The following is a 57,671-nucleotide window of genomic DNA, read 5'->3' on the forward strand; positions in this document are numbered from 1 at the left end:
ATCATCAAGAGTTGTATGATGAATTAGGACATGAGTATGGAAAGAAAGCTCTTCTAATAATTGTTCATATAAATCAACAACTAGGTTTGCATTGCCATAATATGAAAGATCCTCTGTTACACAAGCGACGATACCATGACGATGGCAATCCTTTACAGCTGTTGTAATTGCTTTTGATAAATAAAGATCATCCGGTGCTGGCATTGCTTTTATAATTAAATTAACTGCTTCATCATATAGTAGCCCATTTAATCTACCATCTATTGCAACTCCAACCTGTCCGCCTTCAATCACAGTTTGCTGATTGATTCCAGCTTCATCGAGTGCAATTGAATTAACGAAATAAACATGTCTACAAGTTCTTTTTAAAACGATTGGATTTTCGCTTGATAGCTCATCCAGATCAACAATCGAAAAATCTACTTGATTTGCCCATTCATTTTCGTTCCATCCTTCGCCAATGATCCATTCATTAGGCTTCGCATCTTTTACTGCGGAATTCATTTTTTGAAGCATTTCATGATATGATGAACAATTTGAAAGGTCAACCCGATTCATCGCTTCACCGTGGCCAATTAAATGTAGGTGACTATCGATAAAACCTGGCAGTCCTACTTTTCCTTTACAATCAATCATCTCGACAGCCTCATCAGCTAACCAAGTTAATAAATCATTGTATGAACCTGTTTTCACTATTTTTCCATCTTCAGTACAAATTGCTTCAACCGTCTCTTCTTCACTTGCCATCGTATAAAATACTCCATTAAACCAAAGCTTTTTCAATTAGAACACCGTCCATTCTAAAAATTATGCTATTTTCTTTACTTCTTTATATTTTTTCATTACCGCTTTTTCAGTGTTATTTAGTGTCTTTTTTAACTTAGCTCAATAAAAACGAATGTTGATTTCCGTTTCAGGATGCTCACTTTCTATGGGGCGAGAGATGAGCCTCCTGGGTCCACACGATGTGGATCATGAATGCGCTAGACAGGACGTCATGTTTTTAACATGCTTTCCCGCTACTCCCATAGGAGTCTCGCACCTTCCTTGGAATTCTATCAGTTCATTTTCGAAAATATCTTTAGTAAAATATCAGCAATTAATAGAGCCTTTAACTTAAAAAGAGTCAAATAAAAAAGAGGGAATTTTCCCTCATTTTAACATAGGTATCAATTTATTTCGATTCTGGCATTTGTTCCCTAGCACGCAACTCAACTCTTCTTATTTTCCCAGAAGTTGTTTTTGGTAATTCATGAACAAATTCAATTTTTCTAGGATACTTATACGGTGCAGTTACTTTTTTCACATGCTCTTGTAATTCGATGACTAGCTCATCACTGTTAGAAGAGTTCTCAGTTAATACAACATACGCTTTTACAACATTACCTCGCAATGGATCAGGACTTGCTACTACAGCGCATTCCTTAACCAGTTTATGTTGAACGAGAGCATCTTCTATTTCAAATGGACCAATTGTATAGCCTGCACTGATAATTATATCGTCGCTACGACCATCAAACCAATAGTATCCGTCTTCATCCTTTTTAGCCCGATCACCTGTAATATAATAGTTTCCTCTAATTTGATCTTTTGTTCTACTCGCATCATTATAATAATGTTTAAATAAGGCAGGAGAATTGATATGAACGGCAATATTACCAACCGTATTCGTCTCTACCGGATTTCCATCGTCATCAACAATTTCAACTAAATTCCCTGGAGTAGGAACCCCCATTGAACCCACTTTGGCTTTTAAGTCCTTTAATGTTCCAATTAATAATGTATTTTCTGTTTGACCATAGCCATCTCTTACATCAACCTGAAAGTATTTTTTAAATGTATGGATAACTTCTTGGTTTAAAGGCTCCCCTGCGGAAACAGCGCTTCGTAAAGAAGGTAATTTGAATTGGTCTAAATTCTCAGCCTTTGCCATGAAACGATACTCTGTCGGTGTACTACAAAATACAGTGATGTTGTGTTCATTTAATAAAGTTAAAAATGTTTCAGGATCAAATTTGCCCTCGTAAAAGAAACCTGTCGCCCCGCTTCCTAATGTAGCTAGAAATGGACTCCATATCCACTTTTGCCACCCTGGACCCGCTGTTGCCCACACAACATCATCTTCTGTTACATCTAACCAACTTGATGCAATTGTACGAATATGTGCATATCCCCAACTATGAGTATGTACTACACCCTTTGGGTTTCCAGTTGTTCCTGACGTATAGGATATAAAAGCTAAGTCATCACTTTTTGTTTCGACCGTTAATACATGAGCTCCAATAATTGCTTGATCGTTTAAGGAGTTCCATACACCAGCTTGTTCGTTAATCGTAAATAATTTATAATTTCCACTCTTAGCAAAGCTACTAAAAGTATCTATATATTGATTATGGGCTACAATCCCTTTTACATCACTATGGTCAATTCGATACTGAATATCTTTAATCGTTAGCATTTCTGAGCCTGGAACGATAACACAGCCAATTTTTAAAATTGCTAAATAAACAGCGTATGTCTCTACGCATCTAGGCATCATGACAAAGAGTTTGTCCCCTTTTTCAATCCCATTGTTCTTAAATGAAAATGCATATTGATGAACCTTATTATATAAATCTTTATAAGTAATCGAATGAGTCTCACCATTCGAATTTACCCATTTTAAAGCTAGCTTACTTGTTGTCGCAAATTTTTCAATCTCCCAAACAAGATTATATACTTTCGGAGCAACTAAATTGATTCCATTCATATGGAAACTCCCCCTTTTACACGATTACTAATTTATATTTAGTAGCTGTCCAAATTAGAATAATTAAACATTTCGTTAATAATATGCATAAAACCTTCTTTTATTCAGAAAATTTAAACAAATAAAAAAACCACCTAAAAAGATGGTTTTTAATTTTACTCAATTCACTTCATACCAATCGTAATACTATATGTACATGTGAAGCTTTCATTTGGTTCAATACTATTTACACCTAAACGATTTTTCATTTCTTTCACAGGGCCAGCCTCATCTGCAATACCATACCAAGGTTCAATACATACAAAAGGAGCAGTTTTCGTTGTCCATATTCCTACGTACGGAAAGCCCTCAAAGTCTACCTTTACATAACTTGAATGATTTTTTGAATGAATAGAAATTGAATTCTTGTTTAATTTTTCAAGAATTAATGCATCATCTTTAAAAAGCTCTCGAGTTAATGGAAGAACATTCGTCTTATCTGCAATCAATTCTCTCTTTCCATTACGATAAGACCCTTCTAATTTAATTGTTTCAATCTTTTCATTTTCTTCAAATTGAATGTAATAGTCTTCAAAAGATTCATTTTCCAACAAAGGTACATTAAATGCTGGATGGGCACCGATTGAAAATGGCATTGAAACTACATCGTTATTTGTCACTTCATATGTAACATATATCGATGAACCTTCAATTCGATATCTTATTTTTAAAGAAAATTTAAAAGGATATTTTAATAAGCTCTCACTATTACTAATTAACTCATAAGTAATCTCATCTTGCTCTTCTTTTATCACGTTAAATACCATATCACGTGCAAAGCCATGTTGAGTTAATTCATATGTTTTACCATTAATCTTATATTGGTTGTTAATCAATTTACCCACATTTGGAAATAGGACTGGAGCATGTCTCCCCCAGAATGAAGGATTCGCATTCCACAGAAATTGAATTTCATCTTTTTTTGATTCAATACTCGTCAATTCTGCACCTTCAGGTTTAGAGGTAATTTTAATTAATTCATTTTCTAATACTGACATGATCAATTTGCTCCTTTAATTTTCATTAACCATTATTATAGCAAACTTCACAATCAAAAACCCGTTTCTCCCATAACCTCCTCGTCCTTTGACATCGAACAAATAGAAAAGAGGTAGGTTTGACCCTACCCCTTAATCCATAGATATTTAAAAAGTATTATCGAGAAAATCCACCAAGGCTTTGTTCAGCCATTTGTACTAAACGCTTTGTGATTTCACCACCAACAGAACCATTCGCACGAGAAGTTGCATCAGGGCCAAGTTGTACACCAAACTCAGAAGCAATTTCATACTTCATTTGATCTAATGCAGCTTGTGCACCCTCTACAACTAATTGATTGCTACTTGAATTATTTCTATTTGACATGTGTTGTCACCTCCTTGTGAGTATAGAGTGTGATAAAACACATATCTTCATACATAATTTATTTGGTAATTTTTAGTATTTTATAATAGAGCGTTAATATCGTCTTGTTCTTCTGCAGAATTAAACTGTTTTCGAATCATTTCATTTTCAAAAATGAGTGTTTCTTTCGAAGACACTGCCTCGTTTATTAAATCTGTAAAGTCAAAGCGACTTTCAAAACGCGCCACTTTATCACGCTTTGGCTTTGTTGTAGGATTAGCAGGTGTAAAGATCGTACAGCAATCCTCATACGGTCTAATACTAATATCATACGTATCAATCTTTTTTGCAATATCCATGATTTCTAATTTATCCATTGCAAGTAATGGGCGTAAAACAGGATAGTTTGTTACCTCATTAATTGTATGCATACTATCTAACGTTTGGCTCGCAACTTGTCCTAGGCTCTCACCAGTCGCTAAAGCAAGTGCTTTTCGTTCTACTGAAACTTTTTCTGCAATTTGTAACATGATACGTCTCATAATTGTCATTGTATAGCTAGCAGGCATTTCTTTGTGAATTGCTTTTTGAACTTCTGTAAAAGGTATAACATGAAGCGTTACTCTCTTACAATATCTTGTTAACGTACTAGCAAGATCTATAACTTTTTGTTTAGCACGATCACTTGTAAATGGTGGACTTTCAAAATGAATTGCTTCAATTGAAACGCCTCTCTTTAAAAGCATATAAGCTGCAACTGGACTATCAATTCCACCAGATAAAAGAAGCATTACTTTTCCGCCAACACCTACTGGATAGCCACCTGCTCCATATTCTTCACCACAAGTAATATAAGTTGCATCATCACGTACTTCCACTCTTACAGCAACATCTGGATTATGAACGTCTACTGTCAGGTGTTCTGTATTTTGCAAAATATAGCCGCCTAGTTCACGATTTAATTGTGGTGTGTTTAATGGGAATTGTTTATAGCTTCGTTGAGCAATTCACTTTAAATGTTTTTACAGTATCGCCTAGTTCCTCAATTGCTTGTAATGCACCTTTTTTTATTGCTTCCAGTTCTGTATCGACTTTTCGAGCATAACTAAACGTGTGAATACCAAAAACTTGTTTCAAGCTAGAAGCAACTTTTTCATGGTCTTCACCATTTAATTTAATATACATACGATCTCGAGTAGCCGTAATTTTAATGTTTTCAAAACTTTTTAACCTATTTCGGACATTTTCTCTTAAAATACTTGTAAAACGACCTCTATTTTTTCCTTTTGTTGTCATTTCACCATAACGGATTAATATATATTCTACATTCATTTTGTTACCTCGTTACTTTATATAAATTTTTAATTACTTCACTAATGACTTCATTAAACTTCTTAACTTCATCGATTGTGTTCTCATAGGAAAGACTTATTCTAATTGCACTTCCAGCAACCTGTTCGCTTTTCCCCATGCTTTGTAGAACTCGACTAATTTCATAATTCTTAGACGAGCAAGCAGATTTAGTCGAAATATAAATATTTTCTTCAGATAGAGCATGTACAATTACTTCAGGCTTTAACCCTACAAAAGAAATATTTAATATATGAGGTGCAAAATTTGAAGATGGAGAGTTAATAACAGCACCATCAATCTTCTCCAAATGATATAATAATTCATTTCTTAATTTTAATAAATCATCACTCTTCGATTTTTGCTTCTCAAGGGTAATTCTTAATGCTTTTGCCATTGCAACGATACCTGCTAGATTCTCAGTACCAGATCGAATTTCTCTTTCTTGAGAACCACCAGTCATCATGGAAGATAATGTGACACCTTCACGAACATATAAAAATCCTGTTCCTTTTACACTATGAAATTTATGACCTGAAACAGAAAGTAAGTCAATTGAAGATTGCTTTATATGTAAAGGCACCTTTCCAATTCCTTGCACTGCATCTACATGAAAGAAAATTTTGGGGTACTTCTTTAAGAATTGTCCAATTTCACGAATCGGTTGAATGGCTCCAGTTTCATTATTTACATGAATAATTGAAACTAAAATGGTATCCTCTCTCAAAGCAGCTGCTACTTTTTCAACTGAAATAAATCCATCTGCATCAGGAGACAAATACGTTACTTCAAAACCGATTTCCTCTAGTTGCTTATACGCTTCATAAATCGAAGGGTGCTCAATTTCTGTTGTAATTAAATGTTTCCCTCTAGAACGATGCATCATCGCAGTTCCTTTTATAGCTAAATTATTTCCTTCTGTTCCACCCGATGTAAAGATAATTTCAGACGGTTGAACCGAAAGAAGATCAGCAACTTGTAATCTTGCCTTAGATAGTAATTGCTCTGACTTACCACCTAATTTATGAATAGAGGATGGATTTCCAAAAAACTGTTCTGAGACAGTCATGTATGTTTCTAATACCTCTTTATATGGTTTTGTTGTCGCACTATTATCAAAATAAATCATCACAGTTCCTCCATGCTGCTCACTTAAGTCCTTATTATAGCCGAAAACAGACTGAAACCCCTAAGAATTAATCTATAGGGGTAGTGTGTACTTTTGTTCACTTAGTATTTCTTGTAATTTATTAATTGCACCTGGTTCAACACTTTCAATAGAAGCAGCTGCTTCTTCAAGAGCTTCGTTGTATTGGAATTCCCTGAAAAGTTGTTCAGATTTGTCCATTGCGGATGCAATTTGTACATTTTTACTTCTATAGCGATTACCATATTGTATCACTTTTTCAACAAAATATCCTTGTTCAATCATAAACTTTGTATCATTATAACAATCATTAACAGCAGTAGATGCTTTTTCTAATAAAATAGAAACCTTGCCCATTTTTAATGGCTTTTTTTCTAATTCTAGGTAGACAATTTGCATACTTTCTTGAGCCTTTTGAATTTGTTCTAATGATGAGACAGGCATTCCTGGTAAGTTAGAAATTTGAACAAGACGTTTGACCTCTAACATTAATCGCTTCATATCAATCAATTGATCTCTTGCTTGAAGTTCATCTTTACGAAGGGCCTTTAACATTTCAACATACATTGCATGTGATTCTTTTACATCCAACATTTGCTGTTTCAATAAATCAAGTTCCCCACGAATGACTGAAAATGCAAGATCTTGCTCTGCCACTCGAATTTGTAATAATTCAAAACGCTTTGTAATGATACTTACTTGTTTTTCTACAAGCTTTTGAGCTTGCGTATCCTCTTCGTTTAACTCATAAATTTGTTGAACTAATTGAGTCTCTTCTTTTGTATTTAAATTCGCTTCACGAATTCGATGGATTTCTTCTTGAGCTGACCAAATTTCTTTCTCAACAATATATTTACTTTCCACTTCTTGCTCTAACAAATCATATATTGAATCAATCTTATCTTTTACAGATTCAAGCTTTTCATTTGCTTCCGTGATATTTAATTGCTTAATTAATTCAATACAATCATTACATATTTTTGTGCAGTCAGCCGCTTCACTTTCAATCGCTTCATAATCAAGTGAATAACCATCAGTTTTCATTTGTTTTATGCCTTCAAGTAAATTATGTATTTGTGATGGCATTGTCGTTGTGGATTCAATATACAAATCAGGTATAATTTGCATTTGAGCTTTAATTGTATTTACTTTGTCGACAATCGTTTTTACTAACTCTCTAGCTTCTAAATAATTGCCTTGTTCTGTTGTTTCATTAAACAATTGAATTTCTTTTTTAATTTCATCAAGCTTTTTCTCTAACTGAGTCTCTGCAATAGAATATAAGTGACGATGAGTAAGTAATAGTTTTCTTTGTTCTAGATATTCTTGGTTTAATTGTTCGATATCCAAATTATTTTGTTCTTCACTACCTATTAACTCACTTACTTCACTTAAAATCGTATCAATATTTCTTTCTGCTTCTTTTAGTACATTTTCCAATTCAGCAATTGTATTTTTTGCATTCATGAAATGATACTTATTGATTGCTTCGTCGATATCATAAACTGAATCTGTTACTTTTGGTAACACAGTTGTGACTAATTCATCCCAATCAGTTCTCCACTTTTCAAAGAGCTCCTCTGTTTGGCCGGTCATATTTAAGCCCTTAAGTTTTGACAACTCATCAGTAACTGGCTTACTCATCAGCTGCATTCTCCAAGCCTCAAGCTCATCAAGTCTTTTGTATAAACGGTTGCGCATTGTTAGGGCTATTATCATTAAAGCAATAACAATAGAAATTACAATTAAAATTACTGGGATTGTCATTTCCTAGGTGTACCTCCTCTGCTTGCCTTCTAATCTATTTATCGTTCCGTGACATTTTTTGATGGTTTAAGTCGTTTCATCTTAGACTTTATAGTTTATCATAACATGATACAGTTGATTTTTGACCTTATTTTTTCAATTTTTTTAAATATTTATCAAACTATAATAAATATTGTAATAACTTGTCTAAAAACATTATTTTTAAACAAGGAAAATCGCCTTTCCTTGTGATTAATCACATTAAAAAGGCGAATCATTTAAGAGTACATTTTTAATTCAGTCAAATCATGTGTACCCAATCCTAAAAGGGAGGAAATCCACTTTTCCACATATTCCTTATATCTGTCAAAAAAATAAGTATCATTCTGTTGAATATATAGTACTTCATTCATATAACTAGGAAATAAGTATGGTGTTGATAGAAAAGATTTTAATTGAACAAAGAACACTGAAAAAGGCACAGTGATGTTTGTATTATTTAATCTTAGTGCATCATATATCTGAATAAACGTATATCGTTCTCTTGCCAAATATGTCATCATAATTTCTCTGATAAATACGGAATCCAATGTTAATTCCCTATAAAAAATTGATGCATATTCTTTTTTATGAAAATTATAATTCAAAACTTCTTCTACTAGGTCAATTAATACAGAATCTGCTTTTTCAGATTCAAAAACTAGACTATATTTATTTAAAATCTCTACGTATCCTTCTAAAAAATCTACAATAATGTGCTCTAATAATCCTTGTTTCCCTTTAAAATAGTAAGAAATTGTTGCGATATTAACATTGGCTTTTTTAGATATATCTCTCACTGATGTACCTTGATACCCATTGGTTTTAAATAATGAAAGGGCCGTCTCGATGACTTTATTCTTAGTTGCAAGTTTTTCTTGCTCCATACATGTCACCTCTACTTCTACACAATTTCCTTTTTTAAAACATTGGCGAAAACCTACTAAAATCCTTTATGAAATAGTCGACAAAATTACCAGTAATCTCTTGAAATATGCTATGATATTCCAAATGATATAGGGAAAGGGGTCAACTTATGTTTCAAAAAGTCGAATATTCAGGTACGAAAGAACAACAATATAAGACACTTACATCACAAGTTAAGGCTTTAACGCATGATGAATTTAATTTAATTGCAAATTTAGCTAATACAGCTGCACTTTTAAATCAATTCTTACATGATATAAATTGGGTTGGCTTTTATTTAAAAGATGGCGATCGAGATGAATTAGTATTAGGACCATTTGTGGGACTTCCTGCTTGCGTCCGCATTCCATTCGGAAAAGGCGTTTGTGGAACATCAGCTCAAACAAAAACTGTTCAACGCATTGATAATGTTCATGATTTTCCAGGACATATCGCATGTGATGCAGCATCTAACTCAGAAATTGTTATTCCTCTTTACCATAATGGTGAGGTAATTGGAGTATTAGATATCGATAGCCCCGAATTTAATCGTTTCGATGAGACTGATCAACAATATTTACAAGAAATTGTTCAAATTATCGAAGGAAACATTAAGTAATAAAAAAGGAATCCAAAAATAGACATGTTCTATCTTTGGATTCCTTTTAATTTGCAATTGTAACTTTATTTTTACCTGTATTTTTTGCGATGTATAAAGCATCGTCTGCACTCTTAAATAATTTATCGATTGATGAAGTATTATAAGTTCCATTCCCCCATGCAGATACACCACATGAAGTCGTTACTCTCGGACTAGAAATCTTTTCAACTTCTTCAATAATTCTAGAAGCCACTTTCTTTCCAGTATCAATACCGATTTTTGGTAAGTATGCAGCTAATTCTTCTCCACCCCATCTTGCAGCGATATCAGTAGAACGTACTACGTCTTTAATAATATTAGCTACTTGAACTAAGACATTATCGCCTATTTGATGGCCATAAGTATCATTAATTTTCTTAAAATCATCAATATCCAATAGTATTAATGTACCTTGAGAATCTTCTTGCATACTCTTGCAAATTTGCTCTTCTAAATACGCTCTAGAAAATAAATCAGTTAAGTGATCTGTAGCAACCAATTGTTCCAATTTCTCTTGTAGCATAGTATTTCGAAGCGCTAATTTTGTTGGCTCCATAACATTTTGGACCAACGTGCGATCATCATACTTAAATTTAAATGGATTTCGGTGAAGCATGATTGCTACACCTTTTAATCCTGTCGTTTCAATTTTAACAGCTACAATAGAATTAAAAGGGTATTGTTCATAACATTCTTCCTGTGTTGCATTTACCTTTAATAAAGTTCCATCATGTAATTTTATATCTTCAACAATTTGTCCAATCAGCGAATTAGCGATTTCCGAGTTAAAATAGCTTGTACTACCATCTAACACTTTGAATTGATTATGTTCTTGAAGAATCACAATCGCAAATTCTTCACATTCAAATCGATTTTGAAACTTATATACTAAATAGTTTACAAGCTCTAAACTATGAAGGTTCTGATTTAAATTTTGGCCAACTTCATTTACAAACTGAATTCGTTTTGCACTATCTTCTACCTGTTGATAAAGCTTCGCATTTTCTAAAGCAATTCCTGCTTTAGAAGCTAATAATGTAAAGAACTCTTGTTCAGAGACTGAAAATCGATTTATGTTCTTATTACATATTTGAAGCACACCATAAACACCTTGTTGTCCATGTACTGGAGCATACATATAAATAGAGTCACTATTCGTTTCATACGTATTAACATTTTCACTATATGCCTGAATAGCATATGGATTTGCATCTTTATCCATTGGTGAAAACTGTTTTACTTCAATATGTGACGGTTCTACACTTTGATTTGTAAGTAAAAGTAGATATTCATAATTTGGGTAGACTGTTTTTAATGAAGAGATAATTTCGTAAAAAACATTTTCGATATTAAATGATGAATGTAGTTTCGAAGTAATTTTTGATAACTGTAAATACTGTTTACCTTGTTCAACCGTTCTCGCTACTTTAACCAATAGATCTCGTAACTCAAAAGTTTCTTTGTGAATGTTTATAAAAAAGCTTTCACTGTATAGCTCTAGCTTGTCCACTGCGCCCGTAAAATCAAATTCAACAATGTGGATATCACTTTCTTCGTAATACCATAAATACAAAAAAGTATTATGTAAATTGTGTACTATTCTGTATTTGCTCTCTCTGTCGAATTCAATATTTAATTTTTCAATCGATACATTCGAGGTTACTTCGTATTGTTCTTCTTCATCAGAAAATCTATTATAAGTTAAAGACTCAAGCGATTCTCCATTACCATTTTTACCGTATAATGTAACAGCTCTTGACCCTAAAACATCACAAACTAATTTAGAATATTTCTTATATACTTTTGAATGTTGCTGAAAATTATCATGATTTACCATCAAATCAAAAAATTCCGATTTCAAATACAATATTTTACTTTTTTCATCGAGATTCATACAAAATCACCTACTTACAATTTAAGAAATGTACTAATATAACTATTTTTACAATTCCCATTATAAAACAATTAGTAAGTTTTTCCTACAACTATTTTTATACAAAATTGGACATTTTCTTATAATTCCGACAAAGATATTTCATTATTTAACTAAAGTTTCTATACAATTTTTCAATTTTTTCCTATTATAATTTCTGTTTTAATCATAAATGCATTCTTGACTAATCAACATATTCTAGATATAATATTCTTTGTGTAAAATAACGCAGCGTTGTAAGCACAGGCTTGAAATTTATTTTGTTCCTCTTAACAGAGGTGTCATCGCGTAACTCCGGCTGCTGGGGCGAGGATACATGAAAGCAAAATAAACAAACTGGGGCTACACGAACGTTTTTATTTTACTCCAAAATAAAAACTTGAAGGAGGAGACATCAATGTCTCGTTATACAGGATCTACTTGGAAATTATCTCGCCGTTTAGGCATTTCATTAAGCGGAACAGGTAAGGAATTAGAAAAACGTCCTTACGCACCAGGTCAACACGGACCAAACCAACGTAAAAAATTATCAGAATACGGTTTACAATTACAAGAGAAGCAAAAACTTCGTCACATGTTCGGAGTTAATGAGCGTCAATTCCGTCGTACATTCGACATCGCTGGTAAATTAACTGGTAAACACGGTGAAAACTTCATGATCTTATTAGAAACTCGTTTAGACAACGTAGTTTACCGTATGGGTCTTGCTCGTACTCGTCGTGCTGCTCGTCAATTAGTTAACCACGGTCACATCTTAGTTGATGGTAAACGTGTAGACATCCCATCTTTCCGCGTGAAAATTGGCCAAACTATCGGCTTACGTGAAAAATCACAAAACTTAGCTGTAGTTAAAGAAGCTGTTGAAGTTAACAACTTTGTACCTGAGTACATCACTTTCAACGCTGACAAATTAGAAGGTACTTTCAACCGCTTACCAGAGCGTTCTGAATTACCTGCTGAAATCAACGAAGCTCTTATCGTTGAATTCTACAACCGTTAATAATATCGCTTCTTAAGAAGTGATACAAAATCCCTAGAAATGTTGATATCAACACTTCTAGGGATTTTTTTTTTACCTATGCTATGTAGAATAGTGTATTTTCTCCCACGTATTTCAGAGAGGAATTGGGGGACCTTTAATAAAAAAAAGTGGATAGGCGTTTAATAGGTTTTCTATTTTTCCGAATTAAAATCTTTAGACCCATTACTTTGTTTTTTGCCTTCTCATCCACTGTGTAGCGACCCATTTTTCCCCTGTGATAACTGGTGCACCAGCATGCAAGGTTAATTTATTTATGTTGTCATCTTCATAGAAATATTCGAAATAGACTGCTGTTCCTTTTTGCGGTGTCACCGATAGCTTCAGCTGAGGAAAAACTGTCTCCCCACCTTGTTCCACATTATTTAAATAGATTACAATTGTACTAATTCGGTTATTCTTCGCAGCTTGACTAGTTGGTAAAAAGTAATCAGTGTGCGCTTTGTATTCTTGACCAGGTAAGTATTGTAGAATTTGAAGGCCATCCCCATGTTCAACAGGCACGTTCATAATTTTTGTAATCCTCTTTTCGATGGTCACAATGAGGTCATTTTCATTGTTTGCAAAAAACATCCCACTGCTTGTTCTGATCGCGTCTACTTCTCGAGTTGACCCAATTTTTGAACGTTTCATGCGGTCTTTAGCCAATCGAATCAATTCATCACATTCATCATCACTAAGTACGTTGCCAAGCAGTACAACGAGGGGTTCTTCGTATCTTGCAAGAATCCGGATATCCCGACCTTCTGCTTGAAACGTATTCCCATTTTGTTGAAAAATCGTTTGTTCGGTTAATCCATTCACGGTCACGATCATCAACTCCTAAATATTTTAATTTTCAGAAATAAGTTTCTATGAACAGTATAACAGAAAACTTCCACATCCTACGCGAGATTGTACTTTTTATGTAATGATGTTCCTACTAGATATCTAAACGTCGTAGATATAATGAAAATCCATCATAAACCACAGTTACCCATAGTGTTTGGTAGTTAAAGAATTTCTTTATTTTAAATTCAATATACTATTCTACTAGTTTGCAAAAAAAGACTGCCGAAGCAGTCAAACGTTATCGAACTAACGCATGCATTAGTCCAATAACAAATTCATTATTTTAAAAGGAATCAAACCAAAACTATTTCACCTGGGCAATAAGGGCTGTAACCAATTTGCTCAGTGCTTCTTTTCCAACAAATGGTGCAAGGTTTGCAAGAGTATCAGGATCAAGGTTTACTAATTCTAAACTTTCCAATAAATGGTTTAAATTATTTTGGCTTAAAAATGGTGCAAGTTCCAGAACTCTTTTTACATCCAATTTGTCACTTGCTAACCGATTTACAATACGAGATAATATTTCATCGTTTAAAAAAGGTGCAATCCGCACGACAATTCGCCAATTCAATGTACCTTCTTCTGCTTTTTGGACAAGTTTTTCTAGCTGATCACTTTCCATAAATGGGGCAAGTGAAATAATCTGTTCAGCGTCCAGTTTTTCATCCTTCACTAAATCAACTATATAATTCATCGATTTACTGCTTAAAAATGGTGCAATGACTTGAATTATTTGCAAGCTGACCGTACCTGCTTCCAGTTGCTGCACTAATTTGTCGAGGCTTTCCTCACTTAAAAAGGGAGCGATACTGGTTAGATGCTCCGCCTCCAGCGAAACATTTAGGATGGATTTTTCTATTATTTCGGATAAAAGATCTGAAGTGAGGTATGGAGCAATGCCCGAAATAACGTCCCAATTGACAGTTTCTTCTGTTGCATGGCTGACAAGTTCAGCTAACGCTTCTGACCCAAGGAATGGAGCCAGCCTGCTGATTTGGTCCAAGCTAAAACTATTCGGCTTCAAATTTTGCGAAACCTTATCAAGAGTACTTGCTTTCATAAGAAGAGCAACATCGGCAAGCTCATCAATATTTACTTCCCCTTCATTGATCAGGACAGCTACTTGCTCTGTCCTTTCCATTGCAATTTCCTCTACTATTTTACCAACCTGCGAGTTCATCTTTTTAATTTCACCAGCGTTCATTAAATCATCAATCGAAATAGAAAAGAATCTTGCTAATTCAGGCATGATTGAAATATCAGGTAGCGATTCACCACGTTCCCATTTTGACACTGCCTGGTGGCTCACATTCAACAGCTCAGCAAGTCCCATTTGCGTCATGTCCTTCTCTTTTCTAAGCTTTGAAATAAAAGCTCCAATCTTTCTTGTATCGAGCATTTTAAACTCCTCCAATAATAAAATGTTCAGTGCGCACTGTTAAATTTATCTTAGCACACCACCCTAAATGAGCCTATCAACTGATAGTTGTATTTTTATAATTTTGCAAATTCTACTGGCGGTAGAATCAAAACCTTCATAAATAGATATCTAATTCTTTCACTAGCGTCGTGTAAAGTTTATACTGGTATCCCTTCAAGTAAGATTATTTAACTATGTAAATTGGAATTTTATAGCAGCTTGTTAGCAGAAGAAAATTCCGTAACTTAATCTCTTTAAATATATCCGTATAGGGAAAATAAGGTGGCTCAGAATACCAAGATCAGTTAACTTACTCATTTGAATGAAAATACCCTTCATATCTTTAAGCTTTTTCGGACATAATGATTTACTTTAATTAGTCAATGTCTTTGATAAATAAAACAAAAAAGGCCTCGAATTATTCGAGAGCCAAAAAGAGAGGTGTTTTTAATGAAGTCAATGCTACTGTTACTTTAAGCTTAATCTTGCCAAATCATGTTGAACCGCATTATTACCTGTTTGAGGATCAAACTCTAGAGCACTTAATCCAAAAGTACTCACTACAACATCCTTGTCTTTCGGATGAAAAATTCTTACTTCATACGCAAAAACAGTTGCTGGCAGAGCTAATGATCTAAAAGTGCGATATTGACTTGGGGGAATTAAAATTGTTGAAGGATCTACCATTGGTAAAATAACCGGTGAGCCTGAAGACCAATCATACATTTGAACCGTTACAGAACGAAAGCTATCTGGATCAGCATTCATTGCTTCAACTGTTAGAAATGATGTGTCAGAGTGTCTTCTTAATACACCAGTAGATAAAATTTTAGTACCCAATTCTATCTCTCCTATTATAGTATTTGGACAAGCTTTGTCCATATAATATAAAATGTAAAATTAGAAAAAAAGAAACGGACAATGACACATATAAACCTATTATTTCAATATTTATTTCATATACAAAAAATATAAATTAATGAAATCTATTAAATCAATTAAATATGATCATAATATAGAGCTTTTAAAATAGATAAACATTCTCTAATATATGCAGTAGGTAGAATAACGGTTGGTGTTTTTGCTGGTAATCCAACGATATGTAAGCCCTGTTTTTCAGCTAATTTGATTGATCTAAATAAATGATAGTCATTTGTAACAATAATTCCTTTTTCATTATCTTTAATATAGTTCTTAGAAAACTTCATATTTTCATATGTATTTGTAGAAGAATCCTCTTTTATAATTCTATTTTCTTCAATCCCTAGTTTGATTAATTCGATTTTCATACACTCTGCTTCTGAAATCAGTTCATCCTTACCTTGTCCACCTGAAACGATAATTTTTGTTTTCGGATTTTCTTTTGCATATTCAGCTGCGGTTTCAATTCTGTACTTCAGTGCTAATGTTGGTTTATTTTTCTTTAACCCCGCCCCTAAGACGATTATATAATCTGCATTTTTAGGCACTTTATGTTTATATTGCAAATAACTATTAACACCAATAAATAAAAAACAAAATACATACACAAAAATTCCAAATAGAACGAAGTAAGTCATCATTTTAATAAAGCCCATTTGAAGGTTTCCTCAATCTTTCATATTTTATTTTTAATTGTATCGAAAATTGAGTACCTTTTCATTAAAAAAAGCAAACAATTAAATGTTTCCCATAAAATTGTTTGCCTTCATTATTTATTTATCTTGGATATTTTTCATCCATTGGATCATGTTGATCTTTCGAAAGTCTTTTTTGATGAGCTTTCGTTTTTGCATCTACATGATTTGCATCACTCGGACGATTTTTCTTTGAACCACCTGCTGCATGACTCATTTCTTTCCCTCCATCTAACCAGTTAGTACAAAAACTAGTTTACGTAGAAAGAACTTGTTTATGCAATATTTCTTGAATCTTTCATTTCATTTTCACCATCTAAACTTTTCCCTATAATCGCTGCAATGATACTAAATAATGGTGTAATAAATAGGATAAAAGCAAATGGTAAATATTCTAATACCGGAACACCTAATGTCGCCGCAAAAAATGCACCACTTACACTCCAAGGAACAATTGGGTTGAATAATGTTCCGCCGTCTTCAAGTGCTCTTGATAAGTTTTTAAGCGGTATATTTCTTTTAATGAATACATCCTTTAATAATTGGCCTGGCAGTAAAATTGAAAGATATTGTTCTCCTGTTAACAAGTTCACACCGATTGCTGACAAAGTACTAGCAATAACGATATTACCTTTTCGTTTTAAATTAGTTAATGATTGAATGACTGTATCAAACACTCTAAGTTCTTGTAATAATCCACCTAAAGCTAGTGCAATAAAAATTAATGAAACAGACCACATCATAGACTGTAAGCCACCACGATTTACAATAGAGTTTAGCATTTCATTCCCTGTATCTAATTGAAAACCGCTTTGAAGTGTCGTAAATACTTGTTCTAATGACACTCCTTTTTGGATAATAAATGCTAAAATAATTGAACTGAAAATACCTGCAGACATTGTTGGTAATGTTGAAAATCCTTTAAATGACATGATAAATACAATGATACAAGGTATTAATAAAAGTGGATTAATTTCAAAGCTTGTAGCTATTGCTTTTTTCATTTCGTTTACTTGAGCCATATCAGAATGTCCATGGCCCATCCCAATAATTAAAAACAATATAATCGTTACGATTAAAGCTGGGATTGTTGTGAATGCCATATGACGAATGTGTTCATTTACTTTAATTCCTAATATACTAGGTACGAAATTTGTTGTATCTGAAATTGGTGACATTTTATCTCCAAAACATGCGCCACAAATAATTGCACCTGCTGCAATTGCTGGAGAGACACCCATTATATGTGCAATCCCCATTAATGCTACACCTACTGTTCCTATCGTAGTAAATGTACTTCCGGTAAAACTAGCTACGATAATCGTTATAAAAATTGCACTAATGGCAAACCATTTAGCCGAAAGAACTGAAATTCCGTAAAAAAGTAAGGTTGGAACTGTTCCACTTAACATCCAAGAACCAATTAATAGTCCGATCATCATTAAAATTAATGTAGGTGAAAGACCATTTTGTATTCCTTTTTTCATACCATTTTCAATTTGTTCCCATTTAATCCCTTTCGCAACTCCAAAAATAGCTAAACTTACTACACATAGTAATAATGGAATGTGTGGTTCTGTTTTCAATATAACTAGACAACTAGACATAATTAATGTGAATAATCCTATTATTGATATTAATTCAATGTTTTTCATGACGCGTATCTCCTCTTTAATTGTACTGTTTAAATTTCTATAAATACATGTTCTCTAAATTTTTTAAATCCTAATTTTTCATAAAAATTCTTTGCAATTCTGTTATCCGTCCAGTAATCCAATTCAATTCTATTCAATTGATGCTCACGAGCAAAACCTGCTATTTTATGAATGATAAAAGATCCGTATCCTCTATTTCGTTTACCTTCGACTATATTTATTTGGTGAACATACAAGGTACGGAAAGCTTTCTTAAATGGAGTCTCTTGAGAATTTTTTATTTCAATCCATGCGTACCCGACAAAATCCTCCTCATCTTTTATTAATAAAAATAGATGATTTGGCTTATTTACTACTTCTTAAAAAAACTCAGTTACTTCCTTTATATTGTGAATTTTAAATTGCTCTGGAAAGAGTTCAGCATGTAAATTCTGTACACTCTCATTCAATTTTGCCAATATTCCGTAATCTTTAGTTAGAATCATTTCCATAAATTAACCCCCTTTTTAAAAAATGGTCCTGTTAAAAAACGAATGTTGATTTCCATTCCAGGTACTTCGCTTTCCATGGGGCGTGACGACTTGAGCCTCGGGTCAACGATGTGGATCATGCATGCGTTACGACAGGACGTCGTGGTTTTAGCATGCCTACCTTGCTTGGCCTCCGGGGTCTCAAGTTTCCCACATCTCCCATAGGAGTCTTCGCACCTTCCATTTCAATTACTCTCGAACCGGCTATTCTCTTTTAGTACTCTTAATATCTTTAGTTAAAATCAACAATTAATATTAACAGAACCTAAAAAATAAAAAATCGAGGTTATCCCTATAATAATAGGGACGACCTCGATCGCGTTACCACCCTAGTTATAAAGAAAATTCACTTTAAATCAAATTAAAAGTTTTTTCTTTATCACTCGATATCTGTAACGTAGACTTACGTTCTTCCCTTCATTAGAATCTCTAACTACGAAAAGAAAACTCCCGAAATGTAATTCGCTGATTGTTTAGACGAGTTCACACCAACCACTCGCTCTCTGTATCTAGTGACAATCATACTACTGCTTTTTCGTTCACTGTTTATTCATTATGATAATGTAATTAAGTGGTATTTCTTTTTACCACGACGGATTATTATAAATTGCTCTTCAATTGCATCAAGCTTAGATAAAACTTTTGCAACATCTTGTATACGATCGCCATTTACGTACACTGCACCGTTTTGAACATCTTCGCGTGCTTGTCGTTTAGATGGTGAAATTTTAGCAGCTACTAATAAATCAACTAATCCCATTTCTGCTTCATTAAATGCAAATGATGGAACATCTTTAAAACCTTGTTTGATTTCTTCAGCTGTTAATTCTTTTACAGACCCACTAAATAATGCTTCCGTAATTTTAATTGCTTGATCAAGTGCTTTTTCACCATGAACTAATTTCGTCACTTCAGCAGCTAATGCTTTTTGAGCTACACGTTGCTCCGGTGCTTCATTAAATTGTTTTTCTAACTCTAAAATTTCTTCTTGCGATAAGAAAGTAAAGTATTTTAGGTATTTAACAACATCTCGATCGTCAGTGTTAATCCAGAATTGGTAAAATTCATATGGAGTCGTTTTTTCTGGATCTAACCACACAGCTCCACCTTCTGTTTTACCGAATTTTGAACCATCAGCTTTCGTTACTAAAGGTACAGTTAAACCAAATGCTTTTGAATCTTCTTCAGTTTTTCGAATTAATTCCATACCTGCAGTAATATTACCCCATTGATCACTTCCACCAATTTGAAGTTTACAATTATGGTCTTGGTATAATTTTAGGAAGTCATATGATTGTAAAATCATGTAGCTAAATTCAGTAAATGAAATACCTGCATCTAAACGTGATGCTACTGAATCTTTAGCAAGCATGTAATTTAATCCAAAGTTTTTCCCTATATCTCGTAAGAATGTAATAACGTCTAGATCGCCAGTCCAATCAAAGTTATTTACAACTTTAGCAGCATTTTCACCTTCAAAGCTTAAGAAAGGTAAAAGTTGTGTACGAATTCGTTCACTGTACATTTGAACTGTTTCTGTTGTATTTAATGTACGTTCTGCTTTTTTACCACTTGGATCACCAATCATACCAGTTGCTCCACCAACAACACCTATCGGTTTATGACCAGCAACTTGGAATCTTTTAAGCATTAAAACAGGTAATAAATGACCGATGTGTAAGCTATCGCCTGTCGGGTCAAAACCACAATATAAAGAAACCGATTCTTCATTAAGTAATTTTTGTAATCCTTCTTCGTCAGTCATTTGATTAATTAATCCACGAAATTCTAAATCTTGTAAAATCGTTGTCACCTTTAATCAATCCTCTCTATCCTTAAATCGTCATTTTTCAAACCAAAATAAAAAGTCCCTACTGTTAAACAGTAGGGACGAATAATTTAAATCGCGGTACCACCCTAGTTGTAGCCAAATAAATCAGACTACCTCTCATACAATTAACGGCTGTTAACCGTTCTAATCCTAGTTTGTTATGTATAACAAATGTCGAAAAAGAATGCTCCAGGGTGTAATTCATGTCAATGTTTGTGCTAATTCTCACCAACCATTAGCTCTCTGAGACAATTCCATTCACACTACTAAACCTTTCAACGCTCACTATTAAAATGTTATGAAACATTTATAACACATATAATTCTAGTAAGTCAAATAGAGAATTAAAATTAAATTAATTTTATTTAAAAAATTACTCATACATTGAATAAAATACCTACTGTTGATGTAATATGATTTAATATCGTTACAATAATACATATTTTAGAAATGGAGTGTTTAAAATTGAGAAATAAAGGTGTATGGATTGCTCTCATTATTGTAGTAGTTCTTATCTTTATGGGGGTTGGAAGTTATAATGGATTTGTCACTCAAGAAGAAAACGTGACAAATAAAATGTCACAAGTTGATAACCAGTTAAAACGTCGATCAGATTTAATACCAAATTTAGTTAATACAGTAAAAGGATATGCACAACAAGAGAAAGATGTGATTGCATCAGTAACTGAAGCAAGAGCTAAACTAGCTGGGGCTCAATCGACAGCTGATAAAAGCAAAGCGGATCAAGAATTATCTGGTGCATTAAGCCGCCTATTAGTAGTAGTTGAAAACTATCCAGAATTAAAATCAAATGAAAACTTTAGAGCATTAATGGACAGCCTAGAAGGCACAGAGAACCGCTTAGCTATTGCACGTAAAGATTATAATGATGCAGTTACTGTATATAACAAAAAAATCAAAAAATTCCCTGGCGTTTTATTAGCAGGAGCTTTTGGTTTTGATAAAAAAGAATATTTCGAAGTAACTGATACCGATAAAGCTACACCTGAAGTTGATTTTAGTGGCGATGGTAATAAATGAGAAAACTTTTCTCATCTATTGTTCTAATTGGATTTCTACTTTCATTTAGTTCAATTGCAAAAGCTGAAATAAATGTACCTTCACCAGTTGGAGACATATATGTTCAGGATTATGCTAATGTACTAGATCGTCAAGATACAAAAACTCTTATTCAATTAGGAAAAAAATTAGAAGATACAACTTCTGCGCAATTAGCAGTTTTAACAATTCCTAGTTTAGAAGGAAATGATATAAAAGAGTATGCTAATACTGCTTTTCGTAAATATAGACTAGGTAATAAAGAAAAGAATAATGGTGTCCTTTTGCTATACGCAAAGGACGATCGAGAAATACGAATTGAAGTTGGGTATGGATTAGAAGGTGTTGTAACTGATATCCGTTCAGGTCATATTTTAGATCAAAATGCAGTTCCTTATTTGAAAAACGATGAAGAATCACTTGCTTTAACAAATACTTATAAATCGCTTTATAACGTAATATTAAACGGGTCTGAAAAAAACGGCCATTCGAAAACGAGCTCTCTTTGGGAGAATGTAAAGATCATCTTAATTATTGCCCTTGTTATCGTTGTTATTGTTGTTGATATGTTGTTTTTTAATGGTGTACTCACCTATTTCATCTTGAATTTATTACCAGCTTTGTTAAATTCTTCTGGTTCCAGAGGTGGAGGCGGTGGAAGTTCAGGTGGAGGTGGATCAGATCGAAAATTTTAAAAAATAAAATAATGTAAACAAAAACCATTGGATTATTTTCCAATGGTTTTTATCTTTAATGATTAGTCCTCCATCGTTGATAAGTCACCTGTAGGTAGGTTTAATTCCCATGCTTTTAACACCCTACGCATGATTTTACCGCTACGTGTTTTTGGTAGTTTATCTCGGAATTCAATTTGTCTTGGTGCAGCATGTGCAGCTAAGCCAACTTTGACAAAGTTTCGGATTTCTTCTTTCAACTCATCAGTTGCCACGTAACCATCACGAAGCGCAACAAAGGCTTTTATAATTTCTCCACGAACTGGATCTGGGATACCAATAACGCCAGCTTCAGCAATAGCTGGATGTTCAACAAGTTTACTTTCAACTTCAAATGGTCCTACACGCTCACCTGACGTCATGATCACATCATCAACACGACCTTGGAACCAGAAATATCCATCCTCATCCATGTAAGCCGAATCACCTGATACATACCATTCATCATTTAAAAAATAAGATTGAAATTTTGCCTCATTATTCCAAATCGTATGCATCATTGATGGCCAACCTTTTTTAATCGCTAGATTCCCCATCGTATATGGTGCAACCTCTTTACCGTTATTATCCACGATTGCTGCCACAACTCCTGGTAATGGTTTTCCCATTGAGCCTGGTCGAATAGGCATACATGGGTAATTACAAATTAACTGGGCACCTGTTTCTGTCATCCACCATGTATCATGAATACGTAAATCGAACACCTTTGCCCCCCAACGAACTACCTCAGGGTTTAATGGTTCTCCTACACTTAATATATGACGTAGTGAACTTAAATTGTATTTTTTAAGAACATCCTCACCTGCACCCATTAACATACGGAACGCAGTCGGAGCACTATACCAAATTGTGACACCAAAGTTTTGAATCGTTTCATACCAAGTATCAGGGCTAAATCTACCACCCAATACTACATTTGATGCACCATTTAACCATGGGCCGAAAATTCCATAAGATGTTCCAGTTACCCAACCTGGATCAGCTGTACACCAATAAATATCATCTTCTTTAATATCTAATACCCATTTACCAGTTTGATAATGCTGAATCATCGCTTGTTGAACATGAAGTACGCCCTTTGGCTTTCCAGTTGAGCCAGAAGTATAGTGTAAAATTAAACCGTCATCACGGTTTAACCATGTAATATCAAAGTCAGCATTTGCTTCCTTAAAACGAGTTGTGAAATCAACAAATTTACCGCCTTCGTTAACATCATTTCCTACAAGAAATATCGTTTTCAATGAAGGCAAATCGTTAATTGGTACACGAGATAATAAAGCTGGCGTTGTAATAATAACTTTTGCTTCACTGTCTTCTAAACGATCCTTTACAGCACCTTCCATGAAAGCTTCAAATAAAGGCCCTACTATTGCACCTAATTTCAATGCACCAAGTAATGCAAAATATAATTCTGGCTGACGCGGCATGAAAATAAATACGCGGTCACCCTTCTCAATATCACCATATTGTTTCAACACATTTGCAGCTTTATCAGAATTGGTTTTCATTTCTCCAAATGTATATTTTTCATTACGCTCGTCGTCTTTATAATACAAAGCAATCTTATCTTTGCGGTGGGAATTTGCATGACGATCAATCGCCTCATATGCTACATTAAACTTTTGTGTAGTATTAAAAGAGAACTCTTTTTCTACTTCTTTCCAATCAAAGTTTTGATAACTCTCTTCATAATTCGTTAAATTAAATTGACCATTTTTCACAGGAAGCGCTTCCACTTTCATTAAAATCCCTCCTCGATTATGTATATAAGTATTATACCTCTAGTAAACTTAATTTTCAGTATTTTTACTATATTATCTACTTTTAAATAATTAGACACATTATGATGTTTTTCCTGTATCTATTACTGCATAAATTTTAGTATGATAAGAAAAAAGGTGTTTTCCTAGGGAGTGAGTTTAATTGGATCACCCAAAAAAGTATTTTTCAAAGAAAATTCTTACAAATAAAGGTGAGTTAATCATAGAAGGCCCGGTTGAATCTGCGTTACTTGAAACATATGAGTTTCTATGAGAATTTAACATCATTTAGGCCACCAAAGCATCAACATAAAGCGGTTGTAGAAATTGCCAGTTTACCAGAAGCAAGAATTATTATCGCAAGGTGTGAAAATACAATCGTAGGATATGTAACATATTTATATCCTGATCCACTTGAAAGATGGTCACAAACAACTTTAGAAAATTTAATAGAACTTGGCGCAATTGAGGTAATCCCCGAATTTAGAGGGTTTTCAGTAGCCAAAAATATGTTAATGATTTCAATGATGGATGATGCAATGGAAGATTATATCATTATTACAACAGAATATTACTGGCATTGGGACTTAAAAGGAACCGGCCTTAGTGTTTGGGATTATCGTAAAATGATGGAAAAGATGATGAATGCAGGAGGACTTATTCAATTTGCAACTGATGACCCCGAGATTTGCTCTCACCCTGCAAACTGTTTAATGGTTAGAATTGGAAAACGAGTTACAACTGAGGACATCCAAGCTTTTGACGCTCTACGTTTCTTACAAAGATATATGTACTAACTGACTTCTAATCTCGAAAGGTAGGATTCTATAACATGCTTATTCAAGATATTATGCGCAGTTCAAACGTTACTTTAAAAAAAGAAAATACAATTGGTGAAGCTATTACAATTTTCCGAAAAGGTGAAGTCCGTCATATTCCTATTATTAATGATGATTCAGAAGTAATCGGAATCATTTCTGATCGAGACGTTCGTGATGCTCTTCCATCTACACTGTTTCCCCAAGAAATTTCAAATGTTTTTCAAGTATCAGTAGAAAAAATAATGACAACAAACGTCATTACTTGTAGTCAAATGGACTTCGTTGAGGAAGTGGCAACCAATTTTTATCAATATAAAATTGGTTGTTTACCAGTCGTTTATAGTGGCAAATTAGTTGGTCTTGTAACTGAAATTGACGTTCTTCATACACTGGTCACATTAACTGGAGCATATCAACCAAGTTCACAAATTGAACTTTTAGTTCGTGATCAACCAGGTATTTTAAGTGAAGTCGTAACTGTATTTGCTAAAGAAAATATAAATATAGTTAGCGTTTTAGTTTATCCTGCAAAAGATCCTTTGCATAAAGTGCTCGTTTTTAGGATTCAGACAATGAATCCCTTATCGATGATTACAAAACTAAAAACTGAAGGATATACGATTCTTTGGCCAAATGAAGCGAGTGAATCGATATGAAAAAGGATGCTTATTTAATTTACAGTGAAGACTATCATTCATATCAATTTAACGAAAATCATCCATTTAACCCGATTCGCTCACAGCTTGTTTATGAATTGTTAAGAGAGACTCAGTTAATAAATGACACTGATGTACTTTTACCGAGAATCGCAACGGATGAAGAGCTTTTATTATTCCATGATAGCCACTATATAGAGCAAGTAAAAAAAGCTAGTCAGGAAACAATTAACGAAAAAATTGCTGAGCAATTCGGTTTAGGAACTGAAGACACACCTATCTTTAAAAATATGCATGAAGCAAGCTCGCTAATTGTTGGCGGAACATTAACCGCTGTTGATGCTGTATTAGAAGGGAAAGCAAATCACGCTTTTAATTTAGGAGGCGGTTTGCATCATGGGTTTAAACGGAAAGCATCAGGATTTTGTGTATATAATGATTGTGCAATTGCTATTAAATATATCCAGAAAAAATATGGAATGAAGGTATTATATGTAGATACGGATGCACATCATGGTGATGGCGTTCAATGGGCATTTTACGATGATCCTACTGTTTGTACATTATCAATTCATGAAACAGGGCGATACTTATTTCCCGGCACTGGTGGGGTTAATGAAAGAGGACAAGGTAAAGGATTTGGCTATTCTTTTAATGTTCCAATTGATGCGTTTACTGAAGATGATTCTTTTCTAGTAAACTATAAAAAAGCACTTTCTGAAATTGCAGAATATTTCAAACCCGATATTATTTTTACACAAAATGGTTCAGATTCACATTGTTATGACCCATTAACTCATCTATGTACAACAATGAAAACTTTTCAAGAAATCCCTAAAATCGCACATGAAATCGCTCATAAATATTGTGAGGGAAGATGGATCGCAGTTGCTGGTGGTGGGTATGATTACTGGAGAGTTGTGCCGAGAGCTTGGGCCAATGTATGGTTAGCTATGACCAATCAACAACCTTCTTCAGAACAAATACCAAATTCTTGGCTTGAAAAATGGCAAAAAGAAGCTAATGTTACATTACCTAAAACTTGGACAGATGACCCATCTATTGTAAGAAACATTCCAAGAAAAAAAGAAATAGAGGAATACAATGCTCAAATACTTTACCGTGCACTCGATCCACTTTACATACAACAAAAGAAGCCATTTATATAAAAATGTAAAAAAAGAAGCTATTGAACATTACTGTTCATAGCTTCCATTTTTTATTTTGTCGATTGGCGAATTTGAAGATGATGCGGAAGAATAACATTTGAATCTTCCACTGTTTCTTTATTCATATATTTAGTTAATAGACGCATGGCAACAGCACCAATATCATACATCGGTTGTACTACCGTCGTTAACTTTGGACGTACCATTAATGCAAGTCTTGTATTATCGAATCCAATTACCTCTAAATTATTCGGTATTAACAGACCATGATCCTGAGCACTATGGATCACGCCAATTGCCATTTCATCAGAAGCTACGAAAATCGCGCTTGGTATTATGTTTCGCTCATGAAACGTTTCAAATGCCTCACTACCGGATTCATAACTATGATCACCATATGTTAGTAAATTTTCGTCGAATTCAATACCATTCTCTTCTAATGCTCTTAAATATCCGTTCAATTTACTTAAACTAATGATGTTATTTTCGATTGGTCCATTTACAAAAGCAACTGATTTGTGACCTTTCTTAATTAAATAGTCAACTGCATCAAAAGCTGCTTGCTCATAGTTAATATTAACTGAAGGGATTGTTTTTGCCTCATCATAAGTTGTTGCTAAAACAATTGGCACACCGGCTTTTTCGTATTCTTCTTTATGTACATCACTAACCGTGCCACCAATAAATAAAATTCCGTCAACTTGTTTAGCTAACATATTATTGATTAACGTAATCTCTTTTTCAATATTTTCATCAGAGTTACTTAAAATGATATTGTATTTATACATAGTAGCGATATCTTCAATACCACGTGCAAGTTCTGCATAAAAACTATTCGAAATATCAGGTATAATAACCCCTACAGTTGTAGTTTTCTTACTAGCTAATCCTCTTGCTACCGCATTCGGTCTATATCCTAAACGACTAATTGCTTCATTTACTTTTTTTCTAGTAGTAGGCTTAACATTTGGATTGCCATTTACTACGCGAGAAACAGTAGCCATGGAAACGTTTGCCTCTCGTGCGACATCGTAAATTGTAACCGTCATTTTTATCACTCCTCTATTCATTTCTATCTATTATGTAGTTTGTTTGTATTTCAGTAAAATAGTCATAAATTGTCATATTCCACAAAAATAGTACCTTCAGTATATCTTATAGTGAATTGTATATTCATTCAATAGAACGATTAGAAAAAATGTAAAATATTTGCAGATTTTTAATATATAGTGCTAATTTAAATCAAATTGTCACAAATTATTCAAAAAAGCACTTCAGGAGTGACTCCTAACAGTGCTTTTCTGAAAATTATCTATTCATGAATGAATTTAATTCTGACATAAATTGCTCATATTGCTCAAAATTCATTTGCTGTGTTGAATCACTTAATGCTGTCGCAGGATCTGGATGAACTTCTGCCATAATTCCATCTGCCCCAATCGCCAAACCTGCTTTTGCTGCCGGAATTAATAAATCTCTTCTTCCTGTCGAATGGGTTACATCAACTAATACTGGTAAATGAGTCTCTTGTTTTAATATAGGAACAGCTGTGATATCTAATGTATTTCGCGTAGCTTTTTCATATGTTCGAATACCACGTTCACATAAAATGATTTCGTGATTTCCTTTAGACATGATGTACTCTGCAGCATATATAAACTCTTCAATAGTAGCTGCTAAACCTCGTTTTAATAAGATTGGTTTATTCACTGAACCTGCAGCCTTCAGCAATTCAAAGTTTTGCATATTTCTTGCACCAATTTGAATGATATCTACGTAGTCTAGAGCCATTTCAATATGCTCTGGACTGACGATTTCACTAATAATAGCTAGTCCATGATTTTGACCGACTTCTTTTAGTATTTTTAAGCCCTCTTCTCCAAGCCCTTGAAAATCATAAGGTGAAGTTCGTGGTTTAAATGCTCCGCCACGCATAATCTTGACACCTTTTTCTTTTAATACCTTCGCAACTGAATCTACTTGTTCATAGCTTTCTACTGCACATGGTCCAGCAATAATAATTGGACTTCCATCGCCTATTTTTACGCCATTTACCTCAACAATCGTATTTTCAGATTTTCTTTTTCTAGATACTAATAAAACTTTTTTATCGTCTTCTTCTTGAAGCTCTAAACTACATTTAAAGATTTCCTTGAAAATATGTTGCAGTGTTGATGTGCTATATGGTCCTTCATTTTGATCAGCAATATAATCAAGCATTTTTCGTTCTCTAACGGGATCAAATCGTTTTACACCTTTATCAATTTTTGCAATACCGATTTTCTTGACGATTTCTCCTCTTTTATTCAGTAATTCAAGCATTTGATGGTTAATCTCATCAATTTCGCTTCTTAGTTGGTCTAAATCATTGTTGTTCAACTTAAGTCCTCCTTGCAAATAACCTAATATATCTCATTTGTTATTATGACACTTTCTAGAAAGCTAATCAAAATAACTGCATGAGATGAGAAAAATGTTGATTAAATCATTTTTGAATCAATCGATTATTTGAAAGTTCTACCATTTTAGGTGTAATGTATATATGAAGTTTCCAATTTAAGGAATTTCCAACAATACTTTACTGGAGGTAATAAAATGGCTATTACATTTAAACAAATGGTTGCAGAAGCTCGTGAAAATGTTCCTGGTATTAGTTCTGCTGAAGCTCGTGAAAAGATTAATGCAAATCCTGATACTTTTGTTATTGACGTTCAAGATGCGAAAGACGCTGGCGCATGTGGGTTAATTCCAAGCAGTGTAAACATATCACTTGGTATGCTAGCAATTCGTGCTGACCTTGAGTTACCTGAACATCTACGTGAACCAAGATTAGCTGATAGAAATCGTCCCGTACTAGTTACATGTGGTGCAGGTGGACAGGCTTCACTAGGTGCTTATTTACTTAAAAAAATGGGCTTTACTGATGTAGCTTATATCGACGGCGGTACTGCAGCATGGAAAGCAGCTGGATTCGACGTAGAATAAAGTCATTCACCATACAACTTTATCCATATATATAATAAAAAACGTGCTTATAAGCACGTTTTTTATTTATATAACTGAAAAGGAAAGCTTGGTAGTTGCACGATATATTTCGTCCTTTTCGATAATATTTGATGGGAAATTTGAGTGATGAATAGAATCTGGGAAACCTTGAGTTTCAAGGCATAATCCTATATATTTTCTAGACTTAACGCCACGAATTGAATAATCCTCTGAGAGTTGAGTCCCTGTGTATAACACTACGGCCGGTTGATCAGTTTCGATCATTAGTTTTCGCCCACTTGAAGCATCGCAAAGAATCACTTGATTTTTCTCAGATTTGTCTAAAATAAATGGATGGTCATACCCATTACCTGCTAATATATTTTGCGGATGAGTTGATGATACCCCATCTTTAATCTTTCTACCCGATCTAAAGTCAAAAGGTGTGTTTTCTACTGATAAAGTTTCCCCAGTTGGAATTAACTCATGATTTAGTTCTAGAAACCTTGTACTTTTTATCTTTAAGGAATGATCTAATATATCAGTTTTTAAATTGCCCGATAAATTAAAATAAGTATGATTTGTTATATTCAATAGCGTCTTTTGATCTGAGTGTCCTTCATAAGACAAGATGAGTTCATTCTTATTATTTAGTGTATAAATTACGCTCATATTTACATTCCCCGGAAAGCCCTCTTCTCCATCTGGACTTAAGTAAGTAAACTGTAAACTAATGGAATCTTTACCTTCTTTTATTTCTGTTGCCCAATTTACTTTATCAAAACCACGAACCCCACCATGAAGATGGTTGTTAAGGTTATTTTGGGCAATATGGTAAACTTGATCATTTAACTCGAATTCACCATTTTTTATTCTTCCTGCAAATCGACCAATGACCGCTCCAAAATAAGGTGAGTAATCGGTGTATTCTTCAATTGAATCAAAACCAAGAACGATATTCTCGATGTTTCCTTTTTTATCAGGGGCCAAAATCTTCGTAATGATACACCCATAGTCAAGAGTAGTTACTTCCATACCCTGGTCATTCGTAATTGTAAAAGCTGTTACAATTTTTCCATCTATCATTCCGAATTGTTTATGAGACACTAACATGATCTATCTCCAATCTACTATAATAATGAAGTAAAGCGTCTAAATGCTTCTCGACCAAAAGCAGTTCTTTTATAAACACCCGCATCTTCTAGTACTTTCAGAAATTTTTTAGCAAGCTCATTTTTAATAATATCATTCACTGAATCAGATGTTAGCTCTGATTTATATTGCAGTTTTATTTCCTCTGCCCATGATAAATGATATGTTTCAATTTCATTTACTTCTTCAAGTAGAAATTTCTTCACTTCAGTAAGCTCTTTATCTAGGCGAGCTGGAAGCACCGCTAGACCCATTACTTCGATCAAACCAATATTCTCTTTCTTAATATGATGTACATCTTCATGAGGATGAAAAATCCCCATCGGATATTCAATTGTCGTGCGATTATTTCGTAATACAAGATCCATTTCATACTCACCATTTTTCATACGAGCAATAGGGGTTATTGTATTATGTCTTGTATCTTCTGTATAAGCTTTGATATCAACTGATTCATCACTATAATTCATCCACGTTTCTAAAATATAATTTGACGCATGGATTAGCTCGTCTTTGTTGTTTCCTCTTAGTCTAATAACGGACATCGGCCATTTAATAATTGATGCTTTCATCAATGGATATTTGCTCATTTTAAAAACATATTCATCCTCTGCTTTAGCCATTGCAAAATCATAATTTCCTCCCTGATAGTGATCGTGAGAAAGTATAGATCCTCCAACGATTGGTAAGTCTGCATTAGAACCAATAAAATAATGTGGAAATTTTTCTACAAAATCTAGTAATCTAGCAAATGTTGTCTGATCAATTTTCATATCACAATGTATTTTCGATAATAAGATACAATGTTCATTGTAATATACGTAAGGAGAATATTGAAAAAGCCAATCCTCTTTTGCCAATACAATTCGTACCATACGATGATTGGAACGTGCTGGATGTCCAACCCTTCCCATATACCCTTCATTTTCTAAACATAAAAGGCATGTTGGATAATTAGATGTTGCGCTCATTCTTCGTTCTAACTCAATTTGTTTGGGATCCTTTTCCGGTTTCGATAGGTTTATGGTAATATCGAGATTCCCATAGAAAGTAGGTGCTTGATAATTAATATTTTTAGAGATTCTATTTACTTGTATATAGTTACTATTTTGGCTTAATTGATAAAAATAATCTGTTGCTGTTTTCGGGTTATGATTATATTTTTGATAAAATGTCTTATTTACATCAGAAGGACGAGGTATAAATACATTCATGATTTTACTAGAAAAAATTTCTTTTTCATCAAACAGGTCATTTATAATACCTTTTCGAGTTGCATAATCAATGATTTTGTCCAAAATATCGGCGAGATTATTCTTTGAGTTAGAGGACATACTTTCTGGATATGAATCCAAGGATAAAAGGGATAAAATTTGATTTCGACAGTACATTTCATCCTCAGGCTGAATTAGTTCATTTGTAATCGCTAGATGCAGCAGCCCTTGTATTGAAGAATATATTTCCATTTGTAAACCCTCCTACTTTTCATATCCAGTTTGATTCGATTGATGCCAGTTCCATGCATCATTTATAATTTCATGTATTGATGCACGCTTAGGTTTCCATCCAAGAACACCAATTGCTTTTTCCGAAGATGCAATTAAACTGCTTGGATCGCCTTGTCTACGCTCTGTTATTACTACCGGAATGATGTGTCCAGTAACTTCTCTTGCTGTTTCAATGATTTCTTTAACGGAGTAACCTTGACTACTACCCAGATTAAATATATTACTTTTTCCTCCGTTTTTTAGATAGTTTAGTGCGAGGATATGTGCTTCTATTAAATCTTCAACGTGAATATAATCACGGATACAAGTTCCATCAGGTGTATCATAATCGTTTCCAAAGATTGATATATGTTCTCGTTGATTTAAAGCCACTTGGAGGACAAGAGGGATTAAATGCGTTTCTGGTTGATGATCCTCACCTATTTCACCTGTTGCTCTTGCACCAGCAACATTAAAGTATCTTAGTGAAATAAATTTCACATTATGGGCAACATCGCACCATTTCATTAGTTTTTCCATGATCAATTTTGTCTCACCATAAGTACTTGTAGGCATTGTAGGCATTTCCTCGGTAATTGGCATAGTACCTTGTTCACCATATGTAGCTGCAGAAGATGAGAATACAATGTTTTTTACCCCATACTCAATCATGACATCTAACAATACTTGTGTCCCGTATACATTATTATCAAAATACTTGATGGGTAGCTCCATTGACTCGCCTACTAATGAGTTTGCAGCAAAATGAAGAACTCCTTCAATTCTTTCCTTTTCAAAAACAGTTCTAAGAAATTCTTTATCTCTTATATCACCTTTGTAAAAGATTGCTTTTGGATGAACAGCTTGTAAGTGTCCTGTCTGCAGATTGTCAACAACGACAACATCATAGTTTTGATCTATCAGCTGGTACACTGCATGAGATCCAATATAACCTGCGCCACCAAGAACTAAAATACTCATTTTATTACCTCCTGAGTGATTTCTTTTGCACCATCACCAATTCCAGCAATATAAAAAGTTGCTTCAAACCCGCTCTTTTCTTTATAATGTCTGCCAATCTTTTGAATAAGTTTCTCTGACTCTGCTTTTTCAACAATCGCAATTGCACAACCACCAAAACCAGCACCTGTCATTCTAGCGCCAATTACACCTTTTTGCTGCCAAGCGAATTCAACCAACGTATCTAGTTCATTTCCAGTCACTTCATAATCATCACGTAGCGATTGATGAGATTGATTCATCAGTTCACCAAATTTTTTTATATGACCACTTTTTAATTCTTTTAGAGCTTGGATTGTTCTATGATTTTCATATACCGCATGTTTGGCTCTTTTTCTTACGATATCATTCTGAATATGGTGTTTTAGTGCTTCAAACTCTTCTTCTTTTAATTGACAGAGAGATTCAATTTTTACTATCTTCTGAAGATCCTCGAGCGCTTGTTGACACTCGCTTCTTCTTTCATTATATTTTGAACTTACCAGTTCTCGTCTTTTATTTGTATTCATAATAATAAGATGATGGTTTTCCAAGTCAATAGGTGCATATTCATACGCAAGTGTTTGGCAGTCCAGTAAAACCCCACAGTCCTTTTTAGCCATTCCAATTGCAAATTGATCCATAATCCCGCTATTAACGCCAATAAATTTGTTTTCTACTTTTTTCCCTATCTTTACTAAATTCAGCCGCTCTAGGTTCAGTTCGAATAAACAATCTACAATAACGCCTGTTACTAACTCAATTGAAGCAGAAGATGATAAACCTGCACCATTTGGGATATTTCCATAAAATAATATATCCATTCCAGTATTGATTGAATTACCTTCTTCAATAAGATATTTAATCATCCCTTTCGGGTAATTCGCCCAATTATGTTCATTCAAAAACTCTAATTCTCTTAGACTAAACTCAATCATCCCTATATCAGGAAAATTTGCAGAGTACAAACGAATCAAGTCGTCATTTCTTTTATTTGCCAAGCCGTATGTTCCAAATGTAATTGCACAAGGGAATACATATCCGCCATTATAATCTGTATGTTCGCCAATCAAATTAATTCTGCCAGGTGCAAAGAAAATACGAGGTCCAGACACTTCAAATATTTCAGAGAATTTATTTCTTAATGGTGTTAAGTCCATACGAATTCCTCCAAAGCATATTTCATTATTTTATTGATTTCTAATATTACAAATGAGAAATCTATTTTGATTCCTTCTATTATTCTATCTATTTAATAACTGGAACAGGCTGTTTGGTTGTACTTGGTTCATTGTTCTTTACATGTGGCCAACCATTATTCCATATTAATTTATCAATCATGAGTGGACGCCTCGTTGCATTATTTTCATTTAAAGTAGCTTCTTCTACATCAATTGCATGATAGACTAACCAATCTGTTCCTTCGTCATCTTGAATAATCGCATTATGACCTGGTCCAACAAATCTGCGTTTTGAAGACTCTTTTTCATTCATACCCGTAACAACTTTTGTACCAAAAGGAGACATAATATTTTTTCCATCTTGATCCAGATATGGTCCTTTTAACTGTTTTGAACGCGCGACAAGTACAGTATAGGAGCTATCCGCACCTTCGCAGCATCTGCCAATCGATCCGAAAAAGTAATAATAATTTCCTTTTTTGATAATATATGGCGCCTCAAAACTAGAACCAGCAATATTAAACTTTTCACCTACTGTAGAAGTACCATCTGGGCTTAACTGAATACCATATATGCCATGAAAACTTCCCCAGAATAGATATGGAATTCCATTATCTACATAAAGCATAGGGTCAATTGAATTCATGACACCAATTTCTTCACTTAAAAATAATTTCCCCTTGTCTTCAAAAGGGCCTTCTGGTTTATCTGATACAGCTACACCAATACCGGGGTTCTCATCACCCCATGTTGAAACTGAATAATATAAATAATATTGATCGTTAAAGTAAGAAATATCCGGTGCCCATATACCACCGTCTTCCTTCCAAATTGGTAAACTTTTAAAGGCTTCTCCAACATAATCCCAGTTAACTAGATCTTTTGATTTAATGATTGGTACATATCTATTTCCTTTTCCATCATTCCAATCATCTTGTGTTCCATATGCATAAAAGTACTGATCTTTTCCCTTAATAATGGAAGGGTCAGCTAAAACTGGCTCGAAAACTGGGTTCACATAAGTTTCTTTTGCGGTATGCTTATTATAGAAATAAATAAAGAAAGAAATTACACTAAGGCTGATTACCAAGGCTAATATTAATTTGGTCTTTGTCATTTAATCTATCACCCTTTTTTCTTAGACTGACCCTAAATGCATACTCGTAAAATACTAATCTCAGAAATAGTGAGATTTACTCTTATACAGCAAATTTAGATTGTTTCAGAATGCCACAAATCATTTATTTTTTTTATCTCTTTTAAATCACACTTAGGTTCCCGGTTATAAGTAAGTAGACCATTAATTTCCTGTTCTACATCTGTCAGTTGTGTATAGCAGTATCCATGTAGAATTCTCGAACTATATACGGCTTGCATAATACGTGTGTAATCTTTAATAAATTCTTCTTCACTTCCAACTGATGTATAGCCCCAACCTGCATCGGCACCTATTTTAAAACCAATCCCTCCAAATTCAGTTAACAGGATTGGCTCCCCATCATGCATAAATCCATCTGCAAATATAGATCTACGAGCTGGCATTGATGAAAGAATAGCCTCTTTAGTAGCTAAATCTTCTATAAATCTATCGTATTTTAATGTTTGATCTATATGGCCATGATTATAATTATGGACAGCTACGATATCTGACTTTGTTAGCTCCCAGCCATCATTTGAAATGACAATGCGCGTTGAATCTAGTGAGTGTATTAAATGATACATTGCCTGAGAATGATGCTGTTGCTGTCGATTATTTCGTACATTAGGAATACCCCAACTTTCATTTAATGGTACCCATGCAACAATTGATGGATGATTATAATCTCTTTCTATTATTTCAATCCATTCTTTCATCAGTCTTGCTGCAGCATCTTCACTAAAAGAAGGACTAGCAGCGCATTCGCCCCATACAAGAAAACCAAGTTTGTCTGCCCAATAAAGAAATCTTGGATCTTCTACCTTCTGATGTTTACGACACCCATTAAATCCCATTTCTTTTGCAAGTACAATATCCCTTTTTAAGTCTTCATCTGTTGGTGCTGTTAATAGACCTTCTGGCCAATACCCCTGGTCTAAAACAAGCTTTTGATAATATGGACGATTGTTTAAGTAAACCATTTGGTTTTCGGTATGAATTTTTCTCATTCCAAAATAAGTTTCTATTTCATCTAATATGTCATCTTCCTGAAGAAGTGTTATTTTTACATCAAAAAGATTTGGATTTTCAGGAGTCCAGTTCCATCCATCATGGTGGAAACTAGTGCGGAAGATTTTTTGATTATATAAATTAAAAGAGCGTCTATTATACTTTTCATGAATATACAATGTATCTTTTAAGACTCTCTCACCTTTAAATTGAATGTCAAATTGGACCACCTTATCCGTGAAATCCCCATTTACTTCAAACTCAACCCCTATATCCCCCTTATCAACATCAGGGGTAAATCTTAACTTCGTAATATGTGTCGGGTTTAATGATTCAAGCCAAACAGTTTGCCATATTCCAGTTGTCCTTGTATACCAAATGCTTTCTGATTGCTCTTTCCAGTACTGCTTTCCTCTTGGAATTGTTTCATCTGTAGAAGGATCCTCTACTTTGACAACAACGGTTTGCACATCATTAACAAGATAATGGGTAATATCGAATTGGAAACTAGTGTTCCCTCCCTCATGAAATCCTACAAATTGTTCGTTTACATAAATCCATGAACGATAATCTACTGCTCCAAAGTGAAGAATCACCTGCTTATTACTCCATTCCTTTGGAACCTCAAATTCCTTCCTATACCAAACGACATCATGGAAACTAGTATCATGAATCCCACTTAATTTTGTTTGATATGCAAAAGGTACATTTATCTCTTTATCAAAGGATTGACTGTTTTTCTTATACCATTTCTGGGTTGAGCCTACATTATCATCATCAAATACAAAGGCCCATGGTCCGTTTAAATTAAGCCATTCCTTACGAATTAAATGTGGTCTTGGATATTCCTGACGGTGGTTCATCTAGATTCCTCCTAAAAAATGATCATCAAACTTTTGCTGCCAATTAATTAAAAACCCCATTGTAAGCGCTTTAAGCTAATTTTATTAGAAAAGTAAAAACCAGTCAACGTTTTTACTAAAAATTTAACTAAAAAATTTATTAACAGAAAACAAGGTGAAAATATAAAAAAAAAGAAAACACACAATACTATAAGCTAGGTTCTCCTAATGCCTATATCACGTGTGTTCCCCTCTATTTACTGCTATTTCGTATTTCTAATTTAGTTGAAATACTAACCTTTTTTACTACTTGACGTTCACTCAACTTCTCTAATAATAAGTCAACTGCAGTAGAGCCCATTACTTCAGTGTACACTTTAACTGTACTTAATGGTGGATGAACGTATTTAGATACACTTATATCATTCACTCCAATAATACTGACTCTGTCTGGTACCGCAATTTGTTCTTCATGTAGTGCCTTTAAAGCACCAATTGCCATTGGGTCATTCCCAACAAAAAACGCAGTTGGTAAATGATCTTTATGTTCCTTAATTGCTTGCTTCATTAATCTATAACCGTCATTAACAGAAAAAGAACCAATATAAACTGATGACTCATTAAACATTCCCTTTTCTGATAGGAATCTTTCAAAACTTACACTACGAGGATCATCAATATCAGCCGTCTGGTCCTTAAACGTTTCTTTCCCGCCAATATACCCAATACTCGTGTGTCCACGGTCAATAAAATATTGTAGAACATTTTCAGTAGCTTTATAAAAGTTACTTACAACAGAATCGAAACGATCCTCATCCGGCGAAGAGTCCACGAATACAATATTTTCAGTTTTTCTACTTAATTCCTCAGCTTGCTTTAAACTAAACTTTCCGATAGCAATAATACCATGTACTTCCTCATTAAGATTTGGTCCGTCCATATACATTTTCGTCGTTTGTATATTTAGCATTTCACATTGACTTTCTACACCTAACCTGATTGACATATAGTACATATCATCTAATTCTTCCTGTTCAGTATACCAATGTACAATCGCTATTTTATAAGAAATAGGTCGTCTTCCAGACTTTTTTCGATAGGAAAGTTCTTCAGCCACTTCAAACACTTTTTGTTTTGTTTCATCACTAACAGACAAAGTTGTATCATAATTTAGAACTCGTGAAACAGTAGCGATTGAGACCCCTATGCGTTCTGCAATATCTTTTATTGTCGCCATAGTATTCCCCTTATAGATTTATTAAGGACTCTCGAATCCCTTTAATTCATCCTTATTTAATCATTCCCTATATCATTTTTCATTTTCTTCAATTACTATTCCATTATCGACTTCACTAACTTTTATAAACAATGGTCTTTCACTTCCATGAGGCGTATCTGGGTAGTGAGTGCAAATATATAACTGACCGCTAAAATCACGAAACAGACTAGAATGTCCCGCATTACGGTCAAGAAGCAATTGTTGATCATGTTGCCACTCTTCAGTTATATCTCCATTTCTTGCTCTTGCCAAAGCCACTGTATAGCCACCAAGTCCGGCATCTCCATAGTTTTCAACTGAATAACTCGACCACATCATGATTAGCTCTCCGTTTTTAGCTTGATACATAAAGGGTGCGTCAGTTAAATAACCTGTCTTTTCTATTCTTGGATCGCCAAAATGTCGAATCCAAGGCATTTTGGCTGCATTAAGAATTTCAATCGGTTCACCTATCGATCTCTTTAGGTCTGTAGACATTCTGATTGCTTTTATTCTACCATCATAAACCTGAGTCCATTCATGACAAAATACCATCCATCTCGCACCATTTTTATCTTCATAAAACGTACCATCTAAACACTCCCAATCTTTTGGAGTGATAGCTCCTTCACTATGAGGAATGAATGGTCCTGCTGGATGATCTGCAACTAAAATTCCTGTGCCCCTATGCTCGCCAATTCCGCCTTTAAAGGTAGCAAACATATAAAATCTTCCATCAATTTCAAACACTTCCGGCGCCCAATAATGTCGTACTCCCCAGAAACCTTTAGGCGGTTCAAAGGCAACATAAGGCCCTTTCCATTCAGCTAAGTTCTTACCTATATACACTTCAAAAACAGGATCCTTATCACCACAACCATCAGCAAATGTAGTGCCATATAAATAGTACTTTTTTTCTTTTACATTTGTATAGATGAAAGGATCTCTCATATGAATCATTTCAGTCTTAACTTTCGTAATGGTCCGAAATCCAACTTTCATACTATTCTCCCTTTACTTTAATATAAACATATAAATAAAGCACACAATTTATTTAATACCAGTGTTTGTAACACTTTTTACAATATATTTATTCGCTATTAAAAAGACAATAATGGCCGGAATCGTCGCAATAACTGTGGATGCCATCATTTTCGCCGGATTGACAAAGTTAGAACCTTGGATCAATGTAGCAATTCCAAGTGTAATAGTTTTCATTTCATTTGAATTGGTGACTAGAGAAGGCCAAAGGAAATCATTATAAATTGCCAAGAAAGTAATAACACCTAATGTCATTGCAACAGGTTTAATCGCTGGGAAAATGACATGGATTAGAATTTGCCATTGAGTTGCACCATCTATATGTGCCGCTTCTTCTAGATCCTTTGGAAAAGAAATTAAGAAGTTATAGATTAAGAATACCCCCATCGTTCCCGCAGTATAAGGAAGTATTAAAGGGATAAACGTGTCTAATAGATTTAAAGACTTAAACATGTAAAAAGCCGGGAACAAAGTAACGATTCCAGGAACCGCTAATGATAAAAATATCATACCAAGAATAACTTTTTTACCTGGTACATTCAATCTCGCCAATGCATACGCTGCTAAAATATCTACAAATACAACTAGGATGGTTCCAATTACAGTTATAATTGCAGTATTAAATAACCATTTAAAGATTGGTGCTTCGGATACTGAACTAAAAATACTTGTATAATTTTCAAGTGTCCATTTGGATGGGAAAAAACTAGTACTTGCCATCGAATCACTTAAAGTTTTAAAAGATGTAAAAAACATCCAAATAAGTGGTAAAAGAAATAAAATCGCGATAATGGTAGCTAGAATAAGAATTGGGAGAGCTCTACGAGTCGATTTATTCAATCTCTTCACTTCCTTTTTAGTCTTTCTTTCTATATGAAATCCAATATTGCACACTTGTTATCAGCATCATCACAAGCCCCATCATAATGGCCATTGTCGATCCTATCCCAAGTTGATTCATTCCGAATACAGAGGTTTGAATATTCATTATCAGCGTATTCGTTGATTGTTCTGGACCTCCAGCAGTAATCAACTTTGTCTGCCCATAAAGATTGAATGACGCAATAACCGTCATGATGATGATAAAAAAAGCAACGTTTTTTATTTGAGGTAAAGTTATATAGAAAAACTTAGCAAAGTTACCTGCTCCATCTAAATTTGCAGCCTCATATAATGAGTGATCAACCTCATCTAATGCATTAATAAATAGCATCATATTAAAACCGATTGTCCACCAAATAGTTGCAACTAAGATACCAATCCAGGCATATGGTTGTTCACCTAACCAATTGATTGGTTCTTTAATAATATTAATAGATTGTAATACACTATTTACATATCCCCCATTACTATTAAACAGCCAGAGAAATATAGCTGATACTGCCGTAACAGAAATTGAATAAGAGATAAAAAATATCGTTCGGTAAACTGCTTTAAATTTTTTAGGAAGGTTATCAATTATAAGCGCAAGTACTAAACTGATTATCACAAGTGGCGGAACACTAATAACAACAAAGCGTAAAGTATTGCTCAATCCCTTCATAAACAGTTCATGGTAAAGTGAGTCAGGAGAGAGTATTGCTTTGTAGTTATCTAATCCAATAAATCCAAGGTTTCCTGATGAAATATTCCAATTATGAAAGCTAATCCATACGCCAAAAACTAACGGAACTACCCAAAAAACTAAGAATAATATAAAAAAAGGGGATACCAGTAGAATCGACCAAAGCTTATAGGATACTCCTTTATACATATTTTGACCTCCATTAAGAACCAATTATCTTCTCGTTTTACGTTTTATTGATCTATTCATTAGAAATTACTTATGGATAATCATTGATTTTATTATGATAAAATGCCTTTGAATCTTTGAAACTATTAGAAAGAATGACTCCACTTTATCAGCTAGGAGTCATTCTTTCATTACTTAATTATTTGGGGCAGTGTCAGCAATTTGTTTTGCCATTTTCGTTGCTTTTTCTAATTCTTTCATTAAATCTTTTTTAGAGTATTTTTCTGTTTTTACTAGTTTACTAAACACTGATTCATTCATATAACGTATTTGTTCTCCAAATTGGTAAACCGCAGGAGGGCTTACATAATTTTCAAATTGAAGTGAATTTTGATATGCAATTTGATAACGATCAGATTCCGCTTTAATTTTTTCTAATGTAGCAAGATGAACTGGAGCTTGACCACCATCAGCCCAATTAATTAAATTTTTAGGTGTATACATAAATTTTAAATACTCAGAAATTCCATCTAAAACCTTTTGATCTTTAACTTTAGCAGATAATGCAATTGTATGAGCATTACCATATGAAGCAAGTTTGCTTCCGATTTGTGGAATTGGCGCTACTCCTAGGCTATCTCCATATTTTTCTTTTGCTGCTCCATAAAACCACGGACCAGTCAATGCTACAGCAGTTTGATAAGCTTTCCCTTCTTTTGCTTCCTTCATAAACGTCTGGAATTCACCATCTAACCCTAAGCCTGATGGAGACACTTTGTCTTTCCAAATTATATCGTGAAATTTCATTAATGCATCAGCAAATTCAGGTTGAGCGAAGTTTAATTGGTTACCATCTTTTAACTCAACTCCATTTTGAGCAGCAATCATTAGCATATAAAATTCAACTAATCCGCTTGAAGGAATTCCAAGCGCATATAAATCTTTATTTTCAGATTGAAGTGTTTTATTAAGTAAAATTAAATCTTGGTATGTTTTTGGAGCTTCCTGAACAAGCTCTTTATTATAAAACATTGTTAACGGGTGAATATCTAAAGGTACCGCAAATAATTTACCGTCAAGTTTAACGATATCTAAACCAGCTTGATGGAAATCCGTTTCTTTAATTCCAGCTTTATCTAACACTGGTGAAATGTCTTGGATGAGCCCATCTTGTTTATATGTCTCAAGATTATTCCCATGAATTACAACAAGGTCATAATCTCCAGATTTAAATTTAGTATAATGATCTTTTTCTTGTAGTTCAGTTACTTCATATTGATCTTGTGAAGCATTAAAGGCGTCAGTGATTTTTTTCATATATGCCCCGTCTCCACCGGTGAAGCCATTGATAAAGGAAATTTTCACTTTACCGTTACCATCTGTACTTTCTTCTGAATTTGTAGATTTACCGCCTGAACAACCTGTTAGTACTAAAAATACCGAAACCAACAAAGCAAACAACTTTGAAATTTTCATATTGTTTCTCCTTCCTATTTCTTTCATTTTTTAGCACACTATTGAAAGCGCCTTCAAGTTTAGAATAGACTATTCTAAATTAACAGTCAATAATATTTTTACTAAAAATTTAACTAAAACATTTCCGTTCGCCATCTTCTCGTTTTTCAAGGGTTTTTAAGTGCCATAAGTTGTATAATTTGTAGATGATTTGTTCATTTTAAAATACTATACCAATACAGTTAACTAAAATATTTACTAATTAAGTCTTTTGTATGTTTTACCATAATTTTAGATGAAAAAAATACCTCAGTACAGTAAGATTTACTATACTAAGGTATTACTTTACAAAACGTCTAAATACTGCCTACTTATTTAAAAAAGCTTTCTCAATAGAGTCTTTTTTAATAGAAAAGTGTGAAGTGTTAAATACCGCTTTTCCATTTTCAAAAATAAATAATTGAGGAGACTCATGTCTAATTGAGGTTTTATCTGCTATATAATTTGATAACTCTCGATCATCCTGTACTTGTAAATAATATAATGGAATATTTTCATAGGCTGAATCAAATGCAAGGAATTCTGTATATGCTGCATGACTGATTGGACATGTAGTACTATGTTTTAAAAAGATAAACTTCTCATTTGAGCTAAGTAATTCATCAAACTGTTGAGTCGTTGAAATTCGATTGACCATTTTTCTTTTTTCCCTCACGCTTCGTTTTAAACTTTTCCCAAATATCAATTGCAGTATTTCCCCATTGTAGAGCTTGTGAAACTTTTTCAGTACTTGTTTTTACTGTGTTTGTGACGTTTGTTGCAGTATCTCTTACTTTTTCGTTCATTTCAGCAATCGTAACGCCAACTTCTTCTACTGATTTAGCTAATACATCAAGGGATTTTGCACGCTCACGCATATCTTTTGCTAATTCATTTGAATTTCTAACTAAAATTTTAGCTTCTTCAGCTAAATGATTCGAAGTATGTATGAATTGAACTGTTTCCACACTAACATCATGTAAATCTTTTTGTGTCTCAGACAGTGTTGTTTCTACCTCTCTAAACACTCTTTCTAATCTAAATAACGTGCGACTAATAAATACGACTAAAACAACAAATGCGATTGCTGCAATTAATGCACTAACTGAAACTAGATTCATTTTAAATTAACCCCTTTCATACAGTAGCTTTCCACAAAATTAATCACTTATTTCGTATTATACTACAAATTTTACCAAACACTAAATATGTCATTTTATAAGTTTTCAAATTCTTTAGTAAAAAAAGAATACTATCAGTAAACAAAACTGACCAAATAGTTTACAATAGTATTATAGTCTTAAATATTGGAGGGAATTTTCATGAAAGATCCACGAATTGCTAAGTTAGCTAAAAACTTAATCAATTACTCAGTAAAATTACAACCAGGTGAAAAAATCCTGATTGAGAACTTTAAACTTGAAACTGAATTAGTAACTGCACTAGTAAAAGAAGCATATGCTGCTGGTGGTTTTCCTTTCGTTTCAATTAAAGATCATAAAGTAGACCGCGCATTACTAATGGGTGCTACGGAAGAACATTTCAATAAAATCGCTGATTATGAAGCAAATGTAATGAAAGACATGGATGCATACATTGGTTTACGTTCCGGTGTTAATATTAGCGAACTGTCTGATGTACCAGACGAAAAAACAAAAATTCATGGTAAAACAGTAGGTCATAAAGTACATAGAGAAATCCGTGTTCCAAAAACTAGATGGGTTGTATTACGTTTCCCTACAGATTCAATGGCTCAATCTGCAAAAATGAGCACTGAAGCATTTGAAGATTTCTACTTCGATGTATGTAATCTAGACTATGGTAAAATGGATAAAGCAATGGATGCTCTTGTGGCATTAATGAACCGTACTGACAAAGTATCAATCAAAGGTCCTGGTACAGATTTAACATTCTCAATTAAAGATATTCCTGCAATTAAATGTGCTGGTGAAATGAATATTCCTGATGGAGAAGTATTTACTGCACCTGTACGTGATTCAGTAAATGGTACGCTTTCTTACAACACTCCATCTCCTAACAATGGCTTTACGTTTGAAAATGTTCAGCTTAAATTTAAGGATGGTAAAATTGTCGAAGCTACTGCTAATGACTCAGAACGTATTAACAAGATTTTTGACACAGATGAAGGCGCACGTTTCATTGGTGAATTTGCAATTGGTGTAAACCCATATATCTTACACCCAATGGGAGACATTTTATTTGACGAAAAAATCGATGGAAGCTTCCACTTCACTCCTGGTCAAGCTTATGACGAAGCATACAATGGAAACAACTCAAACATTCACTGGGATATGGTTTGTATCCAACGTCCAGAATACGGCGGCGGAGAAATCTATTTCGATGATGTGTTAATCCGTAAAGATGGCCGCTTCGTAGTTGAAGAATTACTTGGCTTGAACCCTGAAAACCTAAAATAATAAAGTAATTGAAATACCACATATAAAAAATATATGTGGTATTTTTTTTGAAAACTTATTCATTTTACTTGCACATAGATTGATGTAGGCGAATACCTTGCTTTGAAAATGAAATATTAAAGGGGGGAATCGCTTGATTCCAAAATACCTATATTACAGTTATGAAGAAAAGTGTAAACAAGTTCCAATTACATTTCCACCCCAACATCAGGATTTCCAACCAAGGATAGAGTCAATCTGACGAATGCCGCTCTACCTTATTTAAAAGAAGGCAGTACAATTATTTCTACAGCATCTGTAACGCCATATGCTGGGGCTCCTCTACTTGTCGACTATTCCTCAACAAAAGGTGCAATTAATTCATTTACGCGATCACTTTCCTTACAACTAGCCAAAAAGGGGATCAGAGTAAATGCAGTCGCTCCTGGACCGATATGGCCCCCTCTCACTGTATCTAGCTACTCAGCTGAATATGTTAAAACTTTTGGCCTTGAAACAGCTATGAAACGGGCTGGACAGCCTTTTGAACTAGCACCTACTTATATTTATTTAGCATCAGATGATTCTTCATTTGTGACCGGTCAAGTACTTCACGTAAATGGTGGTATTATGACTGAAACATAATAGTGAATGATAGAAAGATAAGGGACACAGCTTACGCCCTATAGAAATGAAACATCCTGTAGTGTAACTCTTCGATCATAAAAAAATGGGAACTAATTAACAACTAATTAGTTCCCATTTTTTGTCCTATTTAATGTTTTCTCTCTTCAGAGTGAACTTCTCTTAAGCAGATTTCTTACCATTTGTCATTCGTTCTACTAGCATAGTTGCAGATAAGTCACCTGTTGCATTTAACATCGTTGCAGGTGGATCGATAATTGTACTGATTGCCGCTAGAATTGGTAAAGCTTCAACTGGTAATCCAAATAATGAAAGGATTAACATCTCACCAATCATCCCACCATTAGGTATTGCACCCATTACCATTCCAACTAATAGTGCAATTCCGATTGTCACAAGGTATATATTTACCCCTGAGAAATTCATATGGAATACGCCAAATGCGAAGGCAATCTTCACAACGCCTCCCATTACAGAGCCATCTTTATGAAGCGCACTTGCAAGTGGAATTACTGTTTCTCTTACGTTTTTAGACACGCCCATTTTTTCAGCTGATTCAAAGTTTGTAGGAATTGTAGCAGCACTACTACAAGTTCCTAGTGAAGTTAGCGTTGAAGGGATAACATTTTTCCAATAAATGATAAATCCTTCACGGCCACCAGCCATATAAGCAAAAATACTATACACAATAAAATATAATAAAAGTGCAGTTACATAATATAGTATGAATACTCTTGCATATGATCCAACTAGTTCCTTTCCGTACGTTGGAACAAGATAAGCAAAATATGCACCAAGTCCAAGCGGTGCAAGATACATAATATAGTTAACCATATTCATAATAACGATATTACCACTTGATAATAATTTCTTAACAATGTCAGCTTTTTCCCCAGCTTTCTTAGTAGCCAAGCCGACCAAAACAGCAAAAACGATAATTGCCATCATATTGCATCGAGAAAATAGTCCTGAAAAATCACTAACTGTAAATGTATTAACAATCTGCTCTGCTACTGATAAATCTTCGGTAGCATCTGGTTTAACGATTGGAATATTTACTCCATGTGCAGGTGGATAGATTTTCATTACAACGAGCATGATGACAGCTGAAATGATACCAGTAAATAAGAAAACGCCAGACATATTTCTGATCATTTTTCCAAAATTTTCTCCTCCACCGTTTGCAAAGCTTGATGCGATTGAGAAAAATACAAGCGGTACAACAACAACAAATAATAAATTTAAAAACAAGTCACCTATTGGCTTAAGAGCGATACCAACACTTTCTGACATATAACCGATGGTTGAACCAATTCCAATACTAATCAGTAGAATCAACGGGAATGCATAATTTTTCCATGAAACCTTCATAAAGTTCCTCCTAATCTAGTTGCTATATTTGATAGTATAACGAAATATCTATTTTTGGTACCCTTTTATTAAAATTCCATTTGATTCAATAAAAGTAAAAAGAGAACACATTTGTTACGTGTTCTCTTTTTACGAAACATAAGACTATTATTTCGCTTGTTCTTCTAAGCTTGATTGTCTCTCAACAATACGATAAGGTACAATCACACTTTTTGAGTGTGTATCATTTGACTGAATTCGGTCAATTACTAGTTTAGTAGCTTCATTTCCAAGTTGAAATATATTTACATCAACAGATGAAAGTCTAGGAGTCGCTAGTTCTGCTAGGACTAAATTATTGAAGCTAATCACTGATACCTGCTCAGGTACTTGCTTACCTAAATCAGCTAATGAGCTTAAAATACCTAATGCGATAATATCATCAGCTGCTACAATAGCTGTTGGTGGATCTTCTAATCTCATCAAATGATCAATTGAAGCTTTCCCACTTTCTAAAAGGAAGTCATCATGAAAAATATATCCTTCATTTAATGGTAATCCAGATAATTTCATTGCATCACAATAACCACTTAGTCTCTCCTGTGTTACAAGAAAATCTCTACTACCACCAACAAAAGCAATTTTTTGATGTCCTTTACGGATAAAGGTGTTCGTAACTTCTCTTGCTGCACCATAATTATCATTATCAATATAGGTAATTCGTTCAACATGTTGATATGGTTTACCAACAAGAACAAACGGAAACTCTTGTTTTAATAAATATTGGATAATTGGGTCATTTTCTCGTGAGTATAGAAGAATAATTCCATCTACACGTTTTCCCATTACCATTTTTTCTACTGCCTCAAGTATTTGCTCTTCTGTTTCACCAGTTGAGATTAGTAAAGAATAATCCTTCATATGAGCAGTTGAACTGATCCCCCTAATGACCTCGGGGAAAAAAGGATTTTGGAATGATTTACTTGCCGAACTCGGCATAACAATCCCTAATGTTTGAGAAGTTTGATTCGCTAAGTTACGTGCATTTATATTAGGATGATATCCTAGATCCTCCATTATTCTTTTTACTTTTCGTTTTGTACGATCACTAATCAGTGAACTATCTGAGATAACACGAGAAACTGTAGAAGGGGCAACTCCAGCTGCTTTTGCTACATCATTTATTGTAACTCCCATCATTACACCTCATTTTTTCTCTAGCTTTAAGATTATTTATATACGAGCTATCTATTCTGCAATTAAATATATGATATCACTATCATAGGGGTTCTTGATATAGACATTATTTTTGGACTTCAAGAATAATAGTTCCATAGCCATTTAACGTAAGATTTGATTGATTGAAAGTAGCTTGATTCATATATAGATTCTTGATGATTTTCTCTTTTACATTCAATTTAATCGGTTCTGCTTCAATATTATGAATGACTAAAACCTTTTGGTTCTGACTTTCTCTAAAATAAGATAAACTTGATCCTTCATTATAAGGACCTTCAATAAAATCACTAAAAATATCAAATGCCTCATTATTATTTCTAACTGATATTAAATTTTTATAATGAGAGAACATTGATTGAGGATTTTTTCTTTGTTCATCTAATGAAGCCAGCTCTTTATTTAAACTAATCGGTTCCCACCTAGTTGTACCGTCAGTTAATGTTTTATTCCACTTAAATGGTTCTCGAATTTGTTCATCTGGCTTTTGCCCCAACATTCCTAACTCCTCACCATAGTAAACATAGGCAATTCCAGGTAATGTTAAATAAATACTTGCAGCTAATTTTGCTTGATCAAGATTTCCATTTAATTGGCTTGCTACACGATTTTGATCATGATTACTGATAAATACTGAATCAATAAATCGTTGACCATCCTTCAACTTTTTCCCTTCAATTTCATTTGAAAAGAAAGATTGAAAGTCAAATGCAGTGCCAGTTTTCACAACACGCATAATTTGATCTGAACCATCAAAATTAAACATTGAATCAAATGATTCATAATATCTCTTTTGGTCATTAATCGGTTTCCATACTTCTGCTATGACAAATGCATTTGGGTTTGCTTTCTTAACGTTAGATGTGTACTCTTTCCAAAAATTAATGTTTTTTCCAAGTACATTTGTGCCACGTTTATATTCACTTGGTTCAAACCCCATTGCTGCGGCATCTAGACGGAACCCATCAATCCCTTTATCTAACCAAAAATTAGAGATTTTATATATTTCATTTCTTACTTCTTCATTATCTAAATTTAAATCAGGCATTCCTTCCCAAAAAAATGCATGGTAAAATTGTTTTCCTGCACGATACCATGGTCCTTTTAACGGAAAAACTTTGCTTTTTCCATCATTGAAAATATAATAATCCTTATATTTCTCTTCACCTTTAACAGCCTTTTTAAACCAAGGATGCTGAATTGATGTATGATTAAACACCATGTCCATCATAATTTTAATATTTTTTTCTTTTGCAGTTTTTAATAGATTTTCAAAATCATTCATCGTACCAAACTTTGGATCAATAGCATAGTAATCTATCACATCATATTTATGGTATGAAGGTGATGGATGAATCGGATTCAGATAAATACATTGAATGCCAAGATCTTTTAAGTAATCCAATTTATTTTCTATCCCTTTTAAATCACCAAATCCGTCATTATTTGAATCCGCAAATGATATCGGAAACAATGAGTAACATGTTCGAACATCTTCACTGAAAGTCTTACTTATATTAAAATTTTTGATTTTTTTATCTTCAATCGGTGTAATCTTTTTTGTTGTAGTTTGATTCGAACATCCAATTAGTGAGGCAATACATAATAAAGCGACTAGCGTTTTTATTGATTTCATCTTCTGCCCTCATTTTGAAAAAAAGAGTGAGATACAAGACCTCACTCTGTTCATTTTTATATTTTACTAAGATTACTGATTAGCCTTTATTTGCACCAGCAGTTACACCTTGAATAATGTATTTTTGTAACCATACATATAAAATCGTAATTGGAACTGCAACTAATACTGCACCAGCAGCAAACATTGTAAAGTTTTGGTTTGTTTGACCTTTAATTAATTCAAATAAACCGATTGCTAATGTTTTCTTATCATTTGAGCTAATTAACAAACGTGGAAGGATGAAGTCCATCCAAGGTGCCATAAATTGTGTTAAGGCAACGAATGTTAAAATTGGTTTTGATAACGGTAAAATAATCTTAAAGAAAATTTGTGTCTTTGTTGCTCCATCAATCATTGCTGATTCATCTAACGCTTTTGGAACTGCACCTAGGTAACCTTTAATTAACCAAGTATTAAAAGGAATTTGTCCCGCTGCATATACCAATACTAATCCTAAGTGATTATTTAATAATCCAAAGTTTAAGAATAAGATGTAAATCGCAATCATTCCCATAAATGAAGGGAACATTTGTAATACTAGAATCGCAACCATACCAAATTTTTTCCCTTTAAATTTAAAGCGAGAAAATACATATGCTGCCGATGTTGATAAAAATACTGAAATGACCATGTTCAATAATGCAATCTTTAAAGTATTCCAGTACCAAAGTGAAAACTTTGTCTTCTCAAATAATTCTTTATAGTGTTCAATTGTAGGATTTTTTGGAATCGGCGTTGCACTTGCAAGTCCAGTTGACTCGCCAAACGACGAACCTACAATCCAAATAATCGGAAATAAAACGACAATCGCAACTAATATTAATAAAATGTAAGTTAATGATGTTAGTAATGCGCTTCCAAAATTAAAACTCTTCTTGTTCATTTTTATATTTGTAGACATTTTAGAACTCCTCCTCTTTAAATTGCTTTGTACGAGTAAAGTTCCAAGCAGAAATTGATCCGATAATTAAGAAGATTAGAATCGACATAACAGACGCCATATTATACATACGATTATCTAAAGTCAATTTGTAAATCCACGTAATAAGGATATCTGTTGATCCAGCAAACTGGTAATTCGGATTAGCTGGTCCACCTTCTGTTAAGAAATAGATTACGTTGAAATTATTAAAGTTTGTAGCAAATGACATAATTAGTAGTGGTGCTGTTGCAGCAAGTACTAATGGGAAAGTAATTTTCCAAAATTCTTGCGTTCTTGTTGCACCATCAATCTTAGCAGCTTCATAAATTTCTTTATCTAAGCTAGTCATAACCCCAGTCATTAAAGCCATAAAGTAAGGGAAGCCTAACCATAAGTTAATAACAATGATTGTTGCACGAGCAACGTTTGGATGATTAGAATCTGTAAACCATCCGATTCGTTCTGCAGTCAAGCCAATATCTACTAAGAACTGAGAGATTGGACCAAATTGACCATTAAATAATGTTTTAAATACTAGAAGTGAAATCATACTTGGAATTGCCCAAGGTAAGATAAAAATTGTACGCCAGAATTTCTTTCCTTTTACTCGATTACTATTTACGACTACCGCCATAAACAATCCACCGAAGAAACATGTTACTGTTGATAAGATTGCCCAAACGAATGTCCAAGTAAATACTCCAGTAAATGTATGTGTCCATATCGGTAGTGAGAATAAATTAACGAAGTTTTCGAATCCAACCCAGCTTACTAGTTTAGTAGGCGGTAAGTGGAATTTATTATAATCTGTAAATGCGATTAATACGCCAAAAATGATTGGCATTAATGAAATTAATGTCAACATGATCATTGATGGAATTAGAACGATAAATTCAAACATTCCATCCCATAAGTCTCTTAAGTATTCTCTTGAAGTTTGTACAAAGTTTGTTTCATTTAAAGTTTTTCTTACTTTGTATGCGTCTTTTATGTTCCAATAGTATATTCCAATAAGTACTGAAATAAATATTAGTGCTATAATTCCATTTATTAAAAGTACAATTGAGTGATCACCTTCAGTTAGTCCAGTGATTCCCATCGTACGTGGCTGTGTACCTAGAGTTACTAAACCCCAAAATCCTTTTATAAAAAATCCACCATTTTCTCTTAAAAAGAAACCTTCAGAAAGATCAGCTTTTGAGTAGTGACCTGATACAACCTCAACTAATACAACAAATAATTGTATTGCAAAGAAGAATAAACCTTTTAAAAATTGTTTGTTTACGACTTGTCCAAGTCCCCAAATAAAGACTGACAGAATGGCTGGCAGTGATGGGTTCATTTGTTTTGATGCGTTATCAGGTATATTAGGCTTTTGTTCTTTAACATTCGCCGTTGCCATATCTTTTCTCCCCCTTCCGTACCAAAAATTGGTACCTATATATGCAAAACAATATCTTATTATCTTAAATTATGCAAATAGTAGAAACCGTTTGCATAATTAGTTGATAATACAGCCTCTCATTGATTGAGAGGCTGTAATGATACTAGATTGATTTATTTACCTGCACCACTTTGTAATGCTTCGAAATCTTCAACAGCTTTCTTTTGTGCTTCTTCAGGTGACATTAAGCCATCCCAAACGTTTACGATCATGTTTTTAGCAGGATCCCACCAGTTAGCCATTTCTGGAATAGAAGGCATTGGTTTTGAGAATGCTGCTTGAGCTGCAACACCTTGAAGTAACACATCATCACTTAAACCAGGAACTTCACTTGCATATTGCTCTTTAAGAGCTGGTAATTTACCAGTTGTTTTGTATAAAGCTTCAGCACCTTCTTTTGAACCTAAGAACATTGCGAATACACGTGCAGCCGCTGGGTGTTTAGAGTAAGAAGATACGTTTGCAATTTGGTTACCAGAGAAAGTAATAGGTTGGTTACCATTGATTTTTGGAAGTTGAGCAATTCCAAATTCAAATTTATTTTTCTCAGCACCTTTTTTCACATCACCGATCGCCCAAGGACCAGTAATTAAGAATGGTGTTTTACCTTTAGCAAATTCTAAAGTAGTTGTATCATTTGTAGCATCTGCAGAGTTTACATCCCACTCAGGACGAACTGCTTTTAATGCTTCAAGACCCGCTTTTGCTTCTGCTGAATCAAATCCGATTTTAGAAGCATCTGTTCCATCTTTACCGAATAAATCATAACCATTAGCTGATAAGAAGAAGTAGCTCATGTAAGAGTTTCCAACTTCCCAACGAACTGTCCATTGGTTTTTCTTTTTATTATTGTATGTTTTAGCTAATTCAGAAATTTGAGACCAATCAGTAGGTGCAGCATCTGAACCAGTTAATTGTTTTAATAATGTTTTGTTATAGAATAATGCAACCGATTCTGTAGAGATTGGAACACCATAAGCTTGACCATCGCTCATTACAGTACCAACTGAAGAATCTAAGAAACGATCTTTAATTTGATCAGTATATTGTCCCATTGGTCCAATAATTGCTGATTCTAATGAAGCACCAATACCATCATGTGGTTGAACGAAAACGTCTGCACCTAATCCAGCTTCACCATCAAGTTCCATTTTAGCACGAGTATCAACCGCACCAACTTTTTCATACTCAATTTTTACTTTTGGATATTTAGCATTGAAAGCTTCAATGATAGCGTTTGCATAATCGTCATTATCTAACCATACTTTTAATGGAGCTTTACCGTTTAATACTTCTTCTTCCATTTTGTAACCTTTAGCTTGTTCATCCCAAGGAAGGTCGTCTTTCTTTTTGTCTTTAGCAGAGTTTGCAGTATCTTTTGAAGATCCACATCCAGCTAATGCACCTAAACTTAAGCTTACCGTTGCAAATACAGCAAACATTGATTTTAGTTTCACTTTTGTTTCCCCCTAACAAGGTTATAATTTTCATAAAGTATAGCAAGCGCTTTCACACTTTTATAATAATCTACTAAAATATGAAAGTCAAACAAATTTGTATATTTTAATTTTTATATCAATTGTTGATATAAGCGCTTACATTTCACTTTTTTAAGAAATTCTTCTTACATCATAAACGATAAAGACAAAAATATATATAGCTTTTCCATTTAAATATATTGGACAATTTGGTAATAAATAACATATTTTTTCGAAATTTTTAGTAAATTCAAAAATAATAGGAGGAATGCTCTTCCTCCCCTTGACACTACTGTATTTAAACGACTCGATTATATTTACGATAGACATAGTATGCAAATAAAATTACACCAAAATTAAAGGCAATATATAGAAATGCGATCGAGAAGATCGTTCCTATCATAAACGCAAAAATAGCTGGTAAAGTAGCCGCATATGATAGAAATGAGAAGAATTGCCTATAGGTCAACTTTTTAGAATTTCCAATATTAAACAATAAAGCCATTAATGATACAATTGCGATATAAATAATATTCGTAACAATCGTTATTGGGTAAAATAATTGCATCATCATTGCAACTGCTTGCATTTTAACACTAGAAACAATTCCAATTAATAATTGATCAGCATCTTTTTGATCTAACGCTTTTACTAATTGGTCATTATATCCCCCATAGAGATCAAAGCCTAGTAAATTTGCATGAATATTTTTTTTCCCAAAAATAATCGTGATACTCTCTTTGTCATCCACATCATATTGATCTGCTGGATCAAAAACAATTCGCTGATTCTTCACTTCAATTACTTTTTGCTTATTGTTCTGACAAGAAAGTTGGTTGTCATAACGACAATTTGGTAATTCTTTCTGCCAGCTAGTATTTTCATAATACGGTGCAAATACTCTCTCCGCTAATCTTTGTGAATCAGTTTGTATGATTTGAAACACTAATGGAAAAGCAATTAATGAACCAACTAGTATATTTTGTATTAATACATAAATTAGTTTGCTATCTTTTGCTTCATATATACTTTTCAACTTAAATCGCTTTGTAAAAAAGTTTCTGATCAATTCTGCTCCTCCTAGTACATTCTGCTCTTGTCTACTCTATCACATATTATACATTTATAAAGTATGAAATAAAAATCATTCATTGTACAAATTTGAGCTTTCAAAACAATTGACAATGAAAGCGTTTAATTATAATCTTTTTTTAAGCAAACGATTGTCTAAATAAGACGCTGGAGGTAGCATAATGTTAAAAGAAGCTATATATCACCGCCCGAAAAATAACTATGCATACGCTTACAATAACGAAACACTTCATATTCGATTACGTACGAAAAAAGATGATGTTTCGTCTGTTCATTTAATTCATGGAGACCCTTACCATTGGGAAGATGGAGCTTGGCAAATTAATAAAACAGAAATGAAAATAAGCGGTAGTACGGAATTATTCGATTACTGGTTTGTAGAAATCAAGCCGCCGTTCCGTCGTCTTCGATATGGTTTTGAACTTAGCAATCATGAGGAAACGATTGTTTATGCAGAGAGAGGATTTTATGATGAAATCCCAACAGATGATACAGCATATTATTTCTGTTTTCCATTCTTAAATGAAGCAGATATATTTAAAGCTCCTAGTTGGGCTAAAGATACAGTATGGTATCAAATCTTCCCAGAAAGATTTGCAAATGGTGACCCTTCAATTAATCCTAAAGGCACATTAGAGTGGGAAAGCGAAGAACCTGCTACAAATAATTTCTTCGGTGGAGATTTTGAAGGTGTAATACAACATCTAGACCATCTTGTAGAATTAGGAATTGGCGGAATTTATTTTACCCCGATTTTCAAAGCGCATTCAAATCATAAATATGACACGATTGATTATATGGAAATTGATCCACAATTTGGAACGAAAGAAACATTTAAGAGATTAGTAGACGAGTGCCATGAGAGAAATATTAAAGTCATGTTAGATGCTGTGTTTAATCACAGTGGATATTTCTTTGAGCCTTTTCAAGATGTATTGCAAAAACAAGAAAAATCAATATATAAAGACTGGTTCCACTTAAAGGAATTCCCGATTGTGACTGAGCCGACACCAAATTATGATGCTTTTGCTTTTGTTCCGTCAATGCCAAAATTAAATACTGAACATCCAGATGTTAAAGCATACCTTTTAGAAGTAGGTAAGTATTGGGCAAAAGAATTCAATATTGATGGATGGCGTTTAGACGTTGCAAATGAAGTCGATCATGCATTTTGGAGAGAATTTAGAACAGCAGTTAAATCTGTAAATCCTGATCTTTATATTTTAGGTGAAATATGGCACGATTCAATGCCTTGGCTACAGGGTGATCAGTTTGATGCTGTTATGAACTACCCATTTACAAATGGTGCTTTAGATTTCTTCGCAAAGGATAAAATCTCTGCAGGAGATTTCACGAATGTGATTAGTGAAGTACTTCATTCATATCCACAAAATGTGAATGAAGTTGCCTTTAACTTATTAGGTAGCCATGACACACCTCGTGTCTTAACAATTTGTGATGAGAATATAGAAAAACTAAAGCTATTGTATACATTCCAATTATCATTCCCAGGTGCGCCTTGTATTTATTATGGTGATGAAATTGGTATGACTGGAAAACAAGACCCAGGTTGCCGCAAATGTATGGTTTGGGATGAAGAACGTCAAGATCGTGATCTGTTTGAATATGTTCAGACTCTTTTAAAGCTTCGTAAAGACCATAAAGCAATTGGAAGTGAAGGTACATTTAGTTTTATTGAAGCCAACAATGAAAATAATACAATTGTTTACGCTAAAACATTTGAGAGCGATACTTTTGTATACATTTTAAGTAATAATCCAAACGAATTATCAGTTAAAACGCCTGATTTATTCAAAAATAAAACTGTATTTAATGTCATAACAGAAAAAAATGAAACATATAATACAGAGTTTACAATTGAAGGTTATGGTATCAAAATTATTAAATTATAAATTTATATTAACTAGAACCAAATAATAAAATGTAAAGGGTGTCCTAACACAATACATTATTGTATTGAGACATCCTTTTCTTTTTTGAAAAGGTAGGGATGAAACATGGAATCTTCAAACAAGATTCAAAGTAACGATAAGCCACTCTCCCTTTTGCATATTACC

General features: G+C 33.7%; 49 protein-coding genes, 4 pseudogenes and 2 other annotated features (2 of these 55 running past the window's edge). Of the genes and pseudogenes, 12 read left to right on the top strand and 41 right to left on the bottom strand.

Annotated elements, in window-relative coordinates; genetic code table 11:
- The 8 genes and pseudogenes from ABID96_RS16805 to refZ form a co-directional block, all read right to left on the bottom strand.
- Positions 1–783, bottom strand: the start of a protein-coding gene (locus ABID96_RS16805) for an amidohydrolase (protein ID WP_192603002.1). It extends 789 nt beyond the left edge of the window; the window shows 783 of its 1,572 coding nt (coding positions 1–783); the start codon lies at positions 781–783; the stop codon falls past the left edge of the window.
- 391 nt (positions 784–1,174) lie between these two features.
- Positions 1,175–2,749 carry an acyl-CoA synthetase MbcS gene (mbcS, locus tag ABID96_RS16810; RefSeq protein WP_192603003.1) on the bottom strand — a complete coding sequence of 525 codons (1,575 nt, stop codon included), beginning with the start codon at positions 2,747–2,749 and terminating at the stop codon, positions 1,175–1,177.
- Between the two features lie 164 nt (positions 2,750–2,913).
- Entirely contained in the window at positions 2,914–3,789 is an 876-nt protein-coding gene (locus tag ABID96_RS16815; RefSeq protein ID WP_192603178.1) for an aldose 1-epimerase family protein, read from the bottom strand.
- A 154-nt stretch (positions 3,790–3,943) separates the two neighbouring features.
- Positions 3,944–4,153 carry an alpha/beta-type small acid-soluble spore protein gene (locus ABID96_RS16820; protein ID WP_192603004.1) on the bottom strand — a complete coding sequence of 70 codons (210 nt, stop codon included), beginning with the start codon at positions 4,151–4,153 and terminating at the stop codon, positions 3,944–3,946.
- Between the two features lie 80 nt (positions 4,154–4,233).
- A pseudogene (gene thiI, locus ABID96_RS16825) lies at positions 4,234–5,464 on the bottom strand (tRNA uracil 4-sulfurtransferase ThiI).
- 4 nt (positions 5,465–5,468) lie between these two features.
- Positions 5,469–6,611, bottom strand: a complete 1,143-nt coding sequence (locus ABID96_RS16830) for a cysteine desulfurase family protein (protein ID WP_192603006.1) — start codon at positions 6,609–6,611, stop codon at positions 5,469–5,471.
- Between the two features lie 72 nt (positions 6,612–6,683).
- Positions 6,684–8,396 carry a septation ring formation regulator EzrA gene (gene ezrA / locus ABID96_RS16835; RefSeq protein WP_192603007.1) on the bottom strand — a complete coding sequence of 571 codons (1,713 nt, stop codon included), beginning with the start codon at positions 8,394–8,396 and terminating at the stop codon, positions 6,684–6,686.
- Between the two features lie 257 nt (positions 8,397–8,653).
- Positions 8,654–9,301 carry a forespore capture DNA-binding protein RefZ gene (gene refZ / locus ABID96_RS16840; RefSeq protein ID WP_192603008.1) on the bottom strand — a complete coding sequence of 216 codons (648 nt, stop codon included), beginning with the start codon at positions 9,299–9,301 and terminating at the stop codon, positions 8,654–8,656.
- Positions 9,302–9,450: 149 nt separating this feature from the next.
- Here refZ and ABID96_RS16845 point away from each other — a divergent pair, with 149 nt between their 5' ends.
- Positions 9,451–9,939: a GAF domain-containing protein gene (locus tag ABID96_RS16845; protein ID WP_192603009.1), complete on the top strand. Its 489-nt coding sequence runs from the start codon at positions 9,451–9,453 to the stop codon at positions 9,937–9,939.
- A 46-nt stretch (positions 9,940–9,985) separates the two neighbouring features.
- Here ABID96_RS16845 and ABID96_RS16850 read toward each other — a convergent pair whose 3' ends face one another.
- The gene (locus ABID96_RS16850; RefSeq protein WP_192603010.1) at positions 9,986–11,854 is read right to left on the bottom strand and encodes a sensor domain-containing diguanylate cyclase; all 1,869 of its coding nucleotides are present in this window, start codon (positions 11,852–11,854) and stop codon (positions 9,986–9,988) included.
- A 436-nt stretch (positions 11,855–12,290) separates the two neighbouring features.
- Here ABID96_RS16850 and rpsD point away from each other — a divergent pair, with 436 nt between their 5' ends.
- Positions 12,291–12,893 carry a 30S ribosomal protein S4 gene (gene rpsD, locus ABID96_RS16855; RefSeq protein WP_192603011.1) on the top strand — a complete coding sequence of 201 codons (603 nt, stop codon included), beginning with the start codon at positions 12,291–12,293 and terminating at the stop codon, positions 12,891–12,893.
- Between the two features lie 204 nt (positions 12,894–13,097).
- Here the strand turns inward: rpsD and ABID96_RS16860 are convergent, their stop codons facing one another.
- The 9 genes and pseudogenes from ABID96_RS16860 to tyrS all read right to left on the bottom strand — a co-directional run bounded on the left by ABID96_RS16860 (position 13,098) and on the right by tyrS (position 20,788).
- Entirely contained in the window at positions 13,098–13,748 is a 651-nt protein-coding gene (locus tag ABID96_RS16860) for a 2OG-Fe(II) oxygenase (protein WP_192603012.1), read from the bottom strand.
- Positions 13,749–14,067: 319 nt separating this feature from the next.
- Positions 14,068–15,162, bottom strand: a complete 1,095-nt coding sequence (locus tag ABID96_RS16865) for a helix-turn-helix transcriptional regulator (protein WP_192603013.1) — start codon at positions 15,160–15,162, stop codon at positions 14,068–14,070.
- A gap of 489 nt (positions 15,163–15,651) precedes the next feature.
- Positions 15,652–16,023: a hypothetical protein gene (locus ABID96_RS16870; protein ID WP_377896956.1), complete on the bottom strand. Its 372-nt coding sequence runs from the start codon at positions 16,021–16,023 to the stop codon at positions 15,652–15,654.
- Positions 16,024–16,181: 158 nt separating this feature from the next.
- Entirely contained in the window at positions 16,182–16,760 is a 579-nt protein-coding gene (locus tag ABID96_RS16875) for a YdcF family protein (protein ID WP_377896957.1), read from the bottom strand.
- Between the two features lie 121 nt (positions 16,761–16,881).
- A complete protein-coding gene (locus ABID96_RS16880; protein WP_088002766.1) occupies positions 16,882–17,016 on the bottom strand; it encodes a hypothetical protein in 135 nt (44 codons plus the stop codon).
- Positions 17,017–17,074: 58 nt separating this feature from the next.
- On the bottom strand, positions 17,075–18,454 hold the full coding sequence (gene nhaC, locus ABID96_RS16885) for a Na+/H+ antiporter NhaC (RefSeq protein WP_192603015.1): 1,380 nt from the start codon (positions 18,452–18,454) through the stop codon (positions 17,075–17,077).
- A gap of 29 nt (positions 18,455–18,483) precedes the next feature.
- Positions 18,484–18,792: pseudogene (locus ABID96_RS16890) on the bottom strand (GNAT family N-acetyltransferase); the annotation flags it as partial.
- Between the two features lie 21 nt (positions 18,793–18,813).
- Entirely contained in the window at positions 18,814–18,945 is a 132-nt protein-coding gene (locus tag ABID96_RS16895; RefSeq protein WP_377896958.1) for a hypothetical protein, read from the bottom strand.
- Between the two features lie 338 nt (positions 18,946–19,283).
- Positions 19,284–19,536 (bottom strand) — a binding site (T-box leader).
- Between the two features lies 1 nt (position 19,537).
- Positions 19,538–20,788, bottom strand: a complete 1,251-nt coding sequence (gene tyrS, locus ABID96_RS16900) for a tyrosine--tRNA ligase (protein WP_192603181.1) — start codon at positions 20,786–20,788, stop codon at positions 19,538–19,540.
- 79 nt (positions 20,789–20,867) lie between these two features.
- Positions 20,868–21,103 (bottom strand) — a binding site (T-box leader).
- A gap of 177 nt (positions 21,104–21,280) precedes the next feature.
- Here tyrS and ABID96_RS16905 point away from each other — a divergent pair.
- Positions 21,281–21,856, top strand: coding sequence for a LemA family protein (locus tag ABID96_RS16905; RefSeq protein ID WP_192603016.1), 576 nt, complete (start codon positions 21,281–21,283; stop codon positions 21,854–21,856).
- Positions 21,853–22,569, top strand: coding sequence for a TPM domain-containing protein (locus tag ABID96_RS16910; protein ID WP_192603017.1), 717 nt, complete (start codon positions 21,853–21,855; stop codon positions 22,567–22,569). The genes ABID96_RS16905 and ABID96_RS16910 overlap by 4 nt, the downstream gene beginning before the upstream one ends.
- A gap of 62 nt (positions 22,570–22,631) precedes the next feature.
- On the opposite strand, the gene acsA is transcribed toward ABID96_RS16910, so the two are convergent.
- Positions 22,632–24,350 carry an acetate--CoA ligase gene (acsA, locus tag ABID96_RS16915; protein WP_192603018.1) on the bottom strand — a complete coding sequence of 573 codons (1,719 nt, stop codon included), beginning with the start codon at positions 24,348–24,350 and terminating at the stop codon, positions 22,632–22,634.
- Positions 24,351–24,531: 181 nt separating this feature from the next.
- Here acsA and ABID96_RS16920 point away from each other — a divergent pair.
- The 3 genes and pseudogenes from ABID96_RS16920 (at position 24,532) to ABID96_RS16930 (ending at position 27,014) form a co-directional block, all read left to right on the top strand.
- Positions 24,532–25,165, top strand: a pseudogene (locus ABID96_RS16920) (GNAT family N-acetyltransferase).
- 35 nt (positions 25,166–25,200) lie between these two features.
- Positions 25,201–25,845, top strand: a complete 645-nt coding sequence (locus ABID96_RS16925) for an acetoin utilization AcuB family protein (RefSeq protein ID WP_192603020.1) — start codon at positions 25,201–25,203, stop codon at positions 25,843–25,845.
- Entirely contained in the window at positions 25,842–27,014 is a 1,173-nt protein-coding gene (locus ABID96_RS16930; protein ID WP_192603021.1) for an acetoin utilization protein AcuC, read from the top strand. The genes ABID96_RS16925 and ABID96_RS16930 overlap by 4 nt, the downstream gene beginning before the upstream one ends.
- 50 nt (positions 27,015–27,064) lie before the next feature.
- Here ABID96_RS16930 and ccpA read toward each other — a convergent pair whose 3' ends face one another.
- Together ccpA and ABID96_RS16940 are read right to left on the bottom strand one after the other, a co-directional pair.
- Positions 27,065–28,063: a catabolite control protein A gene (ccpA, locus tag ABID96_RS16935; protein ID WP_192603022.1), complete on the bottom strand. Its 999-nt coding sequence runs from the start codon at positions 28,061–28,063 to the stop codon at positions 27,065–27,067.
- A gap of 259 nt (positions 28,064–28,322) precedes the next feature.
- Positions 28,323–29,393, bottom strand: coding sequence for a bifunctional 3-deoxy-7-phosphoheptulonate synthase/chorismate mutase (locus tag ABID96_RS16940; protein ID WP_192603023.1), 1,071 nt, complete (start codon positions 29,391–29,393; stop codon positions 28,323–28,325).
- 216 nt (positions 29,394–29,609) lie between these two features.
- On the opposite strand from ABID96_RS16940, the gene ABID96_RS16945 reads away from it, so the two are divergent.
- Positions 29,610–29,999 carry a rhodanese-like domain-containing protein gene (locus ABID96_RS16945; protein WP_088002739.1) on the top strand — a complete coding sequence of 130 codons (390 nt, stop codon included), beginning with the start codon at positions 29,610–29,612 and terminating at the stop codon, positions 29,997–29,999.
- 66 nt (positions 30,000–30,065) lie between these two features.
- Here ABID96_RS16945 and ABID96_RS16950 read toward each other — a convergent pair whose 3' ends face one another.
- From ABID96_RS16950 to ABID96_RS17010, 13 genes are all read right to left on the bottom strand, one after another.
- Positions 30,066–31,112, bottom strand: coding sequence for an aldose epimerase family protein (locus ABID96_RS16950; protein WP_192603024.1), 1,047 nt, complete (start codon positions 31,110–31,112; stop codon positions 30,066–30,068).
- Between the two features lie 17 nt (positions 31,113–31,129).
- Entirely contained in the window at positions 31,130–32,617 is a 1,488-nt protein-coding gene (galT, locus tag ABID96_RS16955; protein WP_192603025.1) for a UDP-glucose--hexose-1-phosphate uridylyltransferase, read from the bottom strand.
- Positions 32,618–32,629: 12 nt separating this feature from the next.
- A complete protein-coding gene (gene galE, locus ABID96_RS16960; RefSeq protein ID WP_192603026.1) occupies positions 32,630–33,619 on the bottom strand; it encodes a UDP-glucose 4-epimerase GalE in 990 nt (329 codons plus the stop codon).
- Entirely contained in the window at positions 33,616–34,797 is a 1,182-nt protein-coding gene (locus ABID96_RS16965) for a galactokinase (RefSeq protein WP_192603027.1), read from the bottom strand. The genes galE and ABID96_RS16965 overlap by 4 nt, the downstream gene beginning before the upstream one ends.
- 88 nt (positions 34,798–34,885) lie before the next feature.
- Positions 34,886–35,935: a family 43 glycosylhydrolase gene (locus ABID96_RS16970; RefSeq protein WP_192603028.1), complete on the bottom strand. Its 1,050-nt coding sequence runs from the start codon at positions 35,933–35,935 to the stop codon at positions 34,886–34,888.
- 95 nt (positions 35,936–36,030) lie between these two features.
- The gene (locus ABID96_RS16975; protein WP_192603029.1) at positions 36,031–37,827 is read right to left on the bottom strand and encodes a sugar-binding domain-containing protein; all 1,797 of its coding nucleotides are present in this window, start codon (positions 37,825–37,827) and stop codon (positions 36,031–36,033) included.
- 232 nt (positions 37,828–38,059) lie between these two features.
- Entirely contained in the window at positions 38,060–39,043 is a 984-nt protein-coding gene (locus tag ABID96_RS16980) for a LacI family DNA-binding transcriptional regulator (RefSeq protein WP_192603030.1), read from the bottom strand.
- A 72-nt stretch (positions 39,044–39,115) separates the two neighbouring features.
- Positions 39,116–40,066 (bottom strand): glycoside hydrolase family 43 protein, encoded by a 951-nt coding sequence (locus ABID96_RS16985; RefSeq protein ID WP_192603031.1) that lies wholly within the window; start codon positions 40,064–40,066, stop codon positions 39,116–39,118.
- A 48-nt stretch (positions 40,067–40,114) separates the two neighbouring features.
- A complete protein-coding gene (locus tag ABID96_RS16990) occupies positions 40,115–40,945 on the bottom strand; it encodes a carbohydrate ABC transporter permease (protein WP_377896959.1) in 831 nt (276 codons plus the stop codon).
- A 16-nt stretch (positions 40,946–40,961) separates the two neighbouring features.
- Entirely contained in the window at positions 40,962–41,858 is an 897-nt protein-coding gene (locus ABID96_RS16995; RefSeq protein WP_192603032.1) for a carbohydrate ABC transporter permease, read from the bottom strand.
- Positions 41,859–42,032: 174 nt separating this feature from the next.
- Positions 42,033–43,313: an ABC transporter substrate-binding protein gene (locus ABID96_RS17000; RefSeq protein WP_192603033.1), complete on the bottom strand. Its 1,281-nt coding sequence runs from the start codon at positions 43,311–43,313 to the stop codon at positions 42,033–42,035.
- Positions 43,314–43,659: 346 nt separating this feature from the next.
- Positions 43,660–43,989 (bottom strand): bacillithiol system redox-active protein YtxJ, encoded by a 330-nt coding sequence (gene ytxJ, locus ABID96_RS17005; protein ID WP_192603034.1) that lies wholly within the window; start codon positions 43,987–43,989, stop codon positions 43,660–43,662.
- Positions 43,955–44,452 carry a DUF948 domain-containing protein gene (locus ABID96_RS17010; RefSeq protein ID WP_088002730.1) on the bottom strand — a complete coding sequence of 166 codons (498 nt, stop codon included), beginning with the start codon at positions 44,450–44,452 and terminating at the stop codon, positions 43,955–43,957. The genes ytxJ and ABID96_RS17010 overlap by 35 nt, the downstream gene beginning before the upstream one ends.
- 201 nt (positions 44,453–44,653) lie before the next feature.
- Here ABID96_RS17010 and ABID96_RS17015 point away from each other — a divergent pair, with 201 nt between their 5' ends.
- The gene (locus ABID96_RS17015) at positions 44,654–45,769 is read left to right on the top strand and encodes an aminopeptidase (protein ID WP_192603035.1); all 1,116 of its coding nucleotides are present in this window, start codon (positions 44,654–44,656) and stop codon (positions 45,767–45,769) included.
- A gap of 237 nt (positions 45,770–46,006) precedes the next feature.
- Positions 46,007–46,393, top strand: a pseudogene (locus tag ABID96_RS17020) (SDR family oxidoreductase); the annotation flags it as partial.
- Between the two features lie 162 nt (positions 46,394–46,555).
- Here ABID96_RS17020 and ABID96_RS17025 read toward each other — a convergent pair.
- From ABID96_RS17025 to ABID96_RS17055, 7 genes are all read right to left on the bottom strand, one after another.
- Entirely contained in the window at positions 46,556–47,764 is a 1,209-nt protein-coding gene (locus ABID96_RS17025; protein ID WP_192603036.1) for a dicarboxylate/amino acid:cation symporter, read from the bottom strand.
- Between the two features lie 147 nt (positions 47,765–47,911).
- Positions 47,912–48,940, bottom strand: coding sequence for a LacI family DNA-binding transcriptional regulator (locus tag ABID96_RS17030; RefSeq protein ID WP_192603037.1), 1,029 nt, complete (start codon positions 48,938–48,940; stop codon positions 47,912–47,914).
- Between the two features lie 106 nt (positions 48,941–49,046).
- Positions 49,047–50,615 (bottom strand): alpha-amylase family glycosyl hydrolase, encoded by a 1,569-nt coding sequence (locus tag ABID96_RS17035; RefSeq protein ID WP_192603038.1) that lies wholly within the window; start codon positions 50,613–50,615, stop codon positions 49,047–49,049.
- A 79-nt stretch (positions 50,616–50,694) separates the two neighbouring features.
- A complete protein-coding gene (locus ABID96_RS17040) occupies positions 50,695–51,558 on the bottom strand; it encodes a sugar ABC transporter permease (RefSeq protein WP_192603039.1) in 864 nt (287 codons plus the stop codon).
- Position 51,559: 1 nt separating this feature from the next.
- Complete coding sequence (locus ABID96_RS17045; protein WP_377896960.1) at positions 51,560–52,981, bottom strand: carbohydrate ABC transporter permease; 1,422 nt, start codon at positions 52,979–52,981, stop codon at positions 51,560–51,562.
- Positions 52,982–53,136: 155 nt separating this feature from the next.
- Positions 53,137–54,480 (bottom strand): sugar ABC transporter substrate-binding protein, encoded by a 1,344-nt coding sequence (locus tag ABID96_RS17050; protein ID WP_192603040.1) that lies wholly within the window; start codon positions 54,478–54,480, stop codon positions 53,137–53,139.
- A 319-nt stretch (positions 54,481–54,799) separates the two neighbouring features.
- Positions 54,800–55,570 carry a DUF1189 family protein gene (locus ABID96_RS17055; protein ID WP_192603041.1) on the bottom strand — a complete coding sequence of 257 codons (771 nt, stop codon included), beginning with the start codon at positions 55,568–55,570 and terminating at the stop codon, positions 54,800–54,802.
- Between the two features lie 184 nt (positions 55,571–55,754).
- Between ABID96_RS17055 and ABID96_RS17060 the strand changes: the two genes are divergently transcribed.
- Positions 55,755–57,506, top strand: a complete 1,752-nt coding sequence (locus ABID96_RS17060; protein WP_192603042.1) for a glycoside hydrolase family 13 protein — start codon at positions 55,755–55,757, stop codon at positions 57,504–57,506.
- Between the two features lie 105 nt (positions 57,507–57,611).
- A protein-coding gene (locus ABID96_RS17065) for an MATE family efflux transporter (RefSeq protein ID WP_192603043.1) crosses the window boundary here: on the top strand, positions 57,612–57,671 show its beginning. Its footprint extends 1,332 nt past the window's final position; only the first 60 of its 1,392 coding nucleotides appear in the window; it begins with the start codon at positions 57,612–57,614; its stop codon lies beyond the right edge, outside the window.

The sequence above is a fragment of the Gottfriedia sp. OAE603 genome, from assembly GCF_040543965.1.
Lineage (GTDB): Bacteria > Bacillota > Bacilli > Bacillales > Bacillaceae_G > Gottfriedia > Gottfriedia solisilvae.

What these genes read in the sequence shown, in the direction of transcription:
- mbcS (WP_192603003.1), bottom strand. Translation starts at nt 2,749, where the DNA reads ATGAATGGAATCAATTTAGTTGCTCCGAAAGTATATAATCTTGTTTGG.
- ABID96_RS16820 (WP_192603004.1), bottom strand. Translation starts at nt 4,153, where the DNA reads ATGTCAAATAGAAATAATTCAAGTAGCAATCAATTAGTTGTAGAGGGT.
- ABID96_RS16830 (WP_192603006.1), bottom strand. Translation starts at nt 6,611, where the DNA reads ATGATTTATTTTGATAATAGTGCGACAACAAAACCATATAAAGAGGTA.
- ezrA (WP_192603007.1), bottom strand. Translation starts at nt 8,396, where the DNA reads ATGACAATCCCAGTAATTTTAATTGTAATTTCTATTGTTATTGCTTTA.
- refZ (WP_192603008.1), bottom strand. Translation starts at nt 9,301, where the DNA reads ATGGAGCAAGAAAAACTTGCAACTAAGAATAAAGTCATCGAGACGGCC.
- ABID96_RS16845 (WP_192603009.1), top strand. Translation starts at nt 9,451, where the DNA reads ATGTTTCAAAAAGTCGAATATTCAGGTACGAAAGAACAACAATATAAG.
- ABID96_RS16850 (WP_192603010.1), bottom strand. Translation starts at nt 11,854, where the DNA reads ATGAATCTCGATGAAAAAAGTAAAATATTGTATTTGAAATCGGAATTT.
- rpsD (WP_192603011.1), top strand. Translation starts at nt 12,291, where the DNA reads ATGTCTCGTTATACAGGATCTACTTGGAAATTATCTCGCCGTTTAGGC.
- ABID96_RS16860 (WP_192603012.1), bottom strand. Translation starts at nt 13,748, where the DNA reads ATGATCGTGACCGTGAATGGATTAACCGAACAAACGATTTTTCAACAA.
- ABID96_RS16865 (WP_192603013.1), bottom strand. Translation starts at nt 15,162, where the DNA reads ATGCTCGATACAAGAAAGATTGGAGCTTTTATTTCAAAGCTTAGAAAA.
- ABID96_RS16875 (WP_377896957.1), bottom strand. Translation starts at nt 16,760, where the DNA reads ATGGGCTTTATTAAAATGATGACTTACTTCGTTCTATTTGGAATTTTT.
- ABID96_RS16880 (WP_088002766.1), bottom strand. Translation starts at nt 17,016, where the DNA reads ATGAGTCATGCAGCAGGTGGTTCAAAGAAAAATCGTCCGAGTGATGCA.
- nhaC (WP_192603015.1), bottom strand. Translation starts at nt 18,454, where the DNA reads ATGAAAAACATTGAATTAATATCAATAATAGGATTATTCACATTAATT.
- ABID96_RS16895 (WP_377896958.1), bottom strand. Translation starts at nt 18,945, where the DNA reads ATGGAAATGATTCTAACTAAAGATTACGGAATATTGGCAAAATTGAAT.
- ABID96_RS16910 (WP_192603017.1), top strand. Translation starts at nt 21,853, where the DNA reads ATGAGAAAACTTTTCTCATCTATTGTTCTAATTGGATTTCTACTTTCA.
- acsA (WP_192603018.1), bottom strand. Translation starts at nt 24,350, where the DNA reads ATGAAAGTGGAAGCGCTTCCTGTGAAAAATGGTCAATTTAATTTAACG.
- ABID96_RS16925 (WP_192603020.1), top strand. Translation starts at nt 25,201, where the DNA reads ATGCTTATTCAAGATATTATGCGCAGTTCAAACGTTACTTTAAAAAAA.
- ABID96_RS16930 (WP_192603021.1), top strand. Translation starts at nt 25,842, where the DNA reads ATGAAAAAGGATGCTTATTTAATTTACAGTGAAGACTATCATTCATAT.
- ccpA (WP_192603022.1), bottom strand. Translation starts at nt 28,063, where the DNA reads ATGACGGTTACAATTTACGATGTCGCACGAGAGGCAAACGTTTCCATG.
- ABID96_RS16945 (WP_088002739.1), top strand. Translation starts at nt 29,610, where the DNA reads ATGGCTATTACATTTAAACAAATGGTTGCAGAAGCTCGTGAAAATGTT.
- ABID96_RS16950 (WP_192603024.1), bottom strand. Translation starts at nt 31,112, where the DNA reads ATGTTAGTGTCTCATAAACAATTCGGAATGATAGATGGAAAAATTGTA.
- galT (WP_192603025.1), bottom strand. Translation starts at nt 32,617, where the DNA reads ATGGAAATATATTCTTCAATACAAGGGCTGCTGCATCTAGCGATTACA.
- galE (WP_192603026.1), bottom strand. Translation starts at nt 33,619, where the DNA reads ATGAGTATTTTAGTTCTTGGTGGCGCAGGTTATATTGGATCTCATGCA.
- ABID96_RS16965 (WP_192603027.1), bottom strand. Translation starts at nt 34,797, where the DNA reads ATGGACTTAACACCATTAAGAAATAAATTCTCTGAAATATTTGAAGTG.
- ABID96_RS16970 (WP_192603028.1), bottom strand. Translation starts at nt 35,935, where the DNA reads ATGACAAAGACCAAATTAATATTAGCCTTGGTAATCAGCCTTAGTGTA.
- ABID96_RS16975 (WP_192603029.1), bottom strand. Translation starts at nt 37,827, where the DNA reads ATGAACCACCGTCAGGAATATCCAAGACCACATTTAATTCGTAAGGAA.
- ABID96_RS16980 (WP_192603030.1), bottom strand. Translation starts at nt 39,043, where the DNA reads ATGGCGACAATAAAAGATATTGCAGAACGCATAGGGGTCTCAATCGCT.
- ABID96_RS16985 (WP_192603031.1), bottom strand. Translation starts at nt 40,066, where the DNA reads ATGAAAGTTGGATTTCGGACCATTACGAAAGTTAAGACTGAAATGATT.
- ABID96_RS16995 (WP_192603032.1), bottom strand. Translation starts at nt 41,858, where the DNA reads ATGTATAAAGGAGTATCCTATAAGCTTTGGTCGATTCTACTGGTATCC.
- ABID96_RS17000 (WP_192603033.1), bottom strand. Translation starts at nt 43,313, where the DNA reads ATGAAAATTTCAAAGTTGTTTGCTTTGTTGGTTTCGGTATTTTTAGTA.
- ytxJ (WP_192603034.1), bottom strand. Translation starts at nt 43,989, where the DNA reads ATGGTCAATCGAATTTCAACGACTCAACAGTTTGATGAATTACTTAGC.
- ABID96_RS17010 (WP_088002730.1), bottom strand. Translation starts at nt 44,452, where the DNA reads ATGAATCTAGTTTCAGTTAGTGCATTAATTGCAGCAATCGCATTTGTT.
- ABID96_RS17015 (WP_192603035.1), top strand. Translation starts at nt 44,654, where the DNA reads ATGAAAGATCCACGAATTGCTAAGTTAGCTAAAAACTTAATCAATTAC.
- ABID96_RS17025 (WP_192603036.1), bottom strand. Translation starts at nt 47,764, where the DNA reads ATGAAGGTTTCATGGAAAAATTATGCATTCCCGTTGATTCTACTGATT.
- ABID96_RS17030 (WP_192603037.1), bottom strand. Translation starts at nt 48,940, where the DNA reads ATGGGAGTTACAATAAATGATGTAGCAAAAGCAGCTGGAGTTGCCCCT.
- ABID96_RS17035 (WP_192603038.1), bottom strand. Translation starts at nt 50,615, where the DNA reads ATGAAATCAATAAAAACGCTAGTCGCTTTATTATGTATTGCCTCACTA.
- ABID96_RS17040 (WP_192603039.1), bottom strand. Translation starts at nt 51,558, where the DNA reads ATGTCTACAAATATAAAAATGAACAAGAAGAGTTTTAATTTTGGAAGC.
- ABID96_RS17045 (WP_377896960.1), bottom strand. Translation starts at nt 52,981, where the DNA reads ATGGCAACGGCGAATGTTAAAGAACAAAAGCCTAATATACCTGATAAC.
- ABID96_RS17060 (WP_192603042.1), top strand. Translation starts at nt 55,755, where the DNA reads ATGTTAAAAGAAGCTATATATCACCGCCCGAAAAATAACTATGCATAC.